The sequence below is a fragment of the Parabacteroides sp. D25 genome, assembly GCF_000307475.1.
GTDB lineage: Bacteria > Bacteroidota > Bacteroidia > Bacteroidales > Tannerellaceae > Parabacteroides > Parabacteroides distasonis.
The window spans coordinates 409,557-467,227 of record NZ_JH976500.1 but is presented as its reverse complement, the minus strand read 5'-3'; the positions used below and the strand labels follow the sequence as shown (position 1 = coordinate 467,227).

The following is a 57,671-nucleotide window of genomic DNA, read 5'->3' as shown; positions in this document are numbered from 1 at the left end:
AATCAAAGGAACGATATTCAAATCGATACGCTCCAGACCGGAGGTCGGCCCCATGATGAAACCATGGTCAAAAGCAAGCATAACCGCCTTGCCTGTCTTCGGGTTGAAGATACGGGACAGACGGTCTTTCATACCCCAAGGTAAGTTCTCGGCTCCCTTTACATGGAAACTCTGGTTCTCACAATTGATGCCTAAACCGAAGTCCGCACCTTCTCTTAAATCATCTAAATCTGCCATATTTATTATTCGTTATATTATTATATTTTGTAGAGACGGGGCATGCCCCGTCTCACGCTGTGTATTATTTTATAGCACCTCTGCAAAAGAAGCGAACATACAGCTCCACGAAGTAGCCCCGCTATCAGCGAAACCAATCGAACGCTCGCCATAGTTGCGGGCACGTCCAAAGTTAGCTTTCATCGGTACCGTAGCCTCCGCTCCATCAAGCGCCGCTTTAGCGCCGGCATTCAAGACCTCCTTGATATCATCCGACGTACAAGCCTGCATAGCCTCCACCGCCGGGATCAAGGCATCCATCATCGTCTTGTCGCCTCGTTTCGCTTGGGTTTGTTGTTGCACATTCGCCAAGCCACCGGCGAACATAACTTTCACGCCTGCGGCATCCAACTCGGTTCCCTCTGCATGATCGCTCATACCCAAGAAGAAAGCACCGAGCAAGGTACTTGTCGATCCACTCACTTCCATCATCACATCCATACCCATATCACCAAGCATTTGCTTGAACTCCGTTCCAGACTGAGCGCTTTTATTCACAGCAGTCATAGCGGCAACGATAGCGGTACCATGATCACCATCCCCGATTACGGCATCCAATTTAGAGAATTCCTCCTCACGTGCCTTGATCTGTTTCAGCGCATTGTCTAACATGGCCTTGAAGGCCTCGATAGTAAGTTGTTTCATGTATATTATTTATTTACCTAGGGTTGTCCAATAAGGTGCGTCCGCACGTTTGTTATTCAAATAATCGATATGATCCTCATCCAAGATCGCCATAATCATCTGGAATCCGGCTTGCTCCTGTACGGTCAAGATCTCTTGGATACGGCTTGCCACCACCTGCAAGCCGCGAGCCTCTAACTCCTTATAAGCCTTGCGGAAGATGATATTCAATTCCATATGGGTAGTAGCGCCTACGCCGTTAATGATCAGCAACATCTTATCGCCGGCTTTTGGCTGTAACTGCTGGCAAAGCAGGTCTACCATCTCCGCAGCCGTATCATCGGCGGATACCAACGGTTTCTGTCCACCGCCACCTTCGCCATGTTGGCCCATACCGATCTCCATGATACCATCGGGAAGGTTCGTGATCGTACCTCCGTTCTGGGGATGCGTACAAGACCGCATAGCGACAGCCAAGGTAGCCACGTTCTTATTATAGCGTTCACCAATCTCAATCAGCTCGTCTAAAGACTTCCCTTCCTCAGCGGCGGCACCTAATATCTTATACAAAGGAACACAACCAGCCAAGCCACGACGATCGTCTATATTCGCCCCGATACCTGCGCTGATATCATCATGCGTAAGTAATTTCTTCACCTTGATCCCTTTACGAGCAGCCAACTGGCAAGCCATGTTAGCGCTCATCACGTCGCCGGAATGGTTCAATACGACCAGCAAGATCCCGGCCTCACGATCCATCAATTGCAGTGCCTGAAACAAACGTTGGGCACCCGGAGCGGCGAATACGTCACCCACGACGGAGCAATCCAACATGCCCTCTCCTACGAAACCGCTCAAGGCAGGCTCATGACCGGAACCGCCTAAGGTAACGATCGCAACCTTATCATTGCCTTTCGGGTTAGCACGTACGACGATATTCTCAGCCGCCAACTTTACCTGATTCGGATACGCTAATACATAGCCTTCCAATAACTCAGCCGTAATATTCTCAGGATCATTTATGAATTTTGTCTTGATGTCTGACATGGTATTATCCTCCTTTAGATTTATGAATTTTGATTTACGAATTACTTTAGTTCCATGATCTCGATAGCGATACCTTCTTCCTCGATGAAAGCGATCGTCAAGTGCTCGTCGCAAACAGCCGGGCCGAAGATTACCTTCTTACCTTCCAACTCTTTTTCCAAACAAGGAACCGTATAAGCGATGTGGCCATTGGTCTGTACCAACTCCGGTAGGCAGCTGCCTTTCTCGAATTTCAAGAACTCGATCCGGTTCGGACTCTTGCTGTAATCCGTCAACCATACACTCAGGCCTTCGTTATAAACCGCCCCTTCTTTACTTTCCGTAGTGACAATTCCTACGTGATTAAATGTTCTCATGATCTATTCAATTTATAGTTAGACAATTATATTATTAAAATTCGTTCTCTTCCGATAGGATATAAAGCCAGCCCCCAATACTAGGATGATCGACAGATAAAGATAAATAAATATCCCGTTCACGTTGTCATTCTGGCCATAAGAGTGCATGCCACTCAAGAAATAATTCACGCCGAAGAAGGTCATCAACACCGAATAGAAGGCCAAGATAGACGTGAAATTAAACAGCCACAGGTTATTGCATTTCGGTATCAAGCGAAGATGCGTCACGATCGCATATATCACCATCGTAATCAATGCCCACGTCTCCTTCGGGTCCCAGCCCCAATAACGTCCCCATGACTCATTCGCCCAGACCGCTCCCAAGAAGGTACCGATCGTCATCAAGGCCAACCCGATCCAAAGCGACATCTCGTTCACGATACTCAATTCCCGTACCCGCTCTTTGAGCATCACGCTGTTCTTCTCCCCGCTTACGCTCATCATCACCAGATTCGTCAAGCCGATCAGACAGCTAATGCCGAAGAAACCGTAAGCTCCCACGATAACCGCCACATGGAACATCAACCACGGGGATTTCAAGACCGGAACCAGCGGATTGATCTGCGGGTCCATCCAACTTAAGCCGGACACGAACAAGATGATCCCCCCGAATAATGTTGCCAACGCAAACGTAAGCGTACTCTTTCGTACGAACAACAACCCGGCGAACACCGTAGCCCAAGCCACATAAACCATCGTCTCGTACGAATTGCTCCAAGGAGCGTAACCTGCGATATACCACCGCATTCCCATTCCATACATATGGAAAACGAATACGGCCAAAATGCCCAGACTCAATACCCAAGTCGTATAGGTAACCCATTTTTCCTTCTTGAATAAGGCCACGAAAGCGAAGACCAGCAACAAGCCACCCAAAATCAAGTAGCCTTTCTTACATTGCCGGAATACATCCATTTGATTATATTTAATCTCGGCCTGTATTTTCTCAGGGCGAATGTCTACCGTCTTATTCTTGGCTTGCTGATACGTATGGATCATTCCGATTACCTCGTCCGCTTTCTCCCAATCACCACTCTTCAATCCTTCCTGTACCTCCGATAAATACCAGCCCATAATGTGGGTAACGAACATGGAGTCCTTTCCGGAAAACGCCGACAAATCATCGCCCGGCGCATACCATTTGTGATCCGGGTCGTCCTCTTTCGGGAAAAGGTTTAACATCTGGTAATTGATCAATTGATGGAAGATATTCACCTGCTCATCCAGCTTGATCAAGTCTTTATCGAAGCGGGTACGCTCCGCCGGCATTTTATTGTAGGCCTCGTCCAGCTTCTCTTGCAATTTATAGCGTCCGTGGCTATCGAATACCTCTATATAGGCACACTCCTTATCCGTAAGGTCGTAATAATTAGCCAGCTCACTATTAGACAAGGCGATAAACGGCACCCGGACCCACATATCCGGCATAGCCAAGACGCTCAACAAGAACTGATCAGAGTTCAAGGAACCGAACCGGTCTGATTTATGCAACTTCCGTAGTACCTCGGAAGAAAATGTATTGATTGGCAACATACGTCCGCTTACCGATTGGATCGGCAACGCACCGAACTTAGCGGCATGTTCCGGACTTATCGCATATTTCTGTATGGCCTCCTTCATCTCGGGAGCGGCCGCACCTTGCGCCCGCAAGCCCCCTACGGAAAGAAGAACCGCTACTAACAGGGTCGTTTTACGAGCGCCCTCTCTTAAATCTTTCAACTGACGGCTTAATTTCATGAAACGGGAGTTTTTACCTACCAAGCAAAGTATAAAGCCGATCACTAAAATCACGTAACCGGTATATGTAATATTCCTTCCGGCCACATCTCGGTTCACGGAAAGTACCGTTCCTTGCTCATCCGGGTCATAGGAGGCTTGGAAGAAGCGATAGCCTTTCACGTCTAATACATTATTCATATATACCCGGGCATGGCGAGTCTGTCCATCTACATGTACCAGCAACTCACTCTCATAAGCAGAGGGACTGGCAGAGCCGGGATAGCGGGTTAAGGTAAATTTCACGAGTTCTACGCTAAAAGGAAGCGTATGATAGAGAGTCTGGTCCGAGGTACGGATCATGATACGATCGCTAGCCTCTCCCTCACGCAGGTGAAGGATTCCTTCCTCGCCGAAAAGGTGGGAAATAAGGGCACCCAGAAGGATGACAATAAAGGCGGCATGGGTGACCATCAATCCCCATTTACGCCGCTTAAGTAACTGGTGCTTGATAACGATAGCCACGAAATTGGCTACCAATAAGAATTGGAGTAAGAAAAATACAGGAGAATAGTAAATCAGCGCTTTAGCGACGGCAGTACCATGATACTTCTCTATAAAAGTAGCGATAGCCAAGCCAAAGGCGTAGATCAATAGAAGGACGATAGTCGTCACAGAAGAAGAGATAAATCTTTCTAGAATTTTCATTTGCTCATTTATTAATAACACTGATGCGACAAATGTACGCAGATTAATCATTTTTGAAAGAATCGGCGATTAATTTGCCGCATCCATGTTATCTATCTATAAATAGACCTTGTCTATTAATCCTCAATAATTACCCGGAAGCCTACGTTGAATACACGTTGGTACGGATAATATCCTTTACGGGTATAAGCCGTCGAGAATTTCGGTCGCTCGATATAAGAACCACCACGAACCACCTTATACTCGGAGACCTCTTTCGATTTCTCGTTGTAAGGATAAGGCAAGTAATCTGAACGAGTCCATTCCGCCACGTTACCGTGCATGCAATACAAACCGAACGGATTCGCTTCATATTGCTTACCACCCACCTGGACCAAATTGCCATCATCCACGCCTTCCTCTTTCGGTAAGTAAGTATAGTACTTGTACCAATAAGAAGTCTTAGGCATCGGTTGCGGGTCGATACCGCTTACGGCAAGCAGGAGCGTGGTTACGTCGGCTAGGTTATCCTTTTTACCGAAGTCCGCATTCATATCGCCATACCAGAAATCTTGATCGCTACCGGCACGACAAGCCCATTCCCATTGCGCCTCGGTCGGAAGCGTGATGTTCAAGCCTGTTTTCTCACTCAGCTTCTTACAATAATCCATAGCGTCATTGTAACTTACACGGATTACCGGTTGCTCTGGCTTATTAGCGGGATATCCTTGAACCACGTGATCCTTCCATTGCTGATCCACGAAACGGCTGTCGTGATCCGGGAAAATCACGTTGAATTGCTGGTTCGTAACCTCCAACTCACCCATCCAGAAAGCTTTGTCAATCTTCACTTTCGCCGTCGGACGAGTATCGGATTGCCCACGATAGCTACCCATCACGAATTGTCCGGCCGGAATGCGAACAAATGTCATCTTGATACCCGGAGCCAACTCAATCTCCTTACGGGTTTCCTTCTCGTCGGCCAACATAGCCTTGATCCGGTCCGCATCAAATGGCCAACCTTTCACCTTCAACTCTTTTTCCTTGACAGGAGCCAATTTCTCCGGCATCTCCGGTTTGATCTCACCTTTACCCTTCAAGTAAGCGGCATAATCGGAGATCTCTTTCTTCCAATCCACGCCTGCGCCATTCGCATACTTATCCGTCAACTCTTTACGACGCTTGATCTGGTCGAAGCCTTGATACGGGATGATATCCTTCGAAAGTACATTCGCATTGAAATAACCCTTATCCGGAGCGTTGTAATCAATCCAGTTATAAAGGGTTTTCCACTCTTTATCCGTCAGTTGCACGTTAAAGTGCCCTTTCTTCAACATACGAACCAGTTCACTCGTGTTCGGATGATATTCATACGGTTGAAGAACCACCATATCACCCTCGCCACCTTGACGGTGTACGTACGGATGCAGGTTCAAGTAAGAAGTGCCATAACCTAATTTATCCTTCTTGCCCCCACGCAAGTCGAAAGCCTTGCCCTCACCATTATGGCAAGCGATACAAGCGCGATCCAAGATCGGTTGGATCTCCAGATCGAACGTGAACGAACGGGTCCCCCCTTCCGGCGGAGTCAACGCATGCGGGGCTTTCTGCGAAGCCATCACACGTTTCGGGATAGGAATCTGGTTCTGGTCCTCATGGCAACCGATACAAGATACCACCTCGCCCGGCTGACCGGTCAACCAGCTACGCATCCACTGGATAGCCACTCCGTCTTTGTCTAACGGCTGGATAGAGATCGGCGTATTCGCCGGGATCTTGAAGATAGCGGAGCCATCCTCTTCTACCGGTACCGTACCCAACATACGCTTGATGTCCCAACCGGACTGGATTCCATGCCAGTTATGATCGGAGGTAGTCTTCACGTAAGCATACTCATAAGCGTGCAGACGAAGAGACTTAACCGTACCCCGGGGAATGCCTCTCAAACCCTCTCCCTCGTAAATATCCTGAATAAAGACCGTAGCCTCTTTGTCATTCAATTTCACACGGTCCGGAATAGCCGGAGGAGTCTGTGTCTTACGTACGGCAACCGGACTGATATAGCCCTCACCCTCTACCTTACGCAAACAAGTCACGTTATCGAATACGTCCACCAAATAGATACCCCATAAATCCTGTGGATCTAATTTAGCGGCCACCAAGAAATATTTATCATTCAGCGGAGTCGGTTTGATAAACTGCGGCCATACGCCATTTACCAACTCATCCTTAATCTCCTCCACGATCGGCCGGTTACGATACGGGATCTCCTGTACCATACCAGCGGCGCCTTTACGGGCTTTCGCCGGATCGAACACGATTAAACGACCGGAACGGGCAATACCATGGTGACCGGAGATAATTCCCACGAAAGCGGAACCGTGGCCCGGCAACGGCTGAATATCGAACGTACTGTTCGGGAACATCGATCCGCTACCATACAGCGCTTTCTGCTCCGTACCATCCGGATTCATGTTCATCACGATACGGGAATAATAGTGCGTCAAGTCCGTGTACTCCCAACGAGTGTACATCACACGACCGTTATTCATCACTACCGGGTTCCAGTTTGCGTCTTGATCGAAAGTCAGACGGCGCAAGTTCTTCGTATCCGGCGTATAAAGTACCATATTACCGACAGGGTCATCACCACTTACACAAGGCACGCCTTGATAACCGATATTCGAGTTGGCGATGATACGTCCGTCCGGTAAGTAGGTTCCATCATAAAACTCCAGATCCGGTTCCTCGTTATGTATTAATTGCTTAAAGCCCGAGCCATCCAATTTCACCTCGAATACGTTCCAACGCTTATCGGGCATCGTCTGGGTAAACATAGCACGATCGCCATCCCAATGCATCCGCAAGTCGGCGACAGAGGAACCGTTTTCCGGTTTATAGATCGACCGTACCTGTACATCCTCCCCGCGTAAATTACTCAACTCCACGATATCGGCGTCGAAGCCCATACGGCGGGCGGACTCTTGGTTACTCCAGTTATTACCCTGCGTACCCAAATCCGGAGCCATTGCCTTATGAGCGTTTACACCTAATTTAAAGCGGGCAGCCAAGACTTTATCACCGTCCAAGAACGGGTTCGCCAGCAAGATCGTACGTTTATTCGCAATCGCTTTCTCGGCATTAACCAAAGCGGCCTCATCACCACTATAAATGCCATCGAAACCTTTCTTTACCTGCTGTTCCAACTCATCCAGAACCGGTTGATATTTAGTGGCGTCGAAGCCTTTCAACTTTTTCATATCGTTGAAAGCCAAACGAATCGCCTCCATATTCAACCAACTCAAGTCGCTCTGCAAATTACAGATACGTTGAGTTTTCTCATAAAGTTTCAAATACTCACGGATCTGAGTATCAATATCTTTTTCCGTCTCTATCTGCTTAACAGCGTTCTTTACATACGCAGCGTCTTTCAGACGAGAAGCCAGATTCAAGACAATATCACGCTCGGCGGAAGCGTCACTGGCGGTCAACCAGTTCTCCAACCCATCGATATTAGCGTTTAAAGCCCCCAATTCCTTCGGATAAGCGGCTAGCAAACGTGCGGCCTCCTCCTTCGGGAAAACATTCATGATACGGAAGAATACACTACCTACCGTCGACTGATCGGCCAAACCCACCTCAGCCTCAAAGCGTACATATTCCTTATTGATATTGTACACCATCACGCCATTGGCATGGCATAATACGCTATGATCGTATTTCTTACCGCCGATCAACAAAGGATTCCCGTATAAATCCGTATTCTTACGGATACTGTTTGAACCGGAAACCCAATAATCCGGGTCTAACTCATCCAACCAAACCGAACTACCGTCCGCCTTGATTAAACGGGCATTCGCCCATGTACCCCAATCCCAATCCGTACCGTCCGGTCCGGCGGCCGTAACAAGTACCAACTGATCCTGCCCCGTCAAATCGGCGGACATCGGGACAGCCTTCTGCTTCGCTTTGATCCAAGCGGACATGATCGGCATGTTCGCCTTCACCAAAGAGGCACGAAGCTCAGACTTTTGTTTTACTGAGGCGTCAATCCAGTTATCCACCTTCTTTTGCTTCGGACCTGCCGAAACAAGAAGAGAGGTCGACAACAAGAGTGATACCATTATATAGTATTTATTCATGTATTAAATTTAAATTTAGAAGGTTGTTTATTGAAACCCTAAGGATCACGATCGGCAACCCTTAGAATTACGAAGCATAACCCTAGAGGTTTTTATAAAGCGGCCTTCTGGTTCGTGAAACGTAAGCCAGCGTTGTCGTGATAGCATGCCCACTCATCTACGATAGCGCCTTCCGGACCTGCCATCATAAAGTGGAATGTCTCCAATTTCTTCAGACGTAATACGTCGCCGACCTTCTGAACCACGAAATTCTTGCTCTTGATCGGTCCGTGTCCAGCAGGGATAGCCGGTGCGTTCGGAGTCTCGTCACCTACCTCAGAGAAGTTGTATACCCAACCCTTCTCTACCATCCAAGACTCATGTTTAGCCGGGAAGTCAGTCTTTACGTGAGCATGTTCCGGAATCATCTGGCCCGGCAACAAATAGATAGCGTGAGCGAAATACTTATACTCCGGATCGTTGATCCAGAAAATACCCCCCATACCTACATTCTCGAAATCGCCCAAGCCAAAGTCTGTCACCCACATATCTTTCGCCATCAACTCCGTGAAAGGAACATCGTAGAAAGCAAACATATCTTTCATCGCTTCCATAGCGACATCTTGTTGAAACTTGCCGTCTTTATAAAAATCGGCGTTCGTGTACTTCTTTGAATAAGCCATTGTTTTATTTTTTTGATTGTTAGTATTACATGCGTTCGTGCATTCTTTGCGGCAAGTTCCTTCCGGACAATTGCCCTCCCCGTTAGCGGCGCAACAAGTAGCGTCTGTCGTTGTCTTTCCCGTACATGCGACCATAGATACCAACACCAATCCCATAGCCGCCATTTTCATGTTCAAACCTTTTCTCATTTGTTTTTGTGTATATTTGTTAGTACTATTTGTTTCAACGTATCGCTATTCCCTCGATCTCGATCAATAACTCATCCCGGCAAACGTCGGCCCACATATAAGAGATCGGGATATTTAATCCGTAGGTATTCATCAAACGCTCAGCCTCCTTATAGTCGGATTTATTCTTCAAGTAGACTCGTAACTTAACCAATTTAGCGTCAGCGATCAGTTCCGCTATATTTTCCATCGTGATCCGTAGCTGACGTTCCAGACCTACTCCCGTCAAGCTCTCCTCACCACGGATAGCGGCTGTACCGGAAATATAAATCAATTTACGATCCTGAAAAGTCATGCTCTTGGCACGCTCGAACTTAGGGGTCGTCTTCTTTTGTCGGGCAACTTCCAGTACTTGTTCCGAATACGCATGGGCAGCCACCTGCAACTTATTATCGATCGGCGTAGCGAAAGCATCCGGCGTAGTAAACACGGCGGCATCCACATCGATCAAGATACCTCCCAGATTCGCCCCGATACCCGTAGCGGCAGGATAACCATTCGCCCATTCCGTTTTACTATAAAAATCAGACCGGGCGTTATTAAACGCTTGATAATGCTGATCCGGACCGTCGAAAGCGGTTATACGCTCGATATAATTCCACTGACGGATAATGCTATTCAACGGAAAACCCTCCCGACGAAGCACATCCCCCAATAACCGGAAAGCTTCCACCGACTGAGGCTCTATACCAAAATGGAGTACATCCCCTTGAAAACCGCCGGCAAAAAGGAAACGTCCCGAGGCATTCTCCAACAAGACATAAGGAACACCTTGATAATGACGGAAAGTAATCCGATCCTGCGCATCGGGCACATAGCTATGTACCTCCATCAGCAAAGGAGCGTTCAGCGGCGGTTGGGAGACATAGCTCAAAGCCGGTTCGCAATCCCCATAATACCGACGGATCTTCTCCCGCAGCAAAACCCGGCGTGCCACGTATTCCTCATTTGTACCCGGAGTACCGAAAAAGGCCAACCTCATGATCACCTCGTTTTGAGGCAATTGAGACAATAGATCGTCCACCATAACGGCGAACTCGGCCCGCTTGGTGCTTAATATCGTATAATGTATCTTCTCACAATAATTCATATCCTTTTATTTTACAGGGAGTTTACATATTCCGTTAACGCCTCGATATCTTTCTTGGAAACCTTTTTATCGATGCCATGCTTATGGACCTCGAACACCTCTTCCATGGTAGCCGCACGCCCATCAAACAGATAAGGAGCCGTACGCCAGACCTCGATCAAAGTAGGTGTATCCCACCCTTTCTCAAATTCTATATCCTCGCCGATACGGTGCATCTTCATATCCGTATAATAAGGACCGCTATGACACTCGCCACATTTCAGTTTCTCAAACACCTTTCTTCCCTCTTTCGCCTTATCCGATAATTCCCCATTTACTAAATACGGGCTAGGCACCGGACGCAAGGATTTCATATAAGCGTCCACACATTTCGCCATTTCCTCTTCTGGCTCAAAAAACTGAATGAACTTAAAACCGGCACGTACCGCATATTCTGCGCTCTCACGAACACCCGAGATCATGCTTGGGGGAGTCACATGCGAATACAACATGCTCTTACAATTCTTCGAGTTACCAACTCCATCATTCATCAAGTCCCAGTTCATCCCGTCCGTACGGGCATCCCCCGGATGGCAACCGTTACAACTCTGCCAGCCTTGATAGCAATGATTTGCGTCGTTAAAGTATTTCTCGCCCTTGTTCTCCGGCGTTTCCGTACGCCCCGGATTCATGTCGGTAGCCGTCACCTCCAATGTATTTATATCGACGGTATTCAAGATATCGGCGAAATAAGTAGGGATTATCAACTTATCTCCCGAAAATATAAAATTTCGGGGACCGTTTCCTTGTAAGGTAACTCGCTCACGAAGTCCATACAAGAAATTCAAGTCGTAATCCAGACGGCTCTTATCCTTATAAGACTCAAACTTCGCCAACATCGCCGGATGATCGATCACGCTCACCTCATGCGTTCCGCTATGCGTGATAAAGATATGCTTGTCATCGCAAGCGATACTCCAGATACCGGCAGCGCCACGATCCGGCTCGTCCACCAATACCGCCCCAACGAATTCCCGCTTCGCCACATCGATCACGCTGAAAGCGCTCGTGTTCATCCAACCTTGTTGAAGTTGGGAAGTAGGCACCGTGAATCGTCCCAAGTTATGAGACACGTATATATATTTCCCGTCCGGCGTGATACACATCCCCCGTAAGGCATTGCTACCATTCGCCAATTGGATATCTTTCACTTTCGTAAACCCCTCCATCTCGATTACTGATACGCAAGCGGCCACCACATCCACGTCCGCCCGTTGTGCGGGCAGGAAATTCGTAACAAACATATACTTGCCATCCTTGCTGAATACCGCCGATTTAGGCTCACGCAACACTTTCACGCTCCGGACTACCTTACGCATCACCGGATCTATCTCGACCACCGAATTATCGAACTGATTACATACATATATATGTTTCTTATCCGGCCCGAACATCGGATGACAGGCTCCCGATCCCGTCGGTATAGCCGCTTCCACCCTACCCGATTCCAAGGAAAGCACTTGTAAACGGCCGGTCTTCTCGAAGGTCGTCACATACACCTTATCCCCATCCGGAAGCAATCCGGTCGGGATCTCATCAAACGGAAACGAATGAAGCAAGCTCTTACCGTCCGCTGAAAAGATATCCAGATGTCTCGTTCCTTTCTGTGTCATTAATAGCTCCCCCTTCGCATTCAATACGGCATCCGTAGTAAAGAAAGGTGGGTTGCCGGCTGAAGCGAGAGAAACGCAACAGCCGACAAGACAAGCCACCAATGAGTTTTTTATCAAGTATTTTCGTGTGTTCATGGTATATTTTGTATTCCTTATTTTCTAAATCCTAGTTCGTTCGAGATCACCCCGGCAATCTCCTTGATCACCTTCACCGTATTTTTCACCACCTCTTTCGATAAGCGGTCTTTCGGGCCGGAGATCCAAATCGCTCCACAAGGATATCCCGTATAATTAAAGATCGGGGCGCCTACGCAGATCACGCCGCTCAGCTCCTCCTCATTATCCATGGCATATCCCAGCTTACCAACCTTCTCCAATTCCTCCAGATAGGCCTCACGAGAAGTGATCGTCCGGGAATTATACCGTGTAAACGTCATGTAGGACAGGTAACGATCTCGCACCGTCTTCGGCAAATAAGCCATAATCGCCTTTCCGGGAGCCGAACAATGCAACTCAAACGGCTTTCCCGGCGACAGGACGAAGCGGAACGTATGATGTCCTTGCGCTTGTTCGATAAAAATCCCTTTCTCATCTCCCAAGACACCAAAGCAAGCGGTCTCTTTCACTTGATCACGTAAATCACGCAAATGTGGCAAGACGGTCTCTAAGAGATTGTGTTCATTCAAGGATCTGAAACCAAGGGTCAATAATTTTCGGGAAAGTTTATAGCGTTTCGTGTCTTCACTAAAATTAAGATATTCCAGCCGCACCAATGTATTCAAAATACGGTAAGCCGTAGTCTGAGATATATCGAGCGCCGACTTAATATCTTGCAATGTTTCTCCCGCCGACCGCAAGGAAAGGTACTCAAGAACCGCTATGCCCTTCTCTAAATTAGGCACTTTGTAGCTCTCATCCACTTTTTCCATATTTGGCAGCGTGTTTTCCATATTTGAAATTGCATTTCAGATTTGAACCAAATATAGCAGTGATGAATTTAAACAAGACACGAAATATGTAAAAAGGTGTTAAGTATGTTGCAGAGCATATAAAGCCTTAAAGGAAAATGATCAATTCTTTTTGATTTACAATGATTTTATCTCTTATATACATATTATTTACCTACTTTCGCGGAATATCCTTGAAAGCACAAGGATATAAGTGCATTCATAAACGAGCAAGAATACAAACATGACAAGCGAAAGCAAAAAAGAAAAGTTAAATAAAAACGAGCTATTAGCTAATTATCAATATCTCATGGATACGATCTGGACTATCTATTTGGAAGACGGAAGCGTCGATATACTTAAATATTCAATGAATCCGGAATTAATTAATACAAAACAAGATTATACCAGCCTTGCCAACATTCTAAGAAACGACATCTATTCTCCAGACCGTAGTTTATGGGATGAAACGGTTTCGCTTGAAGCTTTCTTTAGAATGATAGCCGAAGGATGTTTTCATAAAACATTTGACTTACGTTTCTGCAACGATCACTTCGGTTTTGAATGGCACGAAACTTTTATCGATATTCTTGTTAACAACGAAGGTATCCCTGATAGAATCCTTTTATCTAGCCGTAATATCAACGATTTCAGAAAAGCGCAAATTATAGAAACCGCCGTAAGATCAGAATATGATTACGTAATCTATATTGAAGCTTCGAAAAATAGCTATGTCATGTATACCTCCGGCTCGGAGAGCTATAGTCCCCCTCCTATCGCCAGCTATGACTATGATGGAGTAGTCGCCTCATATAACCGGCAATATATGGCACCTGAGCTTCACGAAGAAATGACTGAGAAACTACAGATCGCTCATATAGAACCGATACTACGGAAACATGGAGAATATATCGTATATGGCACCATGATAGAGAATGGCGTAAACCGGGAAAAGAAAATGCGATTCAGCTATTACGACAGGGAAAAGAACATATGGTTAATGACTCGAACTGATATAACGGAAATCAAAGAAGAAAGAAAACAAAAAAAACTGTTGCAGGAAGCTTTACAGAGCGCTAATGCCGCCAACCGTGCCAAAACTGATTTCCTATCCCGGATGAGCCATGACATCCGCACTCCTATCAACGCCATCGTCGGTATGACAGCGATAGCTGGCCTGCACATGGATGACCAGATGCGTATAGCTGATTGCTTAAAGAAAATAACCATTTCCTCCAAACTCTTATTAAATCTGATCAATGAGGTACTGGATATGTCTAAACTGGAAAGTGATAAGATCATGCTGACAGAAGAGGCATTCAAGATCAACGAGCTATTAGAGAGTTTATTCGTCATGGTGCAACCGGCCTTTGAAGCGAAAAAGCAAAAGTTTCAGATACATGTCACCAAGATAAAACACGAATGCCTTATAGGTGACGTGCAACGTATACAGCAAGCATTGTTGAACATGCTTACAAATGCGATCAAATATACTCCGGAAGACGGGCAAATACAACTAACGGTAGAAGAGAAACCTTCTGTCTATAACGGTTACGGCCAGTTTGAAATAACCGTAACGGATAACGGTATAGGAATGAAACCAGAATTTCTGGAAAAAGTATTCGAACCTTTTGAGCGGTCGGATGACAAGGCCATTCGCAATATCCAAGGGACTGGTCTCGGCATGGCTATCAGCCGCCATATCGCCCAGATAATGAACGGAGACATTCTTGTGGAAAGTGAATATGGAAAAGGCTCCAAATTCACCATGAGGTTTCATGTCAAACTGGGAAGTACGAATGAATACGACAATAATATATTGGTAGACCTACCAGTACTGGTAGTAGATGACGATGAGGTATCCTGCGAGATCGCTTATGAAAACCTCCAAGAATTAGGGATGAAACCGGAATGGGTTCTTTCCGGTGAAAAGGCCGTACAAAAAGTAATCGACGGAGACACTTACTTTGCTATTATCATAGATTTAATGATGCCCGGCATGAACGGCATCGAAACCACCATAAAAATAAGGGAATACGTGGAACCAGATACTCCGATCATCATCATATCAGCATACGATTATTCCGGTTACGAATTTGAGGCAGTAAAAGCTGGCGTCAACGGCTTCATAAGCAAGCCTATCATGAAATCCAAGCTATTCCATTTAATGAAAAAATTTGCCTCAGACAAAAAGGAAGACGAGCAAGTCCTTATCACACCGACTCATATCATATCTTTTCCCGGCAAACGGATACTGGTCGTGGAAGACAATGACCTAAACCGCGAGATAGCGTATGAATTGCTGCAAGAAACCCATGCAGAAGTCGAGACAGCTTGCGACGGACAAGAAGCCGTTGATAAAGTCGCCGCTTCACCCGAAGGTTATTACGATTTTATAATCATGGATATACAGATGCCTGTAATGGATGGACTCGAAGCGACAAGGCAAATTCGTCATCTCGACCGTCAAGATATCAAAGATATGCCCATTATAGCCATGTCTGCCAATGCTTTCGCCGAAGATGTACGGCTAAGTCTGGAAGCCGGCATGAACGAACATATCGCAAAACCGATCGAGATAGACAAATTATATGGAATTATGAGGAAATGGTTCCAGTAAAAAAAGCCGGAATCTCTTCCGGCCTTCTCCAAACTCAATGAATCACCTTTTTACTTCTTGCAATCGCAAGTTGAATATGCTGCCAACATCCAAACCAATTTTTCTTGTTCCTTCAGATAGTCACTCATCAACGCTACCGTAGCCTCATCGCCCGCCTCCGATGCCAAGGAAAGAAGTTTACGTTCCTCACCAATCAGCAGGCCATAGGTATCGAGAATATGTTTCAATGCCTCGTCACCACAGGATACGCCTGATACCTCTTTTACACGGGCTACTTTCAGGTACTCGCTGAACTTGTTCTCCGGCTCGCCTCCCAACATCAGGATACGTTCCGCCAACTCGTCAACCTTCTCGGCAGCGTTGTTGTACATATCCTCGAATTTACCATGAAGAACGAAGAAACCGTGTCCCTTGATATTCCAGTGGAAACCACGAAGGTTCGTATAAAATACTTGGTAGTCCGCCAATAATTGTTTCAAGCTTGCTACTACGTTACTTACCGCTGATGCGTCTAAATGAAGATAATCTAATGTTTTCATACTGCTATTTTTTTAATTGTTATACTTTCCGTTTTCTTATACTGCAAAGATATGGTAAATATAAACAGCTGTCAAACAGATAATTCCTATATACATATAGATAGAATCTATATTTAAACGATCAACAGGAAGACATGCGATAGAACTTAGGTTTCTATTTACCCAATTTAAACTTATATCCTGCGGTAAGAGCCAAGGTATGGTAATTCGCCTCGATAGATCCTCCCTTATACTCTTTACCTAACGATACATCATAGCCAAAATTGATAAAGCATTGTTTTATTTCCACACCTACAGTGGAACTTATACCCCAATCAAAAGCACGAAGCCCTTCACAGGGATCGTGGGTATAAAACTTAGCGGATTCTTCCGAAGCGACAGACCATCCCCCGAACATTCCTTTATCCAATACGCTTACGGCTATATAAGGGCCTACTCCGACATTCAAACGAATATCCTCAGCTAATTTGAACGATAAATTAGCCATAATCGGTAATTGCAAGAAATTTCGTGTCACCTTATTTGAGTAATCATACGCATATCCATACGGATCATAAGTAGGTCCCGGCACAGTCCACCAATAATGCCCATATCCATATCCGGGGAATTGGTCATTACTATATCCCCTTTGCGTATAATACAGACCGGACTTCAGAGAAAGAAATTCCGGCTTCAACTGATATTCCACTCCTACCCCAATCTTCCAACTCGGTTTCCAATCAACCATTGGACCCGCCTTCATCACTGTCATACCCGCTTCCGGAACTACCGACCACTGGGCTTGTACCGATACTACACCCAGCATTAACACCATCGCAAATACTACAACTCTTTTCATATACTTTTTATTTTGATAAAATAATCGAACGATATATATGAATAAGACATGAAACAATAAAAAACCCCTATTGGCACCAACAGAAAAAGGCCGGAATCACTTCCGACCTTCTCCAAACGCAATGAATCACCTTTTTTACTTCTTGCAATCGCAAGTTAAATATGCTACTAACATCCAAACCAACTTCTCTTGTTCTTTCAGATAATCACTCATCAAAGCGACCGTAGCCTCATCTCCCGCCCCGGATGCCAAGGAAAGAAGTTTACGCTCCTCACCGATCAAATGACCATACGTATCAAGAATATTCTTTAACGCCTCGTCACCGCAGGATACGCCTGATACCTCTTTTACACGGGCTACTTTCAAATACTCGCTGAACTTGTTCTCCGGCTCGCCTCCCAACATCAGGATACGTTCCGCCAACTCGTCAACCTTCTCGGCAGCGTTGTTGTACATATCCTCGAATTTACCATGAAGAACGAAGAAACCGTGTCCCTTGATATTCCAGTGGAAACCACGAAGGTTCGTATAAAATACTTGGTAGTCCGCCAATAATTGTTTCAGGCTTGCTACTACGTTACTTACCGCTGATGCGTCTAAATGGATATAATCTAATGTTTTCATAATTACTACTTTTTAATTTGTTATACTTTTTGTTTTTCTTATACCGCAAAGATACGGCAAGTATAAGTAGCTGTCAAACAGATAATTTTTATATCAAGATAGAGGAAATTTATTAAACTATTCCATACAATAAGTATGCAAATGACATGAATACATAAACAATTGGATACTAACATTTAAAAAAGACGATTATCATTTTCGAAAAGCACGTACGTGTTTTTTTGAAAAGTCGTACATGTTTTTCGGCAAACACGTACGACTTTTTACAGATACTCCGGCGACATTTACTAACATTGAGATTTCTCCATGCTTCTGCGCTTCGTCTATCAAGCTCAGAATAGACGAGCGTGAGGACAAGTCCATTTCCATCGGCAGTACGTCAAATCCGGCATTGTTCATTGTCTGGGCAATAATCGCTGCATTATTCATACTGTTTTTTTCCCTAAAAAGGTTACCTTCGCGGAAACAAGATATCGCTTTGGAAGTACAAGAATTATTGAAACTATATGCCGCTCACCCGCAAGTGACGGCGCTGGACACCCTACTGAAAAACGATACGTCCCGCAATATATTCCTAAAGGGACTGAATGGCTCGGGTCCGGCGATGACGATCGCCTCTCTTTTTACGAAAGGAAGGGGAAGCTATGTGTGTGTGTTGAACGACCAAGAGGAAGCCGGCTATTTCTATCACGACTTGATGCAGCTTACCGCCAGCAATGAGGTATACTTCTTCCCATCCGCTTACCGGAGGGCCATCAAGTACGGGCATGTCGATCCGGCGAACGAGATCCTGCGCACCGAGGTACTCAGCCGGTTGCAAGACCCGGACGCCTCTTTCGTGATCGTCACGTATCCGGACGCCTTGGCGGAACGAGTCGTGGCCCGGGAGGTATTGAAGGAGAATACCTTAAAAATCAGCGTGGGCGAGAAGCTGGATAATATGTTTGTCTCTGACGTGCTGGACGAGTATGGCTTCGAGCAGGTCGATTATGTATATGAGCCGGGGCAGTACGCCCTCCGGGGCAGTATCCTCGACGTTTTCTCTTTCTCCTACGAGTTCCCCTACCGTATCGACTTTTTCGGCGACGAGGTGGAGACCATCCGTACGTTCGACGTGGAGACGCAACTCAGCAAGGAGAAACTGGACAGCATCTATATCGTCCCGGAGATGAGCAAGAACGCCAAGGATAGTACTTCCTTGCTAGGTTCCCTCCCCCGGAACACCTTCATAGCGGCGAGAGATCTCGCATGGTGCAAGGAGCGCATCGGAAGCGTATGGAACGACGATCCGGTGGTAGCCGATGAGGAATCCTTCGCCGATATCGACCAGATGCGGAAGAAATTAGTCCAAGCGGAGGACTTCCTACGGGAGGTCTTGGATTTCCGTCGCATCCATTTCGGGGCACGGCCGATGGGAACGGCGGACGCTACCATCCATTTCTCTACGCAAACGCAGCCGATCTATCATAAGAATTTCGACCGGGTGAGTGAGTCGTTCCATAAATACCTCGACGAGGGCTATACATTATATATATTGAGCGATCAAGAGAAACAAGCCAACCGTATCCGGATGATTTTCGAGGATAGGGGCGACAATATCCCTTTCACCGCCGTAAACCGCACGATACACGAGGGATTCGCCGATGATACGCTACGCATCTGCTTTTTCACCGATCATCAATTGTTCGACCGCTTCCACAAGTTCAACTTGAAGAGCGATAAGGCACGAAGCGGAAAGATCACCCTTTCGCTCAAGGAGCTGAACCAGTTCTCGCAGGGGGATTATATCGTACATATCGATCATGGCGTAGGACAGTTCGGAGGATTGGTACGCACCGAGGTGAACGGTAAGATGCAAGAGGCCATCAAATTGATTTATCAGAATAACGATATTATATTCGTCAGCATCCATTCCCTGCATAAATTATCGAAATACAAGGGGAAAGAGAGCGGCGAGCCGCCTAAGTTGAGCAAGCTCGGCACAGGCGCTTGGGAAAAGATGAAGGAACGTACCAAGGCGAAGGTGAAGGATATCGCCCGGGACTTGATCCTCCTCTATTCCAAACGCAAGCAAGAGACGGGTTTCGCCTACACGCCGGACAGCTTCATGCAGCATGAGCTGGAAGCCAGCTTCATCTATGAGGACACGCCGGACCAGATGAAGGCTATCGCCGAGGTCAAGGCGGATATGGAAAGTACCCGTCCAATGGACCGATTGATTTGTGGAGACGTTGGTTTCGGAAAGACCGAGGTAGCTATCCGCGCGGCATTCAAGGCGGTATCGGACAATAAGCAGGTGGCCGTGTTGGTACCCACCACCGTACTGGCTTTCCAGCATTACCAGACGTTTTGTGAGCGCTTGAAGGATTTCCCTTGCAAGATCGATTATATCAGCCGGGCCCGTACGGCCGCGCAAATCAAGGCTACCTTGAAAGAGCTGAAAGAGGGCGAGGTGAATATCTTGATCGGCACCCACCGGATCGTCGGCAAGGATGTACGTTTCAAGGATCTGGGCTTGCTTATCATCGACGAGGAGCAGAAGTTCGGGGTATCCGTCAAGGAGAAGCTTCGGCAGCTGAAGGTGAACGTGGACACCTTGACCATGACGGCCACCCCGATCCCCCGTACCCTACAGTTCTCCTTGATGGGGGCCCGGGATCTTTCCAGCATCACCACGCCACCGCCCAACCGTTATCCCGTGCAGACGGAGGTGGAGCGTTTCAACCCCGATATTATCCGGGAAGCGATCAATTTCGAGATGAGCCGGAACGGGCAGGTGTTCTTCATCAACAACCGTATCCAGAACATCTACGAGATGGAAACCTTGGTACGGCGAGAAGTCCCCGACGCACGGGTAGCCGTGGGGCACGGGCAGATGGAACCGGAGAAGCTAGAAAAGATCATCCTCGATTTCGTGAATTATGAGTATGACGTATTGATAGCCACCAGTATCGTGGAGAGCGGCATCGACGTGCCCAACGCCAATACGATCATCATCAACAACGCCCAGCAATTCGGGCTTAGCGACCTCCATCAGCTACGCGGACGTGTAGGACGAAGCAACCGGAAAGCCTTCTGCTACCTCCTTTCCCCGCCCCTCACCTCGCTGACGCAGGAGGCACGGCGCAGGTTGCAAGCGATCGAGAACTTCTCCGAGCTGGGTAGCGGTATCCATATCGCCATGCAAGACCTCGACATCCGGGGAGCCGGGAATATGCTAGGCGCCGAGCAAAGCGGTTTCATCGCCGACCTAGGCTATGAGACGTACCAGAAGATTTTGGAAGAGGCGGTAGACGAATTGAAAAGCGAGGAATTCGCCGATCTTTACGCCGATAATGCCGAAGGGCACCGGGATACGGGCAGCGAATACGTCCGGGAGACCTATATCGAGAGCGACCTTGAATTGATGTTCCCTCCCACCTACATTCCCAACGACTCGGAGCGTATCTCCCTATACCGGGAGTTGGATAATATGGAGGAGGAACGTGACATCCTCGCCTTTACGGAGCGCTTGAAAGACCGCTTCGGCAAGATACCGAAGGAGGGCAAGGAGTTGATCCGGATCGTGCGCCTCCGCCGCATGGCCAAGAAACTGGGCATGGAGAAAGTGGTCCTGAAGAAAGGGCAGATGAGCCTCTTCTTGGTGAATAACCCGGATAGCCCGTATTACCAAAGCGAGGCGTTCGGCAAGCTGCTGGGCTTCATCCAAAAGCATCCCCGTGAGTGTAACCTCCGGGAGCAGAACGGCAAGCGAAGTATCGTGATCAAGAACGTCCCTACGGTGGAAGCGGCATGCGGCTACCTGCAAGAGATGGAAAAAATAAACTCAACCGACTTTTGACACATCCTCTTACAAACACGAAAAGATATGGAAAAGAAAACGATTATAGACCTTTTTGAGAGTTCAGTGAAGCGCTTCCCCGGTAATCCTTTTTTATGGGAGAAGACGGGCAAGCGATTCGAGCCAACCACTTACTCCAAGGTTCGCGACCTCGTCTATGAGGAAGGCGCAGGCCTCGTATCGCTGGGCGTGCGGAAAGGGGATAACATGGCTTTGCTGAGCGAGGGCCGCAACGCATGGATCATCGGAGAGCTGGCCATGTTTTACGCCGGGGCCACCAATGTCCCCCTATCCATCAAGCTGGAGGAGGCGAATGACCTCTTATTCCGCCTCGTCCACGCCGACGTGAAATATATCATGGTATCGGGCCAGCAACTCAAGAAAATCCGGGCGATCAAGGATAAGCTCCCCGCCGTACGGAAGATCATCGTACTCGACGAGCAAGCGGAATACCAAGACCGTGAGATGTCGCTGTCCGAGATACGCCGGATGGGGAAGGTCTATCTGGGTATTCATCCGCTAGAGGAGTTCTTGGCGATCGGGCAATCGCTGGGCAACGATGATTACGCCACCATCACCTATACCTCCGGCACGACCGCCGATCCGAAAGGCGTGATCCTCACCCACCGTAACTATACGGCGAACGTGGAGCAAGCGCTCACTTGCGTGGATATAGACGATACGTGGCGTACGTTGGTGATCCTCCCGTTGGACCATTGCTTCGCCCACGTGGTAGGATTCTACATCTTCATGTCGAAGGGAGCCTCGGTAGCTACCGTGCAGGTAGGGCGTACCGGTATGGAGACCTTGAAGAATATCCCTATCAATATAAAGGAGTTCAAGCCGTACCTGATACTGAGCGTCCCCGCCTTGGCGAAGAACTTCAAGAAGAATATCGAGCAAGGTATCCGAGCGCGAGGCAAGAACGCCGCCCGCCTTTTCAACCTAGCCTTACGGATCGGTTATATCTATAACGGGGATAGCGACGAGGAGGAAGGAAAAGGTTTCCGCGTCCTCTTGAAGCCACTGGTCCGTTTGTTCGACAAGCTATTGTTCGCGAAAGTCCGTGAGAACTTCGGGGGCGAGCTGAAGTTCTTTATCGGAGGGGGCGCCTTGCTGGATAAGGACTTGCAGAAGTTCTATTACGCCTTGGGAATCCCGATGTACCAAGGATACGGGCTGAGCGAGGCGACACCGATCATCTCGACCAACGGCCCCCGCCGCCATACCTTCGGCAGTAGCGGTGTATTGGTACGGCCCCTCGACCTAAAGATCTGCGACATGGACGGCAACGTACTTCCTCCGGGGGAGAAAGGCGAGATCGTCATCCGGGGAGAGAACGTGATGGCCGGCTACTGGAAGAACCCGGCATCGACGGCCGATACCGTAAAGGAGGGTTGGCTGTACACCGGGGATATGGGATATATGCGTGACGGGCTTCTTTATGTGTTGGGGCGTTTCAAGAGCCTGCTGATCGGAAGCGACGGGGAGAAATACAGTCCGGAGGGTATAGAGGAAGCCTTGGTAGAGCATTCCTCTTGCATCGACCAGCTGATCCTGTACAATAACCAGAGTCCGTACACGACCGCCCTGTTGGTCCCTAACAAAGAACGGTTGAGGAAGCATCTGGCCCACCAGAATCTGGACCTCACGAGCGATCAAGGCCGGGAAGAGGCCATCCGTATCATCCAGCGCCAGATCGACCGTTTCCGCAAGGGAGGCGACCTGTCCACCCTATTCCCGGATCGTTGGTTGCCGACCACCTTCGCCATCCTCCCCGAGCCTTTTACCGAGCAAAACGGCATGGTAAACAGCACCATGAAGATCGTCCGGGGCAAGGTAGAGAAAGCCTACGCCGCCCGTATCGCCCAGCTCTATACTCCCGAGGGGAAGAATCCGCTGAACAAGTGGAACAAGGAGGCGTTGTAGAGACGCGGCGAGCCGCATCTCATCCCTCGCGATGGGCCTTGCTACCCCGGCAAGGCCTTTGTTGTTTCAAGAGGGCCGCGACAAATGAATAATAACGAGATTTCATACAAGATTCTGATTACAGAATTTGTTTTTGTCCGATTTAATCCAGACCTTTATGACTCAACATTTACCTATTCTATTCAAAGAATAAATGGTCCCGTCTCTTCGGAGTTCCTTCTCAAGATCAACAAAGGTTGATAATCACTCTTTTCTCATGCTAATCTCTAAATCCAATCTCATATGAAAGCAACGAATACTTTACTGAGTACGATTATTATCGGCGTTACTTTAATAATCATGACGGGATGTTCACAAGGTGAAGATCTTATAGATGCTGGCACCCAAGCGTTAAACGCGGCGACAAACAATGACAAGGAGTTGGTCTTAACCGCCTCCGAGCAAATCGCCCTTTCCGTAAAACAGAAAGGTTCATACGATATCTCGGAAAAAGAAGCGAAAAAGAACTTCGAGAGCTACGCTAAGACCATCCACAAGGAGAAAGCCGTAAAAGTAAAAGCCCTCTCATTGAAGAAGAACAAGAAAAACGGGAGAAACCTATACTACGAAGTTATATTCGAAAACGACAAAGGAACGGGATTCTCCCTATTATCGGCAGATGAACGTGTAGACAAGCTACTTTGTTACTCAGAAAACGGGTCTATATCGGACACCTCGTTTAACAAGAGCTTGAAATACTGCCTAGAGCTAGTCGATTTGTATGTGGAGGGGCAAACCCAAAAAGAATTAGACATAGAAAGTCTTGCCTCTTCGGCGAACCAAAAGATTAAAGCGGCAAATAAAGGCAAGGTAATCACCAAAGCACTCCCACCTTTTGACCCCGACGACCCGAATAGCCCTTGGAGTTATGACCGGACAGACGTGAAAAACGAAGTCACCGAAAGGATCAAGCAAGTTCACGCAGGATGGCATCAAGGAAGTCCGTTCAACGATTTATTGCCATTGCTTCCTCCCGATTATACGCAAAGAGCCTATACGGGTTGTGCTATGGTAGCCGTCTCGCAAATCATGGCATATCACCAAAAGCCCTACAGCAATTATATCACGGCGGCGATGTGGCCTACGATGATCGCGAATTTAGACACCTCCGTAGAGCTAAAGCGCCTTATGCTTGATTTGTTTAATACGATGAACACAGGATATGATGCGACCGGGACAAGTAGCAATATATCCAAAGCCAGAGACTTCCTAAACAATAACGGCTATACCGCCGGATCCGCTCAAGATTATACATTTGACAGGGCTTGGAGAGCGTTAAGCTATGGCCCTACATATATAAGAGGAACAAGAGCTAGCGGTGACGGTCATGCTTGGATTATTGACGGAGTACGGAACACGAGAACCACCAGTACCGATATTTATACCATTACATATAACGGGAGAGTGTTTGAAGCCTCCGGTAGTTCTTCCATCACCTCCTTTCAGACCGTACGGTATGATTGGGGAGGGGGTAATGAAAACGATAACACTTGGTTTAACAGCGGTATTTTTACGCCATCATCTAACACAAGCCCATACGATCGAAATGTACGGATGATTAGCTATGTTTATTAATCAATTTAAAACTTCAAATCCTATGAGAAATATATTCCTTTTATACTGCGTAGCGCTAGCCGGCCTCTGCGCTTGCGAATCGGAAGAAAAAGTATATCCAGACGGGCCCGGTCTTAACGAGGTAGGCATGCAGATCGTGCTGACAGACCCGGAGCTGAACGATCTCTTGAACCCGGAATCCCCCAGCTTCCTTGGAGAAGAATATACGAAAGGCATCCTCGTCATGTACCTTAACGCGGGCAAAAAGACCCTCTGCCAATTCGTGCCTCAATACACGAACGAGGGAGGTACACAGAAAGAGTGGAACATGATCTATCCACCCTACGAGGACTATGAAAGAGACGGAAGGGTAAAAAAGAACACGAAAGGATACTATTACCTCCCGTTCCCTTTTAACAAAACAGAAGAGAATCAGGATGTCTCCTATATATACGTTCAGTACCCAAACGGAAGCGAGGATGAGATAAAATCACAAATGTACATCGCCGACGGCATATTCCTTATAGACCAGATATGGGTCAACGGCGAGCTCGCCTATTCCATGTCTCCCCGAGAAGGCTCCCTAAGCACGAAGCAGTATTACAACCCGGAATATTATCCGTTCTTGGTTCCTACGTTAGATGACAATGGCAAGCAGATCGGGGATCTGGTACAGCCCGAGGGCGGCACGCGTATCATCGTGATCAAGAAGAAATGATTTATCGCGAGGCCCGGCCACCAAGGTTGGGCCTCGCATTTTCTAAAGATTCCACCGCGCACCTGCCGCGGGATACCGCATTTCTCCAAGATTCGGCCTCGCGCCCGATGTACCCCCCGCATTTTTCGCGAATTCCACCACGCGCCTGCCGCGAGATGCCGCATTTCTCCAAGATTCGACCTCGCACCCGATGCACCCCCCGCATTTTTCGCGAATTCCACCACGCACCTGCCGCAAGGTGGAATATTTCCCTAAGATTCCGTTTCGCACCCGATGTAAGCCCCGTATTTTCGCAAGATTCGACTTTTCACCTGCCGCGAGGTCGAATCCGCGAAAAACACGGCGGTTCCCAGAGCTATATCAATCGATTTGTCGTACCTTTAGCCAGTGTTAAACAGATCATGGATCTAAATCAATAAGAAAATGGGAAAGATTACAAAAGTAAAAGACATTAACATCGCAAAATTAAACAACGCCGAGTACCGGACCTTCATGGCCCGCTACGGGAGCCTGATCGCAGGTGACGGCGGCGATTCCGAATCTCCCGACGAGATCAGCTTCGACCCGAACGACCCGCTGGGCATCCCCGCCGAGCTGCGCACGGCCTTCGACAGCGACTTCAAGCTGCTGACCGACGCCGTCAACCAATCCTCCGCCAGCGAGGAAACCGCGCAGATGTCCGCCATCGACAAGGAGCGAGACGACCTGCTCACCTTCATCACCTCCACCGTATCGCAAATGATGAAAAGCCCGCTGGCGGCGCAACGCACGGCCGCCGAGAAGCTATACCTCGCCGTGAAACCCTACATCGGCGCCGCACGCCTCGCCAACTTGCAGGAGACGGCCGCCATCGAGGGCTTGCTGACCGACCTAGCCAAGGAGGGCATGCCCGAGGCACTGGCGGCGATCACCCTCACCGAGGTAGTGGCCGCGCTGAAGGAGAAGAACCAGCAATACGCAGCCTTGACCGAGCAGCGCACCAACGCACGGGCCGACCTCCCGGTGGAGAGCGCCAAGAAAATCCGCCTCCGCATGGACGAGGAATACGACGAGATGACCACCTACGCCTTCGCCCAAAGCGTGGTGAAGCCCACTCAGGTGACGGCCACCTTCATCAGCCGCCTCAACGCGCTGATCGACGAGACCAACGCCCTCTACAACCAACGCATAGCGCTCGTGAAAGCCGCCGCCGCCAAGAAGCAAGCGGATAGCGAATCGCCGTCAGAGATATAAAGCCGTGAGGCCCTCATGTTTTTTAGATTTAAGAATGATGGGGCTCCCCTCCCTCCAAGGAGGGGATGCCCCATTGATTAATGATTATTAATAGCCTCTCCCCCCTCCCTCCCACGAAAAAAACATACCTTTGCCAACAGTATTATCCGTGAAGGAATAACGAGACATTTACATGATAAGATCTATTCGCTATATCACTTTGCTAGTCCTGTTACAATTCGTGACCGGCATTTCCGTCCTATACGCCCAGAGCATAACTTCCGCATCCGGAATCGTGAGAGACTCCGTAAGCGGGGAACCCCTATCCTACGTATCCGTCATGTTCGAGAACTCGACGATCGGGGCGATGACCGACGATGACGGGGCTTTCAGCCTCCAGAATGACAAAGGGCTTACCCGGCTGGTCGTATCCTCGCTTGGATATGACAATAAGGTCGTAAACCTAAAGGCGGGGCAAAAGAACAACGCCCTCAACGTGCTCCTCCGGCCTACCTCGTTCGAGATTGCCGAGGTAGTCGTCAAGCCTAAACGTGAGAAATATTCCCGCAAGGACAACCCCGCCGTGGAACTGATCAAGAAAGTCATAGAGCATAAGAACGACAACCGCATCGAGGCGAAGGACGAGTACCAAAGCGAGGTGTACGAGAAGCTCAGCATGTCGCTGGACGACTTCAACCCCAATCTCGAGAAGAATAAGTTCCTGAAGAAATTCAAGTTTATCAAGAACTATCTGGATACCTCGGAGTTCAACGGGAAACCGATCCTGACGATCTCCGTCCGTGAGACGATCTCCGACCAATACTACCGCAAACATCCCAAGGCGGAGAAGACGATCACCAAGGCCAAGCGCCAGCAGGGTATCGACAAGACATTGGACGATGGAGGCGCCATCACCGCCAACCTTGAGGAGATATTCAAGGGCGTCAATATCTTTGACAACAATATCAATATCTTGTTGAACCGTTTCGTGAGCCCGCTGTCTTCCACGCTGGCCGTCTCCTATTACAAATATTATATCATGGATACGGTGGACGTAGCCGGAGATAAATGTGTGGATCTCGCCTTCGTGCCTGTAAACAGCCAGAGCTACGGCTTCACGGGCCGCTTGTACATCACGCTGGACGGTAATTACGCCGTCAAGAAATTCCTCTTGAACACCCCGGCGAACATCAACCTCAACTGGGTGGACAAGCTCCGGATCGAGCAAGAGTTCAAGCGGATGCCGGATAGCACTTGGGTGCTCGCCAACGAGAATACCTACGTCAACTTCTATATCGTAAAGGGGGCGCAACAGCTCTACGCCCACCAGCTAAGGAATTTCGATAAGTATCAGTTCGACGTGCAGAACGCCGACTCGATCTTCGGCCTTCTCGGCACGATCCATGAGTTGCCCGAAGCCACCGCCCAGACCGACACCTTCTGGATACACAACCGCCATGTCCCCTTGAAAGAGAAAGAGAGCGCCTTGGACGACTTGCTGGCGCAACTTCGCAAGGTACCGGCTTTCAACGTGATCATCAAGACCGCCGAGATATTGATCACCGGTTATATCCCGACCACGGCGGACAAGGATAAGAGCAAGTTCGATTTCGGACCGATGAATACCACGTTCAGCGCCAACCATCTGGAGGGCTTCCGCATGCGTGTGGGAGGTATGACGACGGCAAACCTCAACCCGCACTGGTTCGGTAGCGGTTATCTGGCCTATGGCGTAAACGACCGTAAGCTAAAGTATAACGCCAAGCTGACGTATAGCGTGAACAAGAAGAAATATCACGAGGGAGAAAGCCCGGTGAACAATATCTCTGCGATCCAAGAGTACGACGTATATACGCCTGGTCAGGACTTCCTCTTCACCAGCAAGGATAATATGTTCGTGGCATGGAAGGTGGGCGAGCCCGTCACCATGATGCAATACATCCGCAAGACCATGCTCCAGTACCAGAAGGAATGGCTGAATGGCCTGACCCTTACCACTTGGGCGCGGAACGAGAACAACGAGGCGGCCGGAACGCTCCGCTACGACCGTTACGACGCCGACGGGACATTGACGAACCTAAAGAGTTTCACCAACACGGAGCTAGGGACCCAGCTTCGTTTCGCCCCGGGCGAGCGTGCCTATAACGGACGAGAGGGTAAGAACTCGCTTTTCAACCTCTCGAAAGACGCTCCCGTATTCAAGCTATCCCATCAGATGGGATTGAAGAACGTGTTGGGGAGCGACTTCAACTACAACCATACGGAGATCAGCGCCGAGAAACGGATCTGGCTCTCTTCCTTCGGACATATCGACGCCTTGGTGACGGCGGGCAAGGTATGGGACAAGGTTCCTTTCCCCTTGCTCATCATGCCGAATACCAACCAGTCCATCACGATCCAGCCGCAAGCCTTCAACATGATGCGTGCGCTGGAGTTCGTAAGCGACCAGTATGTTTCGTTCTACTTCACGTATTATATGAAGGGATGGATCTTAAACCGTATTCCCGGCGTGAAGTGGCTACGTTTGCGTGAGGTGATATCGTTCAGCGGTTTCTACGGAGGACTGACCGATAAGAATAACCCGGCCTTGGACCCGACGGGACTATACCGCTTCCCCGAGGGAACCTCGCCGATGGGCCGTACACCTTACCTGGAGGCCAGCGTAGGTCTGGAGAACATCTTCAAGATATTACGGATCGATTATTACCGCCGGTTGACGTATCTGGACCAACCGAATATCAAGAAGGGGGGCGTGCGTATAGCGCTGCGGTTCTCCTTCTAAGAGTTGACAGTTGAGAATTGACAGTTGACAGTTAAATGTAGGAGAGATAAGAAAATGGGGGAGTTGGAACGCAGACCGAACGCATGGGCATTGACGCCGCTGGTGGTATTCTTATTGACTTATTTGGTGATATCTATCGTGGCGGGAGATTTCTATAAGATGCCGATAACGGTAGCCTTCGTCATCTCCTCGATCGTAGCGATAGCGATCTCCAAGGGAGGCAAATTAAGCAACCGTATCGAGCAGTTCTGCCGGGGGGCGGCCAATAGCAATATCATGCTGATGGTATTGATCTTCATCCTCGCCGGGGCGTTCGCGCAGACCGCCAAGGCGATGGGTGCCGTAGACGCTACCGTGAATCTGGCGATGTCCATCCTGCCCGGTAACCTGTTGGCGGCCGGAATCTTCTTGGCCGCTTGTTTCATATCCATCTCGGTAGGTACGTCGGTGGGCACGATCGTGGCCTTGGCCCCGGTAGCCGTCGGTATAGCGGACAAGACGGGGATGCCGGACGCCCTTATGCTAGGTGTCGTGGTGAGCGGCGCCATGTTCGGCGATAACCTGTCGTTCATATCCGATACGACCATCGTAGCTACCCGCACGCAGGGTTGCCAGATGTCCGATAAGTTCAAGGTGAATATCCGTATCGCCCTCCCGATAGCGATCCTGACCGGATTGATATACGTGCTGGTGGGAAGCGGCGTGGAGAACGCTTACGCCCCGGCCCCGATCGAATGGGTCAAGGTGATCCCTTATCTGGTGGTGTTGGTAACCGCCGTTTGCGGGATCAATGTCATGCTGGTGCTATTCATCGGGATCGTCCTGTCCGGTATAGTAGGTTTGTGGACCGGTAGCTTCGATATCTGGGGCTGGAACGCCTCCATGGGATTAGGTATCACCAATATGGGCGAGCTGATTATCGTGACGCTTCTGGCAGGAGGCATGTTGGAGATGATCCGCTATAACGGGGGTATCGACTGGATCATCCGCAAGCTTACCTCCCGCATCCATTCCTCCAAGGGGGCCGAGATGAGCATAGCGGCCTTGGTGAGCTTCGCCAACCTTTGCACGGCCAACAATACGATCGCCCTCATCATGGCCGGCCCGATCGCCAAGGATATAGCGGACCGGTTCAAGATAGATCCCCGCCGCAGCGCCAGCCTATTGGATATCTTCTCTTGCTTCATACAGGGAATCATCCCCTACGGCGCCCAGATGTTGATGGCCGCCGGACTCGGGCATGTCTCCCCTATCGAGATCATGCAATATCTTTACTACCCATATCTATTGGGAGCAGGCGCCTTATTGGCGATCGCATTCAATTATCCGAGGAAATATACACTCGTATAGACTGCCCGTCCTTACGAAAAAACACAATAGTATTCAAAGCAAAAAGACTATTGTGTCCGAGATTGAATACTATTGTGTTCGCTGATGAATACTACCGTGTTCAAGTAGAAACACTGTAGTGCTTGGGAGCGATGGGAATACGGCAGTCGGATTAGCCGAACAAATCCAGCGTAAGCTGTTTCTTCGCGGCTTCCAGTTTACGAAGATGCCGCTTGCCTTGAGGGGTGACGATCTCCATCTTATCGAAACGGGTACGTATCACCGTAGTCACGGTATAGCTCACGTTGACCACCTCTCCTAGCTCCGACAGACGGCGAGCGATCTCCAAGACGCAATCGATGCACATGCCGCTCGTGAACGAGATCTTGTCCTCGAACATCTGTTTCTTGAAATCCTCATCTTGCATATAGAAATCGATTGTCTCGCCTCCCTTGTTGTAAATACCTTTCCAGCGATACTTACTGTCTTTCAGTACCGGCGAGATGATCTCTATCGTGGCCTTATTATCCTTGACAGTAGGCAGATCGTCGCTACGCAAGATAAAATAATCGAACTGGTCCCGCTTCACCTCCAGCGAACCGGAACGGCTACGATCCTTCTCGTTCAACTCACGTACCGAGATTTTCGTCACCTTCGGATACCCTTTCAAAGCCTCGTAGAAATTAGACTTACACTTACAGAAACGGGGCGAGGCGTTCAACAGGTCGATCAAGCGGTGTGAAGGCGTAGCCCCCGGAGTCTTCAGTCGTAGTTCACGGCGTAACTTGGACAGCTCACGCTGCATCTCCTCCTCGTCCGCCGGCGTACGGTCCATCAGCGGTTGTCCACCCACCGACAAGGAGGGACGGGTCAATATCTGCATCACCAAGTTCAACACGATAGAGATAGAGCGGCTACTCTCCCCGGCCACGCCCAGCTTCTCACGGAAACCACCCTCCTTATCGTAAGGCTCGTTGTAAACCGTCAGCTTCACGTCCAGCATATCCGCCAAGGAACGTATCAGCGTAAGAATCTCCTTCTCACACCGGTGCTTGGTCATGGCATCCATATAATTGGATTTATTATTAAAGGAATAACGTATCTCCAGCTTATTCGCGAATTTTAGAATAGAGTCACTCATTTGTTTCTAGTTTTTCGGTTCTTCTTTCGGTTTACGATCAAAAAACGGGTTCTTCGACGAGGCGCTGACCGGTATCGCCATCACGCATTTACAGTCTCCCAACAGCCCCAATCGCTGGGCCGCCAAGCCGGCGCTGAACATGACACGGGTATCCACACGCAAGTCCGCCGCCGTAGCGCAAGCCGAGCCGATTGCGATACCCAGATCGACGGAATTAATAGCGCACGGAACCAAATCCGGCTTCTCCACGCAGGTATCAAAACCGCAATGGGCGCAGTTCAAGCCTTGTATTTTCTGGGAGGTACCGATAATCACCACGGCGTCGGCACTCTTTATATTCTCGGCGTCACGGAGCAGGAACTTGAATCCGGTCTCGGCCGCTATCCGGATCATCTCATCGGATAGGCGCAAGATATCCCCATCCGTCACCATCGCTATCTCTATGATATCAATACCCTTGCCTTTAGGAGCCGTGCGAGCGGCTGTCATCATACGGCGTGCGGCCTGTAACACAAGCTCATGCCTGATTTCTCTTTCGTTCTGTATCATATCCTTCTAAATTCAATGAAACAAAATTAAGCAAAATATACGAAACCAAGGCAAACACATGAGGATAGAATTCATAATTCAAGATTAGTCATTCGGTCCGTGGCCTTAAAGGGATAAGCCGGGTATTCATAAATACTGAAACGAGGCTCGGTCTCTCCCTCGCAATAATTCCAGATCGTACGGTACTCATTGACATCCTCGCCTATCTCCTTCAATTGCCTAAGGTAAGCGGCCACGGATTTATTCTCCACGATATAGGCCTCACCCATTTGATCGATAATCGGGCTATGCCGACGGCTCCCGTCGTGATCGAACTTAAGAATCCGCTTTCCCTCGGAAGTCAGTCCAATGGTATGGAAAGTCATGCTCTTACCAATAGCGGGCAAGTTCAACACGTTACGATCCGTCCCGGCGAACAGCAACCCGTTCTCCTTCAGGAAACGAACCAAGCACTTGCCTAAAGGACGCTGGTTACGGATCATATCATACAACTCCGCCTGTTTCTCCTCCGGCACCTGCCCGAAGATCTTCTCCTCACGAGCCTCTTGCAACGAGCGGCTATTCGGGGTATAAACCGCATAATTCTCCCGGAATCCCTTCACGGAGAACGTATAATAGCAAACCACCCCAAGGGCGTTTAAGGTCTGCCGTAATTTCGCCGTATGCCCCCTACGGGAAGCCGAGACCGTATAAACCAACTGATTCGTGATCGTCCAGCCCGCCGCCAAGATCGCCTCGATAGCGTGCCTCGCCTCCGGTGTCACCTCCAGTGGAGACTGGAAATGCGTTTGTATATAGAACTGGCTCACGCCGATAGCGGAAGCCTTCTCCTTGAACTCCCTCAATATACCGACCAACTCGTCGGTCACACGCAGCGGAAGATAAGCCAGCAACCGGGAACCTAGCCGTACCCGTTGTAACTCGGCGTACTTCTCGCCCTCCGGACGGCTCTCGTTCGCCTTCCGTTTCCGCACCGCCATCTTATATACCGCCTCCAATATTTTACGCAAGGTAGCGTTCTGGCTCATCAAGGCATCCCCGCCCGTTATCAAGATATCCCTCAGTTGGGCGTCTTCCTCGAAATAACGCATCAGACGACGTAACTTCCGGTCCCAACTCTCCTTAGGCTTCAGGGCCTCGAAATCGAAATTCAACCGCTCGCTCTGGAAATCATACATGCGCTGGCAAGAAGCGCACAATCCACCGCAGGCACGCCCCATCGAATCGGGGATCAAGATCGCCACCTCCGGATACCTCCGGTGTATATTATGTCCCTCCGGCAATAGCCAACCCGCCGCGTTCGGCTCATCGGCAACGACCATGTCTTCCTTTTCCCACGCCTTAATGCTTCCATACGTATCTACCAGCTCGTTCGAGTACATGATGTACGATCGCACCGTAGCGTCGTCATACCCCTCATGTTCTATATTTAATAGGGAAAGATAATAAGGAGTCACAAAAAAGGGCATCCCCTTCTTTTTGGCACGGGCCAATAAGCTCATCGTCTCGTCCGACAGGGAATATCCCAAAAAGAAGTTCAATTCCGTAGGACTCTTGATCGCCATCGACAAATGGAAACGAGCGGTATTCCACCATTCACGTACCCGAGCCTCTTTCTCCTCATAGGAGATGCCCTCGGCGAACTGGAAACGTGACGAAGGGCTATGGCGTCTTTCTATCTTCTTGATCAAGCAAGCGATGATACGCTCCTTGTTCCTCTCACGGATAGCGATCACCTCCGGGTCAAGCCCGGTCGGCCAGCGGCTCATCTGCCTTTTCACCAATGCCCGGTCCGGCAGGATCTCAACCGGATGTTCCAATAAATCAAACTGATGGTATAGGTCGATAAATAAATCAGGAGAGACCTCATTTTCCAAATGGCCGGTCAGGAACTGCCAAAGATAAGTGACCGTCCGCACCGGAAGACGCTCGCCCGTAGACAGCTCGTCCACGAAAGTATCATCATGCTCAATCAAAAGAAGGATACGCCTCGCCACCGCCATTCCTACGTTTTCTTGGGTACTTTCCTTTTCCGTGAGCCAGGATAAAATAAGAGAACGCAAAGCATCCTTAAAATACTTTGCGTTCTCACTTTCTTCCGCTAAGGTCACCAACCAAGGGAAGCTCTGGTTATATACTTTTTTCAGTTTAGAAATGTCGGATACAAGATGTTCTTTTTTTATCATAAGCATGTCATTTTTGTAGATTAGAATACATTTGTAAAGCGTCCTCTTGACGATTTTCTACAAAAATAACAAAAAATACGGCAAAATGCCGTTTATACAAATCTAAAACATCTTAATAAATCCTTACCATACGATTGACGGACAATACTGCGATATCGTATTTTTCAATACCTTTAGATTGATCGGCTTCGTGATAAAACCGGAAGCCCCGGCTTCTTTAGCGGCTTCCATATCAGAGTCGAATACATAAGCCGACTGCATGATTACGGGGATATCTTTCGATAGCTTACGGATTTCCTTCAAGGACTCGATACCCGTCATCTCAGGCATCTTTATATCCATCAAGATCAAGTCCACCTCGTTTTCCTTAAAGAGAGCCAAAGCTTCCAAACCAGTTTTAGCACGGATCAAATTACAATATTTATGTAAAATGGTCTTCAGAAGTAAATAATTACTTTCCTCATCCTCCGCGATTAGCAACGTGGGCTTTCCTCCACCCAAATCATTTTTCACATCCATATATATAACGTTTTATTCTTTTAATCAAAATCAAATAAACTCTGATGAAGCAAAGATAAAACAAATATTAGAAAGTAGACATAAAATTCAAGGAGATATGAGTATTCGGGGAAGTTCTTTTTCCACCCATGCTAGAAAGTTACGTCTATACCTCCCATAAATATCGCCTTCGGCATCGGGAATCCTTCGTTGATAGAATAACGGGTAGCCGTTAAATTCTCTCCTTTGACAAATAGATTCAAGCCTTTATCACGTGTACCGAAACGGTAGGCTGCCTTCGCGTTCAAAACCGTGTAATCCTCTTTCACCTTGTCCGCCGTATTGATATAAAGGTCGAAAATGGATTGTACGTTCACGTTGAAAGTGAAACGTCCCGGGGCATACATCACGCCAGCGAAAAACTTATGCGCCGGAGCCGCCAGCAGGGCCTTGCTCGTATGCAAATAGCTATAGTTCATATCGAGGCTCAAATTCTTGAGAATCTGGTAACGGGAATCGAACTCGATACCTTTATTCGTAAAAGTACCCGTATTGACATTCTTAGGCCGTCCGTCTATACGTGTCGTCTCGATCATATCCTGCCCGTCGATAAAAAAGGCAGTCAACTCCGTAAACAAGTTGCCGTCCAAAAATGTCTGCCCGATGGATACCTCGTAGTTCATCATGCGCTCCGGTTTCAAATCTGGGTTCTGAGGCGGGAACATGTACATCTCTCGTATATTCGGACTCCGGAAGCCTTTCGACAAAGAAGCCTTTATCACGTTCCCCTCGAACGGACGTACCGTGAAGCCGGCCTGCGGAATCCACTCGCCGCCGAAGATACTGTTATGCTCATAACGAACCCCGGCGTTCAAGCTTACCTTGTCAAATAGATCCTGCTGCATGATAACGTATCCGGCTACCTCGTTCACGGTCTTATTCACCAACTCATTCTGGTTACCATTGATACTATCCTGCCATGCGTGACCACCCCAGTTCTTATAATCGATGCCGACCGTAAAACTATTCCCTTTCACCAAGCGGAAAGACTGATAAAGCAAGAAACCCGCATTATGATCGTCCGAATAAAACAGATAAGGATTAGGCGTCCCGCCCGGATTATACCCATCATCAATCTTATGATGGCCCCAGTTGTAGAAAGCACGAAGGGCACCACTTGTCTTCCCGTAATTATTCTCTAAAGCGAAGGAGGTAGTACCTCGCAGGATATTCATGATATTATCGATAAGCGGATTTGTTATCTCTCCCGGGTTCTGGTTCTTGAACTTAGCTAAGCTTACGTCTCCCGTCACCTTATAATGATCATCAATCTTATATCCTAACTTAGCGAAACCATTCGTGATATGAAACTTCGAATCCGGACGATGTCCATCCGTGCGGTCATGATTCAATGAGATATAACTACTAAAGTTACCGATATTGTACCCATTATTAATCATATACTTCTGGGTGTTATACGAGCCGTACATGATACGGGCTTGTGTACGTCGTCCCGGCTGATTATGCTGGCGGGTAATGATATTCACGACACCTCCCATAGCGTTCGAACCGTATAATAAGGCACCCGGACCACGGATCACCTCCACCCTTTCCACGTCCGAAGCCACATAGGTATCCGGAAGCGAATGGCCGAATATACCGGCCCATTGAGGCTGTCCGTCGAACAACATCAAGACCTTATTACCCTGTCCGACACCCCGGATATTAACCGTCCCGGCCGCTCCCTCGGAAACGCCGAAACCTGTAATCCCTTTTTCCGTGACAAACAGCCCGGGTACTCGCTCCGACAATACGGGAAGCAACGCCGATTCACTGCTAGCCTCAATCTCCTCCCGTTCGATGACCGAGATAGATAATGGCACACTGTTCCGGTTCACATGGATCTTGTTGGCGGAAACCACCACCCCTTTCAAATTGATCAGACTGTCAATCTCTACCGGATCTATCGCAAATGCCATGGAGCTTACCAATAGTCCGGAAACTAGTAAAAGTTCTTTTCTCATATACTACTTATATCTATACTATTTATCATTTTAAACATCCCTTAGTGGCACGTCTGCCAAAAAACGTGTTACCAAACCTTCAAAAAAAAGCATTAATCCGCCCGGCTCATCACCAACTTACCATGCTTAATGCCTTTGATTGTCGTCAACTTATCCGACAATTCCGTCAAGCGGTGGGCCGTTCCCATCACCGTCACTATATGCAAGCAAAAATTCTGATTGATATAATACTGGGAAGACGACAAGATCACATCCTTATAATTTTGTTGGATACCCATGATTTTCAATGAGATCTCTTTCTTGACTTGGTCATACATGATCACGATCGTCCCGGCTACGATATGGTTGCATTGCCATTTACGTTCGGCTACATTCTTCTCTATCAGAAAACGAATCGCCTGCGAACGATTGGCGAAGCCATTCTCATTCACATATTGATCCAATGATTCCAACAGATTGTCTTCCAAAGAGACACCGAAACGTTTTAAAGACATAAAACCTTTTTTTATAATTTTCGGTACCAAAGGTAGTGTTTTTTCAAGAATCTCGGTATTCTATCGGCAGGAAGAGGAAAAATCAGTCGCTAATCACGAAAATTCACTCCGGTATCCCACCATAAGCGGGTACCTCCGGTATCCGGACCTCCCAAATACTCACACAAGGCGGAATACTGAGCCGGGTTACCGGAAATAATGCTAACCGGGAAATTCAAACGACGAATCATCGTTCGCGTATCGATCTTTCCATTGCTTTTATTCACCAAAACCGGGAACAAACGGGGATAACCGGTACGCCTCTGCTCCGCCCAAGCCTCACAGCCCTCGGGGTAACAAGCGATCCATTTTTGGGTAATGATCTTCTCCAGCTTGGTCTCCCTAGAGGCTTCTTCATCCCATGCCGGAGACACCAAGCAAAGCGCCTTCGCTGAATATTCGGGAGTAAACGTATCCACGAAATCGGCGGCTACAAGATCACTCCGCAAATAAGTATTGGCCTCTCCTACCCTCCATTGATTGAACGATGATCGTACGCCTTGCTCATAGCAAGTCCCGGCATCCTCCCCGGACCAGCCTCTCAAGGCTGCCTCCGCACGTAAGAACCAAACTTCCGCGGGCGTCATTAATATAGCGTCCGTTTTCTGGGTAATCGTGCTTCTCGAATGCTCACTATAGCGGGAATGATTAAATCCTGTCCCTTGCCGGATTCCCCGGTACTCCCCGGAATATCCCTGTCCGGTAGCAGGCTCAAAATAACAGGATAACCGAGGGTCTTTATATCCTTTAAGGATCGATTCCATATTAGCGTTCATAAAAACCTCTCCCCACGCCTTATTGATCTCCCCTAGCGGATTCGAGTAGCCGGTTCCGGCGGTAGAAACCGCGACGACCTCATAAGCCTCCTCCAGCAAACCGGCTGGATGTGTCAGCGACTTATGCGCCTCATCCCTTGCCTTATCAGGGTCGGCCATAGCGATACGAACCGCCAAGCGCAAACGTAATGAGTTGGCGAAACGCATCCATTCCCCAAACGTCCTGTAATTCTCCGGCATAATCATATCGAAACGAGAAAAGGTTTCCTCTCCATCATATTCAGACAGCAAGTGAATAGCCTCCCCCAAATCCCGGAAAAAAGCATAATAAGCGTCTTTCTGGGAATCCGGCATTACCCCGGCATCCGACTCCCCGAACTTCGTATACACGATCGGGCCATAATAATCCGAGATCCGATGCATGACCTCTACTTTCAGTATTTTAGCGATCGCATAGAAAGCCGGATATTTATCACGGGAATGATCTTCCGTCTGCTTTATCTCCGTCATGATATATCCATACGTATTATCCCACATCGTGCCATTCCAGCCATCCTGCAAATTATAGACCGTATTTCCCAATCCGGCGTTGAAGGGTTTAAAATCATGCATATAACCGGAAAACATATCCGCATTCAGATTTTGCATCGTTTGGAAATGCCAGTTCTTACCATTCCCCCAATCATAATTAAAATAAATCCCCATCTGGACTACTTTTAACCAGACACCGAACGTATTATAATCATACGTTTTCTGCTCGTCAGTAAACCCCGTACTATCGGTATTATACTCCTCGAATTTACCCGTACAAGAAAAAAGGAGTAATACGACCAACAGACTTGCCATTTCATTCAGAAATCTTGTCTTCATACACTTAGAATGAAAGTTTCACATTAAAGCCAACACTTCTCGTAGTCGGTATCCCGAATATATCGATCCCTTGATTACTATTACTCACCGAAAGTATGGCATCCGGATCAAATGGAGCCTTTTTATAAATAAAGAATAGATTCCGGGCGACAAAAGACAGTTCCGCCTTTTTAACAAATTGTTTTCTTCCCAACAATCTCTTCGGTAGCGTATATCCCAAAGATAACTCTCGCAAACGGATATTGGTAGCATTGTACATATAATATTCGGTCACGCCGTTTCGTCCTCCCACCTGCTCATAAAATCCTTTTATGTTATAAATATGATGCCCTTCCAAATCCACATACCCCATCGTACGGGCCTCTCCAGAAACCTTACTCACTCCTATTTGGTCAAGCACAGCCTGCGTCTGGGCCAATACCTCTCCCCCAAAATGCCCGTCTATCAGGAAATAGTATGAGAAATCCTTATACGTGAAACTATTCCCCCAACCCAATAGGAACGCCGGATTGCAATTCCCCACCTTAACCGTATTCCCGCTACCGATCTCTTGGGGCAAACCGTCCCGGCCATACACGATCGCACCATATTTATCCCGCTCAAAAGCTTTCCCATAGATATCGCCAAACGAACCACCTTCCACCAAACGCATCGCATAGCTAGAAGAGAACCCTTCGTTTCCTTGAATAAAGCTAGCCAAATCATCGTGCAGTTTTTTTACCTCATTTTTATTCCGAGAAAAGTTGAGTGTCGTATTCCATTTAAACTGGTTCGTTAATATGGGAACCGCACCTAGCGTCAATTCTACTCCCATATTCTGTATATTTCCCGCATTCACAAAATAATACTTGTAAGCGGCTCCAGCGGAAGAAGGCAAAGAAAAGAGTTGCTCTTTCGTGTTGGTCTTATAAAACGTAAGATCCACGTCCATACGATAATCAAAGAATTTCCATTCAGTACCTATCTCAAAAGAGCTGCTCATCTCCGGCTTCAAGGTACCGAACGGAGCCGTATCATTCGGCTGGGGAATCCCGCCCGCTGCGATATGGCCTACCGTATTGCTAACGAATAAAGGTATATCATTACCCACCTTACTCCAAGAAGCCCGTACTTTCCCAAAAGATATCAAGGAAGGCATCGAGAAGGATTTAGGGATAATCCAAGAAAGACCGACTGAAGGATAGAAAAAACCTCTTGATTTACGTTCCGTAAACGCAAGGGTAGATGACCAGTCATTACGTGCGGTCACATCTAAGTAAAGGCTTTCCTTATATCCCAACTGCGCCATAGCAAAAAAGGATTGCATTTGCCGGCGTGCGTCATCCGACTCCTCGATGTAGGCACTGGACGACATGTTAATATTAGCAATCGTAAAGACATTCGGATAATACAAGGAAGCCGTTTTCGAATCCAGCCTCAACGCACTGGTGCGTGTGTCCGTTATGCTCGTACCGATAGCGGCGTTCAAGGAGAAATCATCCCAGCTTTTATTCAATTTGGCCATCAAATCCCCATAGAGCAACGTAGTCTGGCAGGTGTAATAAATGTAACGCCCGTTCTCACCGGCGATACCCGGAGAGGTAGAAGCGTATATTTCCTGCTGATACTTATCATTCACATAATCGATATTTCCACGGCCCTGTAACGTAAGCCAATCTGTCACCTTGAAACTAGCGGAAGCCAACGCCAACACACGGGCACGTTTATCCTCGTTTTCCGTACGGTTGACCAACCAATAAGGATTTTGCTCAAAATCAGTAATCGTAGTATACCAGTTCTGGACGTTCATATTCCGTTTCTCGTTATATACCTCAAAGTTCTCCTTATAAGGCGCCATATCCATCCCTCTAGGAAACGTGTATAAACCTTGTAACGGGTTCATATAAAATCCCCCGACCGTAGGTTTCCCTTTGATTGTTTGGAGTATCAAGTTTGCCTGCCCCTCCAAGATCAAACGATCATCAAAGAAAGAAGAACTTTCACGGAGATTAAAATTATGCTTGCTTAAATTATTCTTAGGAACAATGCCCCGTGCGGTCGTATTGGCATACGAGAAATAATTTTGCACATGGCTATTCCCTGCCGTAAATATCAATGAGTTAATAGCGGTAATACCCGTCCGGAAAAAATCGCCGACAGGGTCATAGACCGGAAGAGAAGCCCGGTCTCCCCAACAAGTTTCCGCCCCTTCCAGCCGTCCAAACTCATTCTGAAACTTGGGGAGACTGATCGCTTGATCGACAGTCAGCGACGAGGAGAAATGAATATTCCGTACCCCGGCCTTACCTTTTTTCGTTTTGATCAAGATCACACCGTTCGCCGCTTGTCCCCCATACAACGCAGAGGCCGAAGCCCCTTTCAAGACACTCAAACTCTCTATATCATCGGGATTTAAATTAGAGATATTATCTCCCGCATCTCGATTACCGGCATCAGCTGCACCTCCAATCGCCGTCGAGGTTTGCTCACTGCTAACACACAAGATAGGGACACCATCCATTACATACAAAGGTTGATTATTTCCGGATACAGAACGACTTCCTCGAATAATCACTCGAGAAGAGCTAGCCAGACCAGCGGAAGTCCGATTTATCTGAAGACCTGCCATCTTTCCCGAAAGCGTACTCATAAAATTAAAATCCTTGGTCCTTACTAATTCCTCTCCAGAGATCAATTGAGTGACATAAGGTAAAGAAGATCCCTTTTTTTCGATACCAAGAGCCGTAACAACCACCTCGTCTAGAATCCGAGTATCATCTTCCAGCTGAACATTCAAAAATAATTGCCCCTCATACTCAATTTCTCGTGAACGATAACCAATATAAGAAAAAACTAAAGTAGTCTCCTTAGGAAGCTCCAAGACAAAACGACCATCCACATCCGTAATCGTACCGTTCTTTGTTCCCTTCTCCACCACATTCACGCAGGCAATAGGCTCTCCTTCGTGATCAGTCACGATACCTTTTATCTTACCATCCAATTTTTGTTGTATCTGAATTATTGTCTCTTTTTTACTCAAAATAATCTGGTCATTCATAACTGTATAGACAATCGTCCTATCCTTAAACAATAAATTTAAAATCTCAAAAACCGTACGTCCAGATAAAGGGCTACGCAACTTCTCAGATAAATTGATCACTCGAGCATCATAAATAAAAGAATAATTGGTTTGGCTCTCGATCTCATCTAAGGCTTCCGCCAAGCTAACAGAAGCTGAAATATGAATATAAGATTCTGCATATTCCTGTTGGGCATCTAGTGGGAATAAACATAATAACAATAGAGAGAATACACTAATACACAATCTCATAATTCAACAAAGATTAAATGATAAAAAATACTCTTATCGTCATGCTCATAGTGAACAAAGTTACAGAAATTTTCATTATGGCAAATAAATTCCGCTAAATTTTCAATACCACATCCATCAAACCACAAGGATTTCAAATATTTACGCACAAAACTATGTAAACATATACTCATCAAAACATATCGTATAACTGATTCATGAAGCGATGAAAACAAGTTGTGGTACAAACAAAGCCCCCAGTCAACGTCATAGGCAGTGTCCTGCTACATATATGCTGCACTCAGCGGAAGTAATTGATTAAAGCAATAAAATCATCTAGTATTACACTTAAAAAAACTCTTTATACATAAGTATAAAGATTAAAGCTTCAGATTAAAAAGAGGATGCATGAGGCATCCTCTTTTTATAACCAATTCATTACAAAGTGATATTAGAAGGTATTTGATCTAAATCATAATAGTCATGAACTATCTTATCCGGATATACCTTAACAATTCGAATACCAATTCGATCTTCCCCCAAAGGAGTACAAATAGAATTTGTTATTGTAATATTGAAATTTCCATAAGAACTCATCGCATTATAATGTAAATGTCCAGCAAACATATTACTTACTCGATATTTATCCATAAGATCTAAGTATATTTTCCGTTTTTTTATGGGAATATTCTCATATCTATTTGTCTCATTAGGCTCTTTCACAAAGAAAGGATAATGTCCAAAAAGGATACGATGATTACATTTCTGAGAGTTCTCTAGATTTTTCTCCAACCAGACCAGTTGTTTTTTTTCTTTTTCTTCTCTATTTGCAAAAATAATAGGAGTATTTAATCCAATAAAACAACTATTATTTAAATGAAAGCAAAAACAATCATATCCATATTCATCCATATAACAAGAAATAGACTCATCTGTACTCTGTTGATTTAAATCATGATTACCTGGTAACACATAAACAGGGATGTTTTTTTTTATCAAAGTACAAATTCGTTTAAATTCGTTAATTTGATTTTGATCTTCACCATCATTTACCATATCACCCGTTATAACCACAAATGCCGGATTCAAATTATTAATAACAGCAACAACCTTTTCCATGATTTTTGTCTCTTGAGAGAAACTTTTATTCTTTTCTAACATTCCAAACTGAGGATCTGATAATTGAATAAAATAAAAAGGTTCAGACTGAGCAAAAGTTTTTGTAACACAAAAAATCACAGTAACTAGATACACCAATAATCTACTCATAATATAATATTTTAATTAATATCTTCATACTGAAGTAATACAGAATTCGCCTATTCCTTTATTTTGAAGATGTGCAATAGTTGGAATTCTTATCCCACCACAACGGAGTAGATACAATATCGCCTTTACCACCTAACATGGATTTGCCTTTCTCGTACTCAGTGGCATTAATCAAACTTTCCTTTGTTGGATACCTCATTCGTTTAATAAAATTAGCTGACTTCAAGATATCCTTATCATTATTATTGTAAACAGCTTGATCTCGATAGACAGCAACATCCAAACGGGGTAAATTTAAACGACGTTTATCATTCCAACCTTCTTGCGCCAAATCAGGTATCCCAGCGATATATTTCTGAGTAATGATCTTTTCCAAAGCTGTATTTCCCGCACCTTGTTGATCATCATATCTAGCACTTGTACCAGCCTCATTTTTCTCTGTAGAAGTCAGGTAGTCGTCCACCTCAGAAGTAACCCCCCAAGTAGCGAAAGACGCACGAACACCTGCCTCATATTCCGATTTAGCATCACCAGCGATAAAACCACGAGCATATAATTCAGCCTTCAAAAAATGAACCTCTTCAGAAAGGAACAAATCATACGGACGAGATTTATAGGGATAGCCATCCTTAATAATAAAGCCAAGCTCAGCACATTGTTTCGATTGATAAATTCCGGTATTGGCTTCCTCTGCCTTAGGTCCATATACCAAACCTTTCCAATCTCCATTCTCAATACCCGGCTGGAAAATCTTCGGGGCACGAGGATCTACCTTTTCCGGATGTACGCTAGAAACCGCAACACCGGACGTCTGGTTCACTACACCTTGAGGCCAAGCGACACCACCAATATTAGTCACCAGTTTCTCAACCGATTTTGACATACAAATCGGACCACTCCATGTAATCTGGAACATCGTATAATTGTAATCCTGTCCCCAAGAGCCATCAGCCTTCGGTGGCATATAAGCGTTATCAGCCTTATCCGAGATCAACCCTGCTGGTGATGAAATAGCGGCATTTGCCTCAGCTATACATTTCTCCTGATCCACTTCTGTCAAACGAACAGCCAAACGCAGACGCAAGGAATTGGCAAAACGTTTCCACTTCGATACATCATTCTTATAAATCAAGTCGATACCCGCATCAGAAAAAATAGGTTGCGCACTATCGTTAAAGCCATTTATGGCAGCATCAAGTTCCCTGAAGTACTCGTCATAGATATCCTTCAACGATTTATAAGGAGGATTCGCCTCTACAATCTCATAAGCAGGGAAAGGCATCGGGCCAAATTTATCGGCAGCCAGCGTATGCACATATACACGCCATATCCGGGCGAAAGCAATCGTATTCGCATAAGCATCCTTATCCTTTTCCGTCAGACTACGGATCACTATATTAATAGAGGCGATCTGTTTCAAATATTCTTCCCAAACGAGATTATTCCATTCATCGTCTTGAATATAGTTCTTGGTACCCCATCCACCACCATCGACAGTCATCTGGGAATAAAAATCAATCTGTAATGGTTTCAAACGTTGTTCCACGTTACCTTCGATGATCAAGCCACCACGCAATGTAGAGGCTAGACGGGGTTCGTTCATATTATAGTTCACGTCGTCTGTTGGTTTATCCGGATTCTCATTTATACCCGTCAAGTCGCAACTAGTTGCACTTAGCATCATTAACGAACAAGCTGTTAATATCTTTATACTCTTCATAATAATTCTATTTTTAGATTTATGTTTCTTTAAAAAGCCAGATTAATATTAAAACCTAAGCTTCTCATTGTCGGCATAGAACCGTACTCAATACCTTGGGCGTTACCGGATGTATAAGCAGCTTCCGGGTCAAAGCCCTTTGTCTTACTATAGATCATGAATAAGTTACGAGCCACGAAACTCAAACGTGCGGCGGTAAATGGAGTCTTAGCCAACATGGTTCTCGGGAAATTATAGCCTAGATTCAATTCACGTAAACGAATATTTGTAGCGTCATACATATAAGCTTCTGTATTATTTGAAACACCATTCCAATAAGCCTGAGAAGTTATACTCTTTGTATTCGGGGAACCGTCCACCAATACACCCGGAACTACCATACCGTCACGACCATCCAACGTCATCTCTAAGTTACCAGATGAAGCACCCGCACGGATAGATCCCATATACACATCACCGCCATAACGCATATCGAACATGAAGCTCAACACGAAATTCCTATAAGACAAGGTATTACTCCAACCCATCATCCATTTCGGTTGGTTATTACCCAATAGTTCCATGTCACTCGTACGCAAAGGCACACCATCCTCACCGATGATAACATTACCTTTGTCATCACGTTGATAAGCATAGCCATAGATATCACCGTAAGCACCTCCTTCATGAGCCACAATCTTCAAGAAAGTAACCGACTTATCACTTAGAATCTGCTCTTTCGTATCCTCCGTCAATGAAACGACCTTATTATTATTTTTTGACCAATTCAATTGAGTATCCCATTGGAACCCGTTTTCCGTAATCACTGGGGTAGCATTCACTGCAATCTCGACACCCTTATTCTCAATATTACCGGCGTTAATCATTTTCTTTTTAAATCCAGTTGCGGAGGGAACATCAATTTTTATGATCTGATCCTTCGCATTCTTTTTATAGTAAGCTACGTCGACACCAACCCTATTCTCAAACGCCTTCAACTCAAGGCCTAACTCCCAAGAGTTGATCGTCTCATTCTTTAAATTTGGATTTGCCATCCAATCCTCGTTGCTGGCATTAAAAATACCCCCTTTAATATCATAACTGATATTATAATAGTCACGCAACATATAAGCGTCCGTATCATTACCTACCTGAGCCCAAGACGCACGGATCTTACCGAAAGAAAGAATACCCGTGTTATGCCCCATCTTATTCAACATTTGGGTGAAAATCCAGCTAACACCTACCGACGGGTAAAAATAAGAGTCATTGTCTTTCGGAAGTGTTGAAGACCAGTCGTTACGAGCGGTTAAGTCCAAATACAAATAGTCGTCCCAAGACAATGATGCCGTAGCATATAGCGAGTTGATTTGTTTACGGTTGCGAGTATACTCACCACCATGTGTCTTACCGTTGGCGATCGCATGGAAATCGGGAATCACAAACTCACCGGATGATTCCTTGTACCATGTAGAATTACGGTACATCATATTACCACCTACCGTACCTACGATACCGAATCGATCCCAGTTGCCTTTAGCAGTCAATAAGAAATCGGAGTTGATCTCGGTGAATTTCTCCATATTGGCAGTCATGCTACCGTTGTTCTCCCAATACGGGTTACCTGTCGCACGAATCGTCTCATACTGGATGGTGTAATTATCCATACCAGAGCGAAGCTTCAAGCTCAACCAATCCGTAAACGTGAAATCCAAGGCCGCGAATCCGATAAAACGGTCTTTCTTATCCTTGTTCGTATTGCGGTAAGCGGACCAATACGGGTTATTGGCGTTGGCTCCTGTGTCGATCAGATAACCAGCGGGCTTTCCGTCCGCACGTTTCCAATCATTATCTTTATAGGCGTCATAGTCAGAGAAGCCCACACTTCGAGGCATACTTAAATAGTTAAGGAAGATATTATCCGGGTCGCCCGCTAATTTCACACGGTTGTTCGTATGCTGGCTTACATAATTGACCTTCACGTCAGCCGATAACCATTTAGACAGCTTAGCCGTAGAACGCAAATTAATAGACGTACGATCCATTCCGCTATTCGGGACAACCCCCTTATTATCCAAGCGTGTCACACCGGCACGGAAAGTGATATCCTCGGAGCTCTTACTCAAATCCACGCTATTCGTCCAAGTGGTACCAGTGCGCAAAAAGTCCTTGTACAGATTATTATCTCTAGCCGCATAGGGATGAGATCCCATCGCCATATCCTTAGGAGAACCATCCATAACGGCACCCCAACTCGTCGCTTTATTATTATCGAAAGCGCCGTCGATACCTTGTCCGTATACATCTTGGAACTTCGGAGTTTGCATCGGGTTCTCAGCCGTGAAATTCGAATTGATACTTACGCCCCAACCTTTATTCTGGCTACCTTTCTTAGTCGTGATCATCACGACACCGTTACCTGCACGGCTACCATACAACGCCGCAGCTGCCGGGCCTTTCAATACGGACATACTCTCGATATCATCTGGGGAGATATCAGAGATACCGGAACCTTTATCCACGTTACCGTTACCCCAATAGTCATCCGTACCACCGCTAAAGTTATCGATAGGTACACCGTCCACAACAATCAACGGCTGGTTATTACCAGTAATAGAGTTATTACCACGAATCACGATACGAGAGGAACCACCGACACCGGTACCATTTTGCTTGATCTGCAAACCAGCTACCTTACCAGCCAAAGCGTTGGCCACGTTAGCATCACGGGTTTGCGTCAGGGACTCACCTTTCAATTCAGACATAGAATATCCCAAAGCCTTTTTCTCACGCTTGATACCCAAAGCGGTTACCACGACTTCATCCAAGGCTTGCGTATCATCGACCAATTGAACCTCGATAGAAGGTTGTCCGGTAAAGACGATCTCTTGCGTATTAAAGCCGATATAGGAAACTTGTAAAGTCGCATTGTTAGGAACATCCAACTCGAAACGGCCATCCATATCCGTGATGGTACCGTTGGTAGTTCCTTTGACAATTACGTTAGCACCGATAATAGCCTCGCCCGTTTTGTCCGTAACGACACCGACTGCTTTTCGTGTCTGTTGTTGAGCGTTTAAGACTGTGACTTCATGCGTGTTCTCTGCGAAAACCATGGCCGGTACCAAACAGAATGCGCATACCCCCATGTTGATCATTAACGGAATTTTTCGAAAAAGAGAATAACTATTCCCCCTTAAAGCATTTAAGGTTACAATTTTATTCATATTTTTGTAGTGTTACTATTTATAATAAAGTTATTTGTAGCTGCGCCAACAGCTCTTCTTGACTTTTCGTACGGGAGAATACGCCAATATTCTTCCGTATGTTTTTAATCCTTGTTTATTCTTTCTTCATGGCAGACGTATTTTAGAAGGTTACACATTATTTCTCATTTTGATATTTCCACGACTGAGGTTCCCGATCCACTGTCCTTAACGGTAGGTTTATGTATCGCATACTGGATTCCCGACGCCAATTTCAGGTATTCCAATACTTGAGGCAATTGCTCGTCCTTGAAACGGGCTGTTATTATGGACTTCAGTATCTCGTTATCTTTTACCTCGAATACTACGTGATAATGACGTTCCAGCGTTTTCAATACTTTATCCATCGGATGGTTCCTGAAGATAATCTCCCCGTTCTTCCAAGCCGTGTCATATTCGGTATTCACGTCGAACACCTTGATCTTGCCAGCGCCCTTTTGATACTCGGCTTTCTCGTTTGGCTTCAACATCTGTGTCATTCGCTTTCCTCCGGACACGACGTTCAGCTTTACCGATCCCTCTACCAAGGTGGTCTCTATCATACTCTCGTCTTTGTAAGCGGATACATTGAAAGAAGTACCCAACACCTCTACCGAGTAATCTTTATCCGCTTTCACAATAAAAGGCTTATGAGCATTCTTCGTCACCTCGAAATATCCTTGTCCGGTTAATTCCACCGTACGGGTATCCGCATTGAAGTCCGAAAGATATCTCAATTCGCTATTGGCATTCAGCCAAACCTTAGAACCGTCAGGTAAATCGAATGCCGAAACCACCCCAGGATTCGTGCGTACGGCTAGCGTACGCACGTTCCCTTGACCCTGCTGTATGAACAAATAAGCGGATAAAAGAAAGACTGGAATGAATAACACGGCCGCAGCCCGTTGAATAACACCTAACACTTGTCTTAAAGCTAATCTTTTCTCTTTCTTATGGATTCTTGATTTAAAACGAGACAACGCCTCGTCCGGGTTCACGGTCCGCATGACTTTTAGGCGACTTGCCACTTGAGCTGTAAAATAGACCTGCTCCAACAGTTTCTCGTTTTCTAGAGAGGCGGCCCGCCAGTTTTTCACCTCCGCAGCTTCCTCCTCGGTCAACATCCCATTGATGTATCGGATCAATATGTCTTCGTTTATTTCCATTTTTTCTTGTTTCTATAATTAATACAGTTGAGACAAAAGATGTACTAAACAAAAAAACGATTTTTTTCAAGAAAATTGAATAATGGCAAAAATACCGTTCCTAAAGAAAGGCTCAACAATATCCCTCTTTCTACTGTTTTACCACAAAATGAGACTTCTAATGGTAAAGATTCTTTTAAAACGGATTTATGAGGAGCCAAGTGAGGCGGATGGTTATCGCATTCTTCTCGACAGGCTATGGCCCAGAGGACTGAAGAAAGAGGATGCGAAGTTTGACGAATGGAGAAAAGACATCACTCCATCCAAGGAGTTACGCCAATGGTTCCACGAGGATAAAGACAGGCATTGGGAAGTATTCCAAGGTCGCTACGGGATGGAGATCAAGCAGAACCCGGATTTCATTCCTTTCTTACGAGAGATCGAGAAGCATCCGGTTGTCACTTTCCTCACGGCAGCGAAGGATGTACAACATAGTCATCTACCTATATTAAAAGAAGTCATCGAGGATTTCGAAAAAAACAAATCATAAAAATAAAAAGACCTATGAAAAGTATCGTATTGCTTCGCCACGGCGAAAGTATATGGAATAAAGAGAACCGGTTCACCGGTTGGACCGATGTGGATTTGACAGAAAAAGGCGTGGCCGAAGCTTATAGGGCCGGCAACCTATTGAAAGAAAAAGGATATGTGTTCAATAAAGCCTATACCTCTTATTTAAAACGGGCCGTCAAAACCTTGAATTGTGTATTGGATCGCATGGACCAAGACTGGATCCCGGTGGAGAAGAGCTGGAGGCTGAACGAGAAACATTACGGATCGCTACAAGGGTTGAACAAGAGCGAGACCGCCCAAAAGTATGGAGACGAGCAGGTCTTGATCTGGCGTCGCAGTTACGATATAGCCCCGCTTCCCCTATCGGAAGACGACCCTCGTAACCCTCGCTTCGATATCCGCTACAAAGACGTGCCGGATAAAGAGTTGCCCCGTACGGAATCCTTGAAAGATACGGTTGAGCGGATTCTCCCTTATTGGAAAGAGGTTATCTTCCCGACGCTCCGGACCGCCGACCAGATCCTTGTCGCCGCTCACGGAAACAGCTTGCGGGGAATCATCAAATATTTAAAAAACATCTCCGATGAAGAGATCGTTCATCTGAATCTCCCGACAGCCGTTCCATACGTGTTCGAGTTCGATGATGACTTGAAACTCGTGAATGATTATTTCCTTGGCGACCCGGAGGAAATCAAGAAACTCATGGAAGCCGTAGCCAACCAAGGAAAGAAAAAGTAGCGGGATTCATGCCTCTTATCCGGAATTATTCATTAAGTTTGCAACCAAACAAACTTAAACACTATTGTGGACGAGAACGCAGAACGAATTTCACTAGAACTTATCGCAGGAGACGAACAAGCGTTCGACACCGTGTACAAACAATATTACCGGGGATTGTGCGCCTTCGCCTCCCAATATGTAACAGTACCAGAATCGGAGGAGATCGTACAAGACGTGATGATGTGGCTGTGGGAAAACCGAAAATCCCTAGTAGCGGACATGTCCCTGAAATCACTCCTCTTCACCATTGTCCGCAATAAATGCCTCAATACGATCAGCCACATACAGGTTAAGCAACAAGTGCACGAGAGATTGTACGCCAAGTTCCAAGAGCAATTCGAGAATCCTGATTTTTATATAGGAGAACTGATGGCCTTGGCCTCCAAGGCCATCCGGGAGCTCCCGGATGAATACCGTAAGGCATTCGAGATGAACCGTTTCGAGGAAATGACCTACAACGAGATCGCCGAGCGGACAGGCGTATCCCCCAAAACAATCGCATACCGCATCTCTCAAGCGCTCAAGATATTACGGACGAAATTAAAGGACTATATCCCTTTATTGGTATGGCTGCTTTACGAACAAACACGCTCATAACGGAGGAAGCATCCTACCGCCATGAGCGTTTTTTTAATGAGTCAAAAGACTTATTTCACGAACGGTGCTTTCAATAAATAATCCACGCAGCCTTTCACGCCCTCAAACTGGGAACGTCCGTCAGGCATACCCTCCAACTCCACGAAATAATCCTTGATTCCATTCGCGTAAGCTTGCCGGAATATATTCTCGAAATTCATCATCCCGGACTCGCCTAGAATAGCACGGTCCTTGATGTGCAATACCTTAATACGGTTCGGATATTTCTTCAACCACTCTATCGGATCTTGTTGTCCCATCACGGCCCAATAAACATCCATCTCGAAAAATACAAGCGAAGGATCAGTATTCTTCAAGAACAACTCATAGATGCAATCTCCTTTCACACGCCTTCCCAGCTTGGCCTCCGTACTACCCGGATTTACCTTGGCGAACTCCATCTCATGGTTGTGATAGCCGAAAGGAATACCGGCCGCTTTCACTATCTTACCCGCCTCGTTAAAAATCTCGCAGACGAAAGCGGTTTCCTCGGTGCTACGGGTACTCGGTTGCCCGGGCTGGATCAAGTACTTCACGCCTAGTTTGGCATGGTCATCAGCCGTCTTCTTCCAATACTCGGAGATCTGGGAGCGATTGGCCTTCGTGTACTCACGTACCGGAGGATTCACGTGGGAACTGGTGATCTTCAATCCGGCATCATCCACCATCTTCTTGAATTCCATCATGTCTACACCGCCGATCTTGCCTTCCTTGTAACCGGCCAATTCCAGATTCGTGTACCCCATTTGCTTGATCTTTTTCAATCCACCGGGTACATCCGCATAAAGTTCCTTGCCTAAAGAATAGATTTGTAAACCAACTGTCTTAGCGGCCATCGTTTCAGAAGTGACAGGTTTAGCCGCATCTGCGCTCCCGACCTTTCCGGCCATCAGGCCACCCAAGGTGAAAAGGGACGCATTCTTTAAAAAATCTCGTCTATTTATCATGATTATTAGAATTAAGTCAGTCCAAAGATAGAGATTATAATCTAAAAAAAGACCGCATAGGATGGAAAAATCCACCTATACGGTCCACAAATGGTATACATTATATAATAGGACTCGATTAACGGCGAGGCTTGATATCCAACTTCACCGGCTTGATCATATTCTCCGGGCTTAAGATCGTATCCAATTCCTCCTTGGTCAAGATACCATGATCCAGTACCAATTGATAAACGCTAACGCCGGTCTCCAACGCCTCCTTCGCGATCTTGGTCGAGTTCTTATAGCCGATTACCGGATTCAAGGCCGTCACCACGCCGATGCTATGATGTACCTCCTCACGGCAACGATCCTCGTTAGCGATAATACCGTCCACGCAACGGGTACGCAAGGTATCGAAACCATTGATCAGCAAATCCACGGACTCGAAGCAGCATTGTGCCATCACCGGCTCCATGGCGTTCAGCTCCATCTGGGCGGCTTCCCCGGCCATGGTCACACATAATTCATTACCCATTACCTTATAAGCGATCTGGTTCATCACCTCCGGGATCACAGGATTCACCTTACCCGGCATGATAGAAGAACCCGGCTGCATAGCAGGCAAGTTAAACTCACCCAAACCGCAACGAGGACCGCTTGCCAACAAGCGAAGGTCATTACATATCTTATTCATCTTCACGCAAACCCGCTTCATGGCGGAAGCATAGCCTACCAAGCAAGAAGTATCCGAGGTAGCTCCTACCAAATCGGAGGAGAGACGGATATCCCATCCGGTTATCTCACGTAAAGCCGCGATACATTTCTCCGCGTATCCCGGCTCGGCACAAATACCCGTACCGATAGCGGTAGCTCCCATATTAACCACCAAGAAATCGGCGGCGGCCTCATTCAAGTGAGCGATCTCATCCTGCAAGATGCTGGCGAAGCCATTAAAGGTCTGCCCCAACGTCATAGGTACGGCATCCTCCAACTGCGTACGTCCCATCTTGATAATCTGCGAGAACTCCTCTCCTTTCTTACGGAAAGAGGCAATCAATTCCTCCAAATGGGGAAGCAATTGAAGATGCTTAAAATACATACCGATATGGATAGCGGTCGGATATGCGTCGTTCGTGGATTGCGAGCAGTTCACATGGTCGTTCGGTGAGCAGTATTGGTATTCACCCCGCTCATGCCCCATCAGCTCCAAGGCACGGTTGGCGATCACCTCATTCGCGTTCATATTCGTAGTGGTACCCGCTCCGCCTTGGATCATATCCACCGGGAACTGGTCGTGATGTTTACCATCGAGAATCTCCCCACAAGCGGCGATGATAGCGTCTTTTTGCTCTACGGTAAGCAAGCCTAATTCAAAGTTAGCCATGGCAGCCGCCATTTTTGTTATAGCTAATCCTTTAATGAATAAAGGATATTCGCTCAAACGGAATTTACTGATTGAGAAATTCTCGATTCCTCTCAAGGTTTGAACTCCGTATAATGCTTCGGCGGGGATTTCACGAGCGCCGATCAAATCGCTCTCTATGCGAGTTTTTCCAGTTAATTTAGTATCCATATTAGAAATATTAATCGTTTTTTATTGTTTCCGCAAAGGTAGAAACTATTATTTTGAAAGCAAATTATTCTTCGAAATAATAAAAACAAATACCAAAAACGCCAATACACGTCTATACAAGGCTCAATAAATTACAATTTGTCAACAGAGCAGTTTTAATAGACCTTCTGATCTTTTTTATCTCATTCATAAAAAAAACACGATTTTATTTGCTGTTTGTCAAAGATTCCATATATTTGCTGCCGTAATAACAAAACAGAGTCATGAGAACATTCGTAGTAAATACATATTGGTGGTGGCGCTCCGTACAACTCAAAAGGTCGTAAGGAACGAAGACTCGTATGTATATATAAACACTACATAAAGATATAAAGAGGTCTGTCGCACTTGCGGCAGGCCTCTTTTCTTTTTATGGCAAATTCAAAAGGAAAATAACTAAAATAGATAAAAGATGAAAACGTATCAAGTTGACAAGAATGGTTACTATGGTGAGTTCGGCGGGGCCTATGTTCCCGAGATCCTTCATCAATGCGTGGAAAATTTACAGAATACCTATCTGCAAGTGTTGGAGAGCGATAGCTTCAAGGAAGAGTTCGATCAGTTATTGCGTGATTATGTAGGCCGCCCCTCCCCTCTTTACTTGGCCAAACGGTTGAGCGAGAAATACGGATGCAATATCTATTTGAAACGGGAAGACTTGAACCATACCGGAGCACATAAGATCAACAATACGATCGGCCAGATCCTCCTAGCCCGCCGCATGGGGAAGACCCGTATCATCGCCGAGACGGGTGCCGGACAGCATGGAGTGGCTACGGCTACGGTATGTGCCTTGATGAATATGGAATGTATCGTTTATATGGGGAAGACAGACGTGGAACGCCAACATGCCAACGTACAGAAGATGGAGATGCTGGGAGCTACCGTCGTGCCCGTGACCTCGGGAAACATGACCTTGAAAGACGCCACGAACGAGGCGATCCGTGACTGGTGCTGTCATCCTTCGGATACGTATTATATTATCGGTTCTACGGTAGGCCCCCATCCTTATCCGGATATGGTAGCCCGGCTGCAATCCGTTATCAGCGAGGAGATCAAGAAGCAACTGCTGGAGAAGGAAGGAAGGGATCACCCGGATTACCTGATCGCCTGCGTAGGCGGGGGAAGTAACGCCGCCGGTACGATCTATCATTTCGTGGACGACGAGCGGGTGAAGATCGTCTTGGCCGAGGCCGGCGGCAAGGGCATCCACTCCGGCATGAGCGCCGCCACGATCCAATTGGGTAAAGAGGGCATCATCCACGGGGCACGTACCTTGGTCATGCAGAACGAGGACGGACAGATCGAGGAACCTTATTCTGTTTCCGCCGGCTTGGATTACCCGGGCATCGGCCCGATCCACGCGAACCTCTCCGTAGAGCACCGTGCGCAAATCCTAGCGGTCGATGATGACGAGGCGTTGGAGGCTGCTTTCGAGTTGACCCGTTTGGAAGGAATCATCCCGGCCTTGGAAAGCGCCCATGCCTTGGGAGCCTTGGCCAAGGTAAACTTCAAGCCGGAAGACGTGGTGGTACTGACTGTCTCGGGCCGTGGCGATAAAGATATGGACACTTACATTAATTATAAATTATCATGAATTATTCTTTCAAAACGATAAGCAAGAAGGTGATGGGCGACCTTCACACTCCCGTAAGCATCTATCTGAAAGTGCGGGATATCTACCCGGAATCGGCCCTGTTGGAAAGCTCGGACTTCCACGGAAACGAGAATAGCCTTTCCTTTATAGCGCTCCGCCCCTTGGCGAGCATCGGTATCAACAACGGGGAATGCACGGCTACCTTCCCGGACGAGACCCGTGAGGTTACCCCGCTCACCGAAGACTATAACGTACCCGAGGCGATGAACGCTTTCCTCGGCCGCTTCAAGGTGGAGGGAGCGGACAAGAAGGTCTGCGGATTATTCGGCTACACGGCTTTCGATGCCGTCCGTTATTTCGAGAACATCCCGGTCATGGAAGTTCATCACGAGGAGAACGACGCCCCCGATATGCTATACATATTATATAAGTATATCCTTGTCTTCAATCATTTCAAGAACGAGTTGACCCTAGTGGAGATGCTCCAAGAGGACGAGGCTAGCCGGCTGGAAGAAATCGAGACATTGATCGAGAACCGTAACTTCGCCTCCTATAACTTCCAGACAGCGGGTCCCGAGACCTCCCCGATCACCGGCGAGGAATACAAGGCGATGGTCCGCCAAGGCATCAAGCACTGCCTCAGGGGAGATGTCTTCCAGATCGTATTGAGCCGTCGCTTCGAGCAACCGTTCAAGGGAGACGACTTCAAGGTGTACCGGGCTCTTCGCAGCATCAATCCCTCTCCTTATTTGTTCTACTTCGATTTCGGAGGTTTCCGTATCTTCGGCTCTTCCCCCGAGACGCATTGCAAGGTAACGGGCAGACACGC

At 47.0% G+C, this 57,671-nt stretch carries 41 protein-coding genes (2 of these 41 cut by a window edge); 13 read left to right on the top strand and 28 right to left on the bottom strand.

The annotated features are described in order from the left end of the window. The 10 genes from lsrF to HMPREF0999_RS01760 form a co-directional block, all read right to left on the bottom strand. A protein-coding gene (lsrF, locus tag HMPREF0999_RS01805) for a 3-hydroxy-5-phosphonooxypentane-2,4-dione thiolase (protein ID WP_009275033.1) crosses the window boundary here: on the bottom strand, positions 1 to 237 show its 5' end (the start). The gene continues 636 nt to the left of window position 1, outside the view; the window shows 237 of its 873 coding nt (coding positions 1–237); it begins with the start codon at positions 235 to 237; the stop codon falls past the left edge of the window. A gap of 69 nt (positions 238 to 306) precedes the next feature. Further along, the gene (locus HMPREF0999_RS01800) at positions 307 to 921 is read right to left on the bottom strand and encodes a DAK2 domain-containing protein (RefSeq protein ID WP_008779698.1); all 615 of its coding nucleotides are present in this window, start codon (positions 919 to 921) and stop codon (positions 307 to 309) included. 9 nt (positions 922 to 930) lie between these two features. Further along, positions 931 to 1,947, bottom strand: a complete 1,017-nt coding sequence (locus HMPREF0999_RS01795; RefSeq protein WP_009275032.1) for a dihydroxyacetone kinase subunit DhaK — start codon at positions 1,945 to 1,947, stop codon at positions 931 to 933. 41 nt (positions 1,948 to 1,988) lie between these two features. After that, a complete protein-coding gene (locus HMPREF0999_RS01790; RefSeq protein WP_005857750.1) occupies positions 1,989 to 2,303 on the bottom strand; it encodes a hypothetical protein in 315 nt (104 codons plus the stop codon). An 18-nt stretch (positions 2,304 to 2,321) separates the two neighbouring features. After that, complete coding sequence (ccsA, locus tag HMPREF0999_RS01785) at positions 2,322 to 4,769, bottom strand: cytochrome c biogenesis protein CcsA (protein WP_009275031.1); 2,448 nt, start codon at positions 4,767 to 4,769, stop codon at positions 2,322 to 2,324. A 116-nt stretch (positions 4,770 to 4,885) separates the two neighbouring features. After that, complete coding sequence (locus HMPREF0999_RS01780; protein ID WP_009275030.1) at positions 4,886 to 8,872, bottom strand: SUMF1/EgtB/PvdO family nonheme iron enzyme; 3,987 nt, start codon at positions 8,870 to 8,872, stop codon at positions 4,886 to 4,888. A gap of 110 nt (positions 8,873 to 8,982) precedes the next feature. Further along, entirely contained in the window at positions 8,983 to 9,741 is a 759-nt protein-coding gene (locus HMPREF0999_RS01775; protein ID WP_005857754.1) for a hypothetical protein, read from the bottom strand. A 34-nt stretch (positions 9,742 to 9,775) separates the two neighbouring features. Then, positions 9,776 to 10,870: a hypothetical protein gene (locus HMPREF0999_RS01770; protein ID WP_005857755.1), complete on the bottom strand. Its 1,095-nt coding sequence runs from the start codon at positions 10,868 to 10,870 to the stop codon at positions 9,776 to 9,778. 11 nt (positions 10,871 to 10,881) lie between these two features. After that, positions 10,882 to 12,657, bottom strand: coding sequence for a YncE family protein (locus tag HMPREF0999_RS01765; protein WP_009275029.1), 1,776 nt, complete (start codon positions 12,655 to 12,657; stop codon positions 10,882 to 10,884). 17 nt (positions 12,658 to 12,674) lie between these two features. Then, complete coding sequence (locus tag HMPREF0999_RS01760) at positions 12,675 to 13,472, bottom strand: IclR family transcriptional regulator (RefSeq protein WP_029257197.1); 798 nt, start codon at positions 13,470 to 13,472, stop codon at positions 12,675 to 12,677. Positions 13,473 to 13,713: 241 nt separating this feature from the next. Between HMPREF0999_RS01760 and HMPREF0999_RS01755 the strand changes: the two genes are divergently transcribed. After that, positions 13,714 to 16,089: a hybrid sensor histidine kinase/response regulator gene (locus HMPREF0999_RS01755; protein ID WP_005857761.1), complete on the top strand. Its 2,376-nt coding sequence runs from the start codon at positions 13,714 to 13,716 to the stop codon at positions 16,087 to 16,089. Positions 16,090 to 16,139: 50 nt separating this feature from the next. Here the strand turns inward: HMPREF0999_RS01755 and HMPREF0999_RS01750 are convergent, their stop codons facing one another. The 4 genes from HMPREF0999_RS01750 to HMPREF0999_RS01735 form a co-directional block, all read right to left on the bottom strand. Beyond that, positions 16,140 to 16,628, bottom strand: a complete 489-nt coding sequence (locus HMPREF0999_RS01750) for a Dps family protein (protein ID WP_009275027.1) — start codon at positions 16,626 to 16,628, stop codon at positions 16,140 to 16,142. 154 nt (positions 16,629 to 16,782) lie between these two features. Beyond that, on the bottom strand, positions 16,783 to 17,466 hold the full coding sequence (locus tag HMPREF0999_RS01745) for an outer membrane beta-barrel protein (protein ID WP_005857766.1): 684 nt from the start codon (positions 17,464 to 17,466) through the stop codon (positions 16,783 to 16,785). Between the two features lie 135 nt (positions 17,467 to 17,601). After that, positions 17,602 to 18,090, bottom strand: coding sequence for a Dps family protein (locus HMPREF0999_RS01740; RefSeq protein ID WP_005857767.1), 489 nt, complete (start codon positions 18,088 to 18,090; stop codon positions 17,602 to 17,604). Positions 18,091 to 18,282: 192 nt separating this feature from the next. After that, entirely contained in the window at positions 18,283 to 18,519 is a 237-nt protein-coding gene (locus tag HMPREF0999_RS01735; RefSeq protein ID WP_010183421.1) for an SDR family NAD(P)-dependent oxidoreductase, read from the bottom strand. Between the two features lie 49 nt (positions 18,520 to 18,568). On the opposite strand from HMPREF0999_RS01735, the gene mfd reads away from it, so the two are divergent. The 7 genes from mfd (at position 18,569) to HMPREF0999_RS01700 (ending at position 31,515) form a co-directional block, all read left to right on the top strand. Continuing rightward, positions 18,569 to 21,931, top strand: coding sequence for a transcription-repair coupling factor (mfd, locus tag HMPREF0999_RS01730; protein WP_010183423.1), 3,363 nt, complete (start codon positions 18,569 to 18,571; stop codon positions 21,929 to 21,931). Positions 21,932 to 21,958: 27 nt separating this feature from the next. Then, a complete protein-coding gene (locus tag HMPREF0999_RS01725; RefSeq protein WP_009275025.1) occupies positions 21,959 to 23,860 on the top strand; it encodes an AMP-dependent synthetase/ligase in 1,902 nt (633 codons plus the stop codon). A 282-nt stretch (positions 23,861 to 24,142) separates the two neighbouring features. After that, a complete protein-coding gene (locus tag HMPREF0999_RS01720) occupies positions 24,143 to 25,474 on the top strand; it encodes a C10 family peptidase (RefSeq protein WP_009275024.1) in 1,332 nt (443 codons plus the stop codon). A gap of 22 nt (positions 25,475 to 25,496) precedes the next feature. Further along, entirely contained in the window at positions 25,497 to 26,171 is a 675-nt protein-coding gene (locus tag HMPREF0999_RS01715) for a hypothetical protein (RefSeq protein WP_009275023.1), read from the top strand. A 423-nt stretch (positions 26,172 to 26,594) separates the two neighbouring features. After that, entirely contained in the window at positions 26,595 to 27,404 is an 810-nt protein-coding gene (locus tag HMPREF0999_RS01710; protein ID WP_009275021.1) for a DUF6261 family protein, read from the top strand. A gap of 172 nt (positions 27,405 to 27,576) precedes the next feature. Continuing rightward, on the top strand, positions 27,577 to 30,165 hold the full coding sequence (locus HMPREF0999_RS01705) for a DUF5686 and carboxypeptidase-like regulatory domain-containing protein (protein ID WP_009275020.1): 2,589 nt from the start codon (positions 27,577 to 27,579) through the stop codon (positions 30,163 to 30,165). A gap of 54 nt (positions 30,166 to 30,219) precedes the next feature. Continuing rightward, positions 30,220 to 31,515, top strand: a complete 1,296-nt coding sequence (locus HMPREF0999_RS01700) for a Na+/H+ antiporter NhaC family protein (RefSeq protein ID WP_009275019.1) — start codon at positions 30,220 to 30,222, stop codon at positions 31,513 to 31,515. Between the two features lie 151 nt (positions 31,516 to 31,666). Here the strand turns inward: HMPREF0999_RS01700 and HMPREF0999_RS01695 are convergent, their stop codons facing one another. From HMPREF0999_RS01695 to HMPREF0999_RS01640, 12 genes are all read right to left on the bottom strand, one after another. Then, positions 31,667 to 32,635 carry a hypothetical protein gene (locus tag HMPREF0999_RS01695; protein ID WP_009275018.1) on the bottom strand — a complete coding sequence of 323 codons (969 nt, stop codon included), beginning with the start codon at positions 32,633 to 32,635 and terminating at the stop codon, positions 31,667 to 31,669. A gap of 6 nt (positions 32,636 to 32,641) precedes the next feature. After that, complete coding sequence (locus HMPREF0999_RS01690) at positions 32,642 to 33,184, bottom strand: ferredoxin domain-containing protein (protein WP_009275017.1); 543 nt, start codon at positions 33,182 to 33,184, stop codon at positions 32,642 to 32,644. A gap of 71 nt (positions 33,185 to 33,255) precedes the next feature. Then, on the bottom strand, positions 33,256 to 35,370 hold the full coding sequence (locus HMPREF0999_RS01685; RefSeq protein ID WP_009275016.1) for a KamA family radical SAM protein: 2,115 nt from the start codon (positions 35,368 to 35,370) through the stop codon (positions 33,256 to 33,258). 123 nt (positions 35,371 to 35,493) lie between these two features. Then, positions 35,494 to 35,889: a response regulator gene (locus tag HMPREF0999_RS01680; RefSeq protein WP_009275015.1), complete on the bottom strand. Its 396-nt coding sequence runs from the start codon at positions 35,887 to 35,889 to the stop codon at positions 35,494 to 35,496. Positions 35,890 to 36,020: 131 nt separating this feature from the next. Then, a complete protein-coding gene (locus tag HMPREF0999_RS01675) occupies positions 36,021 to 37,892 on the bottom strand; it encodes a TonB-dependent receptor plug domain-containing protein (protein WP_009275014.1) in 1,872 nt (623 codons plus the stop codon). 92 nt (positions 37,893 to 37,984) lie between these two features. Continuing rightward, positions 37,985 to 38,386 carry a nickel-responsive transcriptional regulator NikR gene (gene nikR, locus HMPREF0999_RS01670; protein ID WP_009275013.1) on the bottom strand — a complete coding sequence of 134 codons (402 nt, stop codon included), beginning with the start codon at positions 38,384 to 38,386 and terminating at the stop codon, positions 37,985 to 37,987. An 89-nt stretch (positions 38,387 to 38,475) separates the two neighbouring features. Then, positions 38,476 to 40,071, bottom strand: a complete 1,596-nt coding sequence (locus tag HMPREF0999_RS01665; RefSeq protein ID WP_009275012.1) for a SusD/RagB family nutrient-binding outer membrane lipoprotein — start codon at positions 40,069 to 40,071, stop codon at positions 38,476 to 38,478. 4 nt (positions 40,072 to 40,075) lie between these two features. Continuing rightward, positions 40,076 to 43,381, bottom strand: coding sequence for a SusC/RagA family TonB-linked outer membrane protein (locus tag HMPREF0999_RS01660; RefSeq protein ID WP_009275011.1), 3,306 nt, complete (start codon positions 43,379 to 43,381; stop codon positions 40,076 to 40,078). 417 nt (positions 43,382 to 43,798) lie between these two features. Next, positions 43,799 to 44,629 (bottom strand): metallophosphoesterase, encoded by an 831-nt coding sequence (locus HMPREF0999_RS01655; RefSeq protein WP_009275010.1) that lies wholly within the window; start codon positions 44,627 to 44,629, stop codon positions 43,799 to 43,801. 58 nt (positions 44,630 to 44,687) lie between these two features. Continuing rightward, positions 44,688 to 46,349: a SusD/RagB family nutrient-binding outer membrane lipoprotein gene (locus tag HMPREF0999_RS01650; protein ID WP_009275009.1), complete on the bottom strand. Its 1,662-nt coding sequence runs from the start codon at positions 46,347 to 46,349 to the stop codon at positions 44,688 to 44,690. Between the two features lie 29 nt (positions 46,350 to 46,378). Further along, positions 46,379 to 49,555, bottom strand: coding sequence for a SusC/RagA family TonB-linked outer membrane protein (locus HMPREF0999_RS01645; protein ID WP_009275008.1), 3,177 nt, complete (start codon positions 49,553 to 49,555; stop codon positions 46,379 to 46,381). 164 nt (positions 49,556 to 49,719) lie between these two features. After that, positions 49,720 to 50,739 carry a FecR family protein gene (locus HMPREF0999_RS01640; protein ID WP_005857807.1) on the bottom strand — a complete coding sequence of 340 codons (1,020 nt, stop codon included), beginning with the start codon at positions 50,737 to 50,739 and terminating at the stop codon, positions 49,720 to 49,722. Between the two features lie 160 nt (positions 50,740 to 50,899). Here HMPREF0999_RS01640 and HMPREF0999_RS01635 point away from each other — a divergent pair, with 160 nt between their 5' ends. The 3 genes from HMPREF0999_RS01635 (at position 50,900) to HMPREF0999_RS01625 (ending at position 52,668) form a co-directional block, all read left to right on the top strand. Continuing rightward, positions 50,900 to 51,268, top strand: a complete 369-nt coding sequence (locus tag HMPREF0999_RS01635) for a DUF488 domain-containing protein (protein ID WP_005857809.1) — start codon at positions 50,900 to 50,902, stop codon at positions 51,266 to 51,268. Between the two features lie 14 nt (positions 51,269 to 51,282). After that, positions 51,283 to 52,029 carry a 2,3-diphosphoglycerate-dependent phosphoglycerate mutase gene (gene gpmA / locus HMPREF0999_RS01630; protein WP_005857811.1) on the top strand — a complete coding sequence of 249 codons (747 nt, stop codon included), beginning with the start codon at positions 51,283 to 51,285 and terminating at the stop codon, positions 52,027 to 52,029. Between the two features lie 66 nt (positions 52,030 to 52,095). Next, entirely contained in the window at positions 52,096 to 52,668 is a 573-nt protein-coding gene (locus tag HMPREF0999_RS01625) for an RNA polymerase sigma-70 factor (protein ID WP_005857830.1), read from the top strand. Between the two features lie 50 nt (positions 52,669 to 52,718). Here HMPREF0999_RS01625 and HMPREF0999_RS01620 read toward each other — a convergent pair whose 3' ends face one another. Together HMPREF0999_RS01620 and HMPREF0999_RS01615 are read right to left on the bottom strand one after the other, a co-directional pair. Further along, a complete protein-coding gene (locus HMPREF0999_RS01620) occupies positions 52,719 to 53,654 on the bottom strand; it encodes a sugar phosphate isomerase/epimerase family protein (protein ID WP_005857832.1) in 936 nt (311 codons plus the stop codon). A gap of 118 nt (positions 53,655 to 53,772) precedes the next feature. Then, complete coding sequence (locus HMPREF0999_RS01615; protein ID WP_005863095.1) at positions 53,773 to 55,206, bottom strand: aspartate ammonia-lyase; 1,434 nt, start codon at positions 55,204 to 55,206, stop codon at positions 53,773 to 53,775. A 451-nt stretch (positions 55,207 to 55,657) separates the two neighbouring features. On the opposite strand from HMPREF0999_RS01615, the gene trpB reads away from it, so the two are divergent. Together trpB and HMPREF0999_RS01605 are read left to right on the top strand one after the other, a co-directional pair. After that, a complete protein-coding gene (gene trpB / locus HMPREF0999_RS01610) occupies positions 55,658 to 56,842 on the top strand; it encodes a tryptophan synthase subunit beta (protein ID WP_009275007.1) in 1,185 nt (394 codons plus the stop codon). Then, positions 56,839 to 57,671, top strand: the 5' portion of a protein-coding gene (locus HMPREF0999_RS01605) for an anthranilate synthase component I family protein (RefSeq protein WP_005857838.1). It continues 571 nt past the right edge of the window; 833 of the gene's 1,404 nt are visible here — the first part of the coding sequence; the start codon lies at positions 56,839 to 56,841; the stop codon falls past the right edge of the window. The genes trpB and HMPREF0999_RS01605 overlap by 4 nt, the downstream gene beginning before the upstream one ends.

Coding starts and splice junctions, on each gene's coding strand:
- HMPREF0999_RS01800 (WP_008779698.1), bottom strand. CDS start 921: ATGAAACAACTTACTATCGAGGCCTTCAAGGCCATGTTAGACAATGCG.
- HMPREF0999_RS01795 (WP_009275032.1), bottom strand. CDS start 1,947: ATGTCAGACATCAAGACAAAATTCATAAATGATCCTGAGAATATTACG.
- HMPREF0999_RS01790 (WP_005857750.1), bottom strand. CDS start 2,303: ATGAGAACATTTAATCACGTAGGAATTGTCACTACGGAAAGTAAAGAA.
- ccsA (WP_009275031.1), bottom strand. CDS start 4,769: ATGAAAATTCTAGAAAGATTTATCTCTTCTTCTGTGACGACTATCGTC.
- HMPREF0999_RS01780 (WP_009275030.1), bottom strand. CDS start 8,872: ATGGTATCACTCTTGTTGTCGACCTCTCTTCTTGTTTCGGCAGGTCCG.
- HMPREF0999_RS01775 (WP_005857754.1), bottom strand. CDS start 9,741: ATGAGAAAAGGTTTGAACATGAAAATGGCGGCTATGGGATTGGTGTTG.
- HMPREF0999_RS01770 (WP_005857755.1), bottom strand. CDS start 10,870: ATGAATTATTGTGAGAAGATACATTATACGATATTAAGCACCAAGCGG.
- HMPREF0999_RS01765 (WP_009275029.1), bottom strand. CDS start 12,657: ATGAACACACGAAAATACTTGATAAAAAACTCATTGGTGGCTTGTCTT.
- HMPREF0999_RS01760 (WP_029257197.1), bottom strand. CDS start 13,472: ATGGAAAACACGCTGCCAAATATGGAAAAAGTGGATGAGAGCTACAAA.
- HMPREF0999_RS01755 (WP_005857761.1), top strand. CDS start 13,714: ATGACAAGCGAAAGCAAAAAAGAAAAGTTAAATAAAAACGAGCTATTA.
- HMPREF0999_RS01750 (WP_009275027.1), bottom strand. CDS start 16,628: ATGAAAACATTAGATTATCTTCATTTAGACGCATCAGCGGTAAGTAAC.
- HMPREF0999_RS01745 (WP_005857766.1), bottom strand. CDS start 17,466: ATGAAAAGAGTTGTAGTATTTGCGATGGTGTTAATGCTGGGTGTAGTA.
- HMPREF0999_RS01740 (WP_005857767.1), bottom strand. CDS start 18,090: ATGAAAACATTAGATTATATCCATTTAGACGCATCAGCGGTAAGTAAC.
- HMPREF0999_RS01735 (WP_010183421.1), bottom strand. CDS start 18,519: ATGAATAATGCAGCGATTATTGCCCAGACAATGAACAATGCCGGATTT.
- HMPREF0999_RS01725 (WP_009275025.1), top strand. CDS start 21,959: ATGGAAAAGAAAACGATTATAGACCTTTTTGAGAGTTCAGTGAAGCGC.
- HMPREF0999_RS01720 (WP_009275024.1), top strand. CDS start 24,143: ATGAAAGCAACGAATACTTTACTGAGTACGATTATTATCGGCGTTACT.
- HMPREF0999_RS01715 (WP_009275023.1), top strand. CDS start 25,497: ATGAGAAATATATTCCTTTTATACTGCGTAGCGCTAGCCGGCCTCTGC.
- HMPREF0999_RS01710 (WP_009275021.1), top strand. CDS start 26,595: ATGGGAAAGATTACAAAAGTAAAAGACATTAACATCGCAAAATTAAAC.
- HMPREF0999_RS01705 (WP_009275020.1), top strand. CDS start 27,577: ATGATAAGATCTATTCGCTATATCACTTTGCTAGTCCTGTTACAATTC.
- HMPREF0999_RS01700 (WP_009275019.1), top strand. CDS start 30,220: ATGGGGGAGTTGGAACGCAGACCGAACGCATGGGCATTGACGCCGCTG.
- HMPREF0999_RS01695 (WP_009275018.1), bottom strand. CDS start 32,635: ATGAGTGACTCTATTCTAAAATTCGCGAATAAGCTGGAGATACGTTAT.
- HMPREF0999_RS01690 (WP_009275017.1), bottom strand. CDS start 33,184: ATGATACAGAACGAAAGAGAAATCAGGCATGAGCTTGTGTTACAGGCC.
- HMPREF0999_RS01685 (WP_009275016.1), bottom strand. CDS start 35,370: ATGATAAAAAAAGAACATCTTGTATCCGACATTTCTAAACTGAAAAAA.
- HMPREF0999_RS01680 (WP_009275015.1), bottom strand. CDS start 35,889: ATGGATGTGAAAAATGATTTGGGTGGAGGAAAGCCCACGTTGCTAATC.
- HMPREF0999_RS01675 (WP_009275014.1), bottom strand. CDS start 37,892: ATGAGAAAAGAACTTTTACTAGTTTCCGGACTATTGGTAAGCTCCATG.
- nikR (WP_009275013.1), bottom strand. CDS start 38,386: ATGTCTTTAAAACGTTTCGGTGTCTCTTTGGAAGACAATCTGTTGGAA.
- HMPREF0999_RS01665 (WP_009275012.1), bottom strand. CDS start 40,071: ATGAAGACAAGATTTCTGAATGAAATGGCAAGTCTGTTGGTCGTATTA.
- HMPREF0999_RS01660 (WP_009275011.1), bottom strand. CDS start 43,381: ATGAGATTGTGTATTAGTGTATTCTCTCTATTGTTATTATGTTTATTC.
- HMPREF0999_RS01655 (WP_009275010.1), bottom strand. CDS start 44,629: ATGAGTAGATTATTGGTGTATCTAGTTACTGTGATTTTTTGTGTTACA.
- HMPREF0999_RS01650 (WP_009275009.1), bottom strand. CDS start 46,349: ATGAAGAGTATAAAGATATTAACAGCTTGTTCGTTAATGATGCTAAGT.
- HMPREF0999_RS01645 (WP_009275008.1), bottom strand. CDS start 49,555: ATGAATAAAATTGTAACCTTAAATGCTTTAAGGGGGAATAGTTATTCT.
- HMPREF0999_RS01640 (WP_005857807.1), bottom strand. CDS start 50,739: ATGGAAATAAACGAAGACATATTGATCCGATACATCAATGGGATGTTG.
- HMPREF0999_RS01635 (WP_005857809.1), top strand. CDS start 50,900: ATGGTAAAGATTCTTTTAAAACGGATTTATGAGGAGCCAAGTGAGGCG.
- gpmA (WP_005857811.1), top strand. CDS start 51,283: ATGAAAAGTATCGTATTGCTTCGCCACGGCGAAAGTATATGGAATAAA.
- HMPREF0999_RS01620 (WP_005857832.1), bottom strand. CDS start 53,654: ATGATAAATAGACGAGATTTTTTAAAGAATGCGTCCCTTTTCACCTTG.
- HMPREF0999_RS01615 (WP_005863095.1), bottom strand. CDS start 55,206: ATGGATACTAAATTAACTGGAAAAACTCGCATAGAGAGCGATTTGATC.
- trpB (WP_009275007.1), top strand. CDS start 55,658: ATGAAAACGTATCAAGTTGACAAGAATGGTTACTATGGTGAGTTCGGC.